Origin of the sequence: Pseudoxanthomonas sp. (assembly GCF_027498035.1) — a bacterium.
Taxonomy (GTDB): Bacteria; Pseudomonadota; Gammaproteobacteria; order Xanthomonadales; family Xanthomonadaceae; genus Pseudoxanthomonas_A.
Genome location: NZ_CP114978.1, coordinates 3,566,873 through 3,624,543 on the forward strand (window position 1 = coordinate 3,566,873; position 57,671 = coordinate 3,624,543).

The window sequence follows — 57,671 nt, forward strand, 5'->3', positions numbered from 1 at the left end:
AATCCAGCGGTGCCCAGGTCATGACCAAGGGCGAGGTGTCGCTGTCGCTGGCCGGTACCGGTAAAGGCTGGGACCTGGGCATCGCCTTCGGCGCGTTCCATATCGATCCGCGCTAAGCGGCGGCACATCGTGTGGTTGAAGCGGCGCGCTTCCGGCAACGGGTGCGCCGCTGGCATGTGCGCAGGGCGGAATCCGGTTTCGGTCTGCTAGCCTCTGCGTCGATCTCACGACGTGGCCGATGCATGGAGCAGCAGGGGGCGGGAACGGTGTTGGTGCTGGGCGCCAACGGATTCATCGGTGGCTATCTGGTGGCGGCGTTGCGCGCGCATGGTTGGCGCGTGCTGCGCGGCGTGCGAGGACAGGGACGGGCCTTGCCCGATGACGCGCGCGAGTGCGACCTGATGCGGCTGCGTTCGCCCGACCAGTGGCTACCGCTGCTGGAGGGCGTGGATGTGGTGGTCAACGCGGCCGGAATCCTGCGCGAGGTCGAGGGTCAGTCCTTTCAGGTGATCCACCACGAAGCGCCACTGGCGCTGGCCCAGGCCTGCGTTGGACGTGGCGTGCGCCGGTTCGTGCAGGTCTCGGCCCTGGGGTTGCCGGCCGACGGCGATTTCATCGCGACCAAGCATGCCTTCGATGCATCCCTGCAGGCGCTGCCGTTGAGCAGCGTGGTGTTGCGACCATCGCTGGTGTACTCGGCCACCGGGTCCTATGGCGGCACCTCGCTGCTGCGGGCGATGGCGGCTTTCCCTGGCGTGCATCTGCTGCCCGGCGACGGCCGCTGGCCGACTCAACCACTGTCGACCGAGGACCTGGGCGAACTGGTCGCGCGGGCGGCCGGTGGCAGCCAGCAGGGGGTGTTCGAGGTCGGCGGTCCTGTGCCGATCTCGCTGCGCGAGTACCAGCAGACCTGGCGGCGCTGGTTGCGGGTGCCGGGCAAGCGTGCACTGCACACGCCCGAGCCGTTGGTCAGTGCGGTGGTGGCCGGTGGCGAGGTGCTGGGTCGTGGCCCGGTCGGCCGCACCATGTGGGCCATGCTGCGTCGTCACAACGTCACCGCGCCGGATGCGGCCGACCGACTGGAAGCGGCCTTCGGCCTGCGCCCGCGCTCCCTGCAGCAGGCGCTGGACGCACATCCCAGCCAGACCCAGGACCGCTGGCAGGCGCAGTTGTATTTCCTTGCGCCTGGCTTGAAGGTCGCCGTGGTGCTGGTGTTCGTCCTGTCGGCGTTGGTGGGTTGGTTGACGCCAGCGCAGCGCATCGAAGCGATGACCGCCGGGACTGCGCTGGACGTGCTGGCGCCGGTGGCCCTGGCGCGCATCGGCGCAGGCTGCGACCTGCTGCTGGCGTTGTGGCTGGCCAGCGGCCTGCGACCGCGCATGGCGATCGGCGCGATGCTGGCCCTGGTCGGCGGCTACACCCTGGCGTTCGGCCTGGCAGTCCCGGCGCTGTGGCTGGAACCGCTGGGCGGTTTGCTCAAGAACCTGGTCCTGCTGCCGGCGCTGGCCGTGCTGTGGGTCCTGGCCGAGCGGAGGTGAGCGCGTGATCTATCTGTGGCTGAAGTGGATCCACATTCTTTCTTCCACGCTGCTGTTCGGCACCGGGCTCGGGATTGCGTTCTTCCTGTGGATCGCGCACCGCCGCGGTGATCCGCACGCCATTGCCGCGACCGCGCGCACCGTGGTGCTGGCCGATACCTGCTTCACCGCCCCGGCGGTGGTGGTGCAGTTCGGCAGCGGACTGTGGCTGATGCACGTGCTGGGCGTGCCGTTCACCCAGCTGTGGATCGCCTGCGCGCTTGGATTGTTCGTGCTGGTCGGGGCCTGCTGGCTGCCGGTGCTGTGGCTGCAGATCCGTGCGCGCGACCTGGCCGTCGCTGCCGCGCGCGACGGCACGCTGCTCCCCGCTGCCTATTACCGCGCGATGCGCTGGTGGTTCTGGCTGGGCTGGCCGGCGTTCCTGAGCGTGATGGCGATCTTCTGGCTGATGGTGTTCAAGCCGGTATAGGTGGTCGGCTCAATCCTCGCCGATGTCCTCGTTCCAGACCTCGGGGTTGGCCTGGATGTAGCCGCCGAGCAGGTCGATGCATTCCTGGCTGTTGAGGTCGATCACGTTGACGCCGGCCTCGCGCAGCCAGTCGATGCCGCCCTGGAAGGTCTGTGATTCACCGACCACCACGGTGCCGATGTTGAACTGGCGCACCAGGCCGCTGCAGTACCAGCACGGGGCCAGGGTGGTGACCATGATGGTGTCCTTGTAGCGGCGCTGGCGGCCGGCCTTGCGGAAGGCGTCGGTTTCGCCATGTACCGACGGATCGCCTTCCTGCACGCGGCGGTTGTGGCCGCAGCCAAGCAGTCGGCCGTCATTGTGGTACAGCGCTGCGCCGATCGGGATGCCGCCTTCGGCCAGTCCCTTGCGGGCCTCGTCGATGGCGGTGTCCAGCAGGGCGCGATAGTCGGGGGTGGCGATCATGGGGTCTCCGTGGAAGGCGTCGGGCGCCTGATGATGCCGTCTATATTGCACTGCAGCAGTTCGATTACGACAGGCATGGAATACTGCGCGGCCCCGCGAAAGCGCTTCCGCAGGAATGTTCTGATGCATGCCAGTCCCACACCGACCTCTGCCACGGTGGCGCGTTCGACGCCGAAGCTGGCCATGGCAGTGGTCACCACGATCTTTTTCATGTGGGGCTTCCTGACCTGCCTCAACGACATCCTGATCCCGCACCTGAAGTCGGTGTTCACGCTGAGCTACACCCAGGCGATGCTGGTGCAGTTCACGTTTTTCGGCGCGTACTTCCTGATGGGCCTGCCTGCGGGGCGGTTGGTCGCCAGGCTGGGCTACAAGAACGGCATCGTGGCGGGCCTGGCGGTGGCTGGCGTCGGTGCGCTGATGTTCTGGCCAGCGGCTGCAGCGCACAGCTATGGGTTGTTCCTGAGCGCGCTGTTCGTGCTGGCCACCGGGATCACCGTGCTGCAGGTGGCAGCCAATCCCTACGTCTCCTTGCTGGGGCCGGAGAAGACCGCGTCGAGCCGGCTGAACCTGTCGCAGGCATTCAACTCGTTGGGAACGGCGATCGCGCCGCTCCTGGGCGGCCTGTTGATCCTGAGCGCGCAGCCAAAGACGCCGGATGAACTTGCGGCCATGGCGCAGGCCGATGTGGTGGCCTACCGTGCCGCGGAAGCCGGCGCGGTGCAGATGCCCTATCTGGGCCTGGGCATTGCGTTGTTCGCGTTGGCCGTCTTCATTTTCCTGTTCCGTCTGCCGGCCATCACCGAGGCCAGCGAGAAAGGCGAGACCCGCCACTACGGCATTTTCGAGCCGCTGCGCCATCGCCACGTGCTGCTGGGCGTGCTGGGCCTGTTCTTTTATGTCGGTGCCGAAGTGTCGATCGGCAGTGTCCTGGTCAACTACCTGTCCATGCCCGATATCGGCGCGATGAGCGAGCAGGCCGCGACGAAGTACGTGTCCGCCTACTGGACGGGCGCGATGATCGGGCGATTCATTGGTTCGGCGTTGCTGGTGCGTATTGATGCCGGCAAGCTGCTGGCGCTGTTCGCGGGCATCGCGAGTGTGCTCCTGCTGGTGACTCTGACCACCAGCGGCATGACGGCGGTCTATGCGGTGGTGGCGATCGGCCTGTTCAACTCGATCATGTTCCCGACCATCTTCACCCTGGGCATGGCCAGGCTGGGGCCGCTGACCAATCGCGCCTCTTCGCTGCTGATCATGGCCATTGTCGGTGGTGCGGTATTGCCGCTGCTGATGGGGATCCTGGCCGACCATATCGGCCTGCATCTGTCGTTCGTGCTGCCGCTGGTCTGCTACGCCTACATCGTGTTCTACGGCCTGAACGGTTCGAAGGTGCGCGGTGAGCCGGTGGTGGCGTCGACCACGACCCGATAACGCCTGCCAACCGCCTGGCGGCGGTCGGACCACGACAGGGCGCTCCAGCGATGGGGCGCCCTGTTGCGTTGGTGTCGCACACGGCCCGCGTAGGCGGCGCTGACACCCCGCGGGGGCGAGCAGTGCGATAATCGCGGCCATGAGCGAATCCCCCTACAAGTCCGGCACCACCCATTTCGGGTTCCGTGACGTCGCCGCGCGCGACAAGCAGAAGCTGGTCGGCCAGGTCTTCACTTCGGTGGCCGGCAAGTACGACCTGATGAATGACCTGATGAGCCTGGGCATCCATCGGGTCTGGAAGCGCTACTTCACCGCCACCGCGCAGGTGAAGCCCGGCGACCGCGTGCTGGACCTGGCTGGCGGCACCGGCGACATCGCCGCGCTGCTGAAGAGCCGCGTCGGCAAGACCGGCAGCATCGTGCTGGGCGACATCAATGCCGGCATGCTCACCGTCGGCCGCGACCGCATGACCGACCGCGGCCTGGTCGCCGGCATGGATTACGTGCAGTGCAACGCCGAGGCCCTGCCGTTCCCGGACAACAGCTTCGACCTGGTGACCATTGCCTTCGGCCTGCGCAATGTCACCGACAAGGAAGCCGGCCTGCGCGAGATGTACCGGGTGCTCAAGGTGGGCGGCCAGGCGCGGGTGCTGGAGTTTTCCGAAGTCACGCCGCAGTGGTTCAAGCCGATCTACGACTTCCACTCGTTCAAGATCCTGCCGAAGCTGGGCAAGTTGTTTGCCGGTGATGCCGACAGCTACCAGTACCTGGCCGAGTCAATCCGCAAGCATCCGCCGCAGGAGCAGCTCAAGGCGATGATGACCGAGGCCGGTTTCGCCCGTGCGCGCTACAACAACCTGTCGGCGGGCATCGTCGCGATCCACGACGGCTACAAGGCCTGATCCTGGGCAAGGCTTGCGACCGGGCCTGCGGCCCGCGCGGTCCGACCGGCGTGACGGGGCGTTCCCGGGTGGCATGCTGTCGCGCGGTGAGGCGCCCGGCGGGCTGATGCCGGGCCGGGGGCAGGGGCTAGAATGCAGGTCCCGTTGATGCTGCTCGGATGTCTCGATGCGTTCTGCTTTCCTGCTGTTTTCCTGTGCGGCCGTGATGTTGACGGCGTGTTCGAAGGAGGCTTCCGCCCCCGATGCCACGCCCACTTCCACACCCAAGGCCGCCGCCGTGACCCAGCCCGACCGTCGCCATGACGAGAGTTCCTACGCCCAGCCCGAGCAGGTGGTCATCAAGGACCTGGCGCTGGACGTCAAGCTGGACTTCGACAGCAAGCAGATCGGTGGCACGGCCACCTATCGCCTGGACTGGAAGGACCCCAAGGCCACCGCGCTGGTGCTGGACACGCGCGCGCTGACCATCGAGAAAGTGGAAGGTGGCGATGCGGCCGGCAAGGCCTTCGCCCCGCTGGACTACACGCTGGCCGACGCTGACAAGGTCCTGGGCAGCAAGCTGACGGTGCAGGCGCCGCAGCGCAATCCGATCGTGCGCATCACTTATCACACCTCGCCGGAGGCCTCGGGCCTGCAGTGGCTGGCGCCATCGATGACCGAAGGCAAGCAGCTGCCCTTCATGTTCAGCCAGTCCGAGGCGATCCATGCGCGTAGCTGGGTGCCGTTGCAGGACACGCCCGGCGTGCGCTTTACCTACACCGCGCACGTCACCAGCCGCCCGGACGTGATGGTGCTGATGAGCGCGGGCAACGACCCGGCCTCGGTGCGCGATGGCGACTACAACTTCGTGCAGAACAAGCCGATCCCGTCCTACCTGCTGGCTATTGCCGCGGGCGATCTGGTGTTCCGTCCGCTGTCCGACCGTGCCGGGGTGTGGGCCGAGCCGGCCATGGCCGACAAGGCGGCCAAGGAGTTCGAAGACACCGAGAAGATGATCACCACCACCGAGCAGCTGTACGGCCCGTACCGCTGGGGCCGCTACGACATCCTGGTGCTGCCGCCGTCGTTCCCGTTCGGTGGCATGGAGAACCCGACCCTGACCTTCGCCACCCCGACCGTGATCGTGGGCGACAAGTCGCTGGTGTCGCTGGTGGCCCATGAACTGGCGCACAGCTGGTCGGGCAACCTGGTGACCAATGCCAGCTGGAAGGACATCTGGCTCAACGAAGGTTTCACCACCTACGTGCAGGCGCGCATCACCGAGGCGGTCTATGGCCAGGAGATGGCCGAGATGGAGCGCCAGATCGACCAGGCCGACCTGGCCGTCGAACTCAAGGACATCCCCGTCGCGGACCAGGTGCTGGCGCTGCCGTCGCTGGGCGACCACGACCCCGATGGCGTGCTGAGCAGCGTGGCCTACGTCAAGGGCGCGTGGTTCCTGCAGTTCCTGGAACAGCGCTTCGGCCGCGAGACCTTCGATCCGTTCCTGCGCAAGTGGTTCGACGACCATTCCTTCAAGAGCGCGACCACCGACGAATTCGTCGCCGACCTCAAGCAGAACCTGCTGCCCAAGAATCCCAACGCGGTCACCGCCGACGAGCTGGACGCGTGGCTGAACAAGCCGGGCATCCCGCCGTTCGCGCAGAAGGCGCAGTCGCGTGGCTTTGCCCTGGTCGATACCGCGCGCATCGCCTGGCTGGGCAGCGGCACGCTGCCGGCCAAGCAGGCCACCGACGAATGGGAAACCCAGCAGTGGGTGCGCTTCATCGACGGGCTGGGCCAGGCCCAGCCGCTGGACAAGCTCAAGCAACTGGATGGCGCCTACCACTTCACCGGCACGGCCAATGGCGAGATCGCCATGCGCTGGTATCCGCTGGCGATCCGCAGTGGCGACAAGGAGGCATGGCAGGCGGCGGGCGACTTCATCGAACGGGTCGGCCGCCGCAAGCTGATCATGCCGATCTACGCCGAGCTGGTGAAAACGCCCGAAGGCCTGGCCTTCGCCAAGGAGGTCTTCGCCAAGGCCAAGCCGGGTTACCACCCGATCACGACGGCTTCGGTCGAGGACATGCTGACCGCTGCGACACCGGCGGCCGCGCCGACCCCGCCCGCGCAGTAACGGGTTGAAACCAAAGCCGCCGCATCGCCGGGCATGTCCGGGCAATGCGGCGGCTTTTTTTGTGGGTGAAGCGGGCACCCGGCTGGCACATCGTTGTCGCGGGCTGGGCCAGCCGCAGCGCGCACTGCAGCCGCGTCGAATCGACCGGCACGTACAATGCGTCGGGCCTGGCTGGCATGTGTGCACCGTCATATGCGCCATCCCTGCTGGCCAGGCATCGCCTTTTGCCCCACGGAGTTGTGCCCCGATGAAACGCCTCCTGCTGTCCGCCCTGTGCGCCGCCGCCCTGGCCGGCTGCGCCGACCATGAAGCCGAACAGCGCGCCCAGGCCGCTGCGCTGGCCGCACAACAGCAGCAGGCGTCGGAGAAACTCGCCGCCCAGTTCGACGCGGCCTACACCGCGCAGAACTGGGACCTGGCCCGCGCCCATGGCAGCGCGCTGATCGACCAGTACCCCGATACGCCCGCGGCGCAGAAGATCAAGCCGCAGTACGACGACGCCAAGGTCAAATCCGACACCGCGCGCGAAGAGCGCCGCCTGGCCGGCCTGTGGAACTACAACCAGGTGATGATCGGCAAGGGCGCGCAGGTGTCTGCGTCGATCATGAGCCGCGCGCCGCTGGATACCGACGGCAGCGGCAAGCAGCAGAGCGTGCAGCTGGTCTTCCGCGACCATCCCGAGTGGAAGCAGAGCGCCTATCTGGTGCTCAAGGCCGGCGACTTCCCCTGCCTGAAGGGCTGCAAGGTCAAGGTCAGCGTCGATGACGGCAAGCCCAGGGCGATGGATGCCTGGCGCCCGGATACCGACGAGGCCATCGCGATGTTCATCACCGACTACAAGGGCCTGTGGAAGCTGGCTGCCCACGCCAGGAGCTTGAAGATCGAATTCCCGGTGAAGTCGGGCGGGACGCAGACCGCGGAGTTCGAGACCGGCGGACTGGATTCGGCGCAGATGCCGGGTTGGGATCCGGGCAAGTAAGCCTTCGCGCGGGGGCTGCCTGGCGCGCGTTGCCGCGTCCTGGTCCCTGCAACTGCTGCGGCTGACGGGCAGGCCAGTCGTCGGCGCCCTGGTGGATCGGACCTGCGCTTCTTCCACCTTGCCCTGGTTGATCCGGGCGGTGGCTTGTTTCATGTCGGCGCCGGTGGACCGTGTGCCACGGTACTTGCTGAACACGGCAGGCCCGCCGGCCTGCAGGTGCGCCAACATCGAGGCGGGCGGGGCATTGTGGACCCCTGTGGTCGAATGACGATTCGTCCTGAGCACATGCCCAAACACGATCATCCCGGCGTGCGGAACGTGGTGCACTGACTCGCATGCACGGTGTGGCGCGGACAGGATTGGCGCCGTGCCGCGCGGGATCTCCGACGTTTTGGCTATACGGGCACGGGACCGGGCACGGGTACAGTCGCGCCTGCATTCGTCACATGGCTGAAATGTCAGTGCCCGCAAGACTCGACTCGGGCGCGGGCAATCGGCCTGTGTTCATTCATTCGATTAGCACTCTTGAGAGGGAGAGAACAATGCGGGCATTGCTGACCGTGGGATTGATGTGCGCTGCGGGGACGGCCGCAGCAGCGGACTGGCCGACCACCTACAAGTTCGACAACGGTAGCCAGATCGGCGTGACGGGCAACTTCGCCTACGACCAGAACCATTTCAGCGGCGACGATGCCAGCTTCGAAAACGCCGACCACGTGCGCCGCAAGGAATTCGGTGCGTTCTATCGCATCGATGGCGTGTTCGACATGACCGCGCAGTACGACTTCCAGTCGCACACCTGGCTCGATGCATTCGTACGCTTCCAGACCAAGGCCTGGACCGGCGGCAAGGACTACGGTGCGATCCGCATCGGTTACTTCAAGACGCCGGTGGGCCTGGACTCGGTCGGCGCATCGCGCACGATCTCGTTCCTGGAAGCGCCGCTGGCCACCCAGGCCATCTACGAAGGTCGGCGCACCGGCGTGGAATGGGCGCTGACCCGCAAGAGCTGGAACGTGCAGCTGCAGGGTTTCGCCGGGCGTGACCTGGAAGGCAAGAACCATGGCACCACCATGGCCGGTCATTTTGCGTGGACCCCGCACAAGGCCGAAGGCGATGTGATCCACCTGGGCATCGGCTACTCGGTGGAGAACCCGGATGCGACCTCCGGCCGCGTGCGCGCCAAGATCGAAGCCGGCCTGACCGACACGCGCCTGATCGACAGCGGCGCGCTGCCGGGCACCAGCTATATCGAACGCGGCGGCTTGGAGTTCATCCGCATCGCCGGTCCGTTCACCGTGCTGGCCGAGCACCTGGAAGAAAACGTTGTCCGCGAAGACGGCCTCAGCGATTTCCGCGCGCAGGGCAACACCGTGTACGGCAGCTGGGTGGTCACCGGCGAATCGCGCGCCTACAACGGCACGCTGGGCAACGTGACGCCCAAGGGCCCGGCTGGCGCGCTGGAGCTGTTGCTGCGCTACAGCGACCTGGACCTCAACGATGCCGGCATCCAGGGCGGTTACCAGCACGACTGGACCGCAGGCGCGAACTACTACTTCACCAAGAACTTCAAGGTGCAGGCCAACTACATCAAGGCAAGCAGCCGTCGTGCAGGCGTGAGCATCGATCCGAACGCCTTCGAAGTGCGCGCCCAGGTCATGTTCTGATCCCAGGTATCGCGGGAAGCGAGCAAAAGGCGGGTCCTGCCGGGCCCGCCTTTTTCTTTGCCTTGAAGCGGCCGGGTCGCAATCTCGTCGCCGGCCTGGAGCGGGGTCCGGCACGGCGTGCCGGCATGCGCGAAAGACTTTGCGTGCACGCATGGCGGCCGTCACACTGTTGACCCATTGCTGTGCTCATGCGGAACGCAGGGCAAGTTGCTGCAGCCATCTCCCTTGCCTGGATCACGCCCTGATGATGCTCCGATCGCCCGTTGTCCCCTTGCTGGAGCGGCTGCGGCCAGTGGCCGTGTTCTTCCTGATCGGACTGGTGCTGCTAAGCGGCTCTCGGCTGGGACTGGCGTGCTGGCATGCCCAGGCCGTCACGGCCGTGCGTGGCTGGGCGCCGGTGCTGCTGCAGGGCCTGCGGGTGGACGTGGCCACGCTGTGCCTGCTGTACGGCATCGCAGGATTGCTGGCCCTGCTGATGCCGGTCACCGGCGTGATCGGGCGCTTCTGGAAAGCCGCGTTGCGGGTCTGGCTGACGCTGGTGACCTGCGTGCTGGCTTTCATGGAGCTGGCCACGCCGGACTTCATGACCGAATACGGCCTGCGGCCCAACCGGTTGTTCGTCGAATATCTGATCTATCCGCGCGAAGTGGCCAGCATGCTGCTCAAGGGGCATGCCTTCAGCCTGTGCGTCGGCATCGCGGTGGTGGCGCTGCTGGGCTGGGGCGCTTGGCGCCTGGCGGGGCGCGTCCTGGCGCGGCCAGTGTCGGGGCGGGCGCACCTGCTGTGGCGGCTGCCGGCGGCGTTCGTCCTGCTGGTGCTGGTGTTCATCGGGGTGCGTTCGACCCTGGGGCATCGCCCGCTCAATCCGGCGATGGTCGCCTTCAGCGTGGATCCCACGGTCAATGTGTTGCCGTTGAACTCGTTCTATTCGGCCGCCTATGCCAGCCTGGACCTGGTCCGCAAAAGCGAAAGCTCGCGCCTGTACGGCGCGATGCCGTTGGCGCAGATCGTGGCCGAATTGCGCGCCGGCGGCGGCCTGCCGGCCAGTGCCTATGTGTCCGAGACACTGCCAACGCTTGCGGCGCGGCCTGCCTCCTACAGTGGCCGCCCGCGCAACCTGGTGATCGTGCTGGAGGAAAGCCTGGGCGCGCAGTTCATCGGCAGCCTGGGCGGCCTGCCGCTGTCGCCCAACTACGACCGCCTGAGCGGGCAGGGTTGGGCGTTCGATCGGCTGTATGCCACGGGCACGCGTTCGGTCAGGGGCATCGAGGCGGTGGTCACCGGCTTCACCCCGACCCCGGCCGAAGCAGTGGTGAAACAGTCGGGCAGCCAGAGCAACTTCTTCACCGTGGCGCAGCTGCTGGGGCGGCGCGGCTACGACGCCACGTTCTACTACGGCGGCGAAAGCCACTTCGACAACATGCGCGGGTTCTTCCTGGGCAACGGCTTCAATCGCATCATCGACCAGAAGGCCTTCGACAAGCCGGCCTTCACCGGCTCATGGGGCGTGTCCGACGAGGACCTGTTCGCCCGGGCCGATACCGAATTCAACAAGCTGCATGCGCAGGGCAAGCCGTTCTTCGGACTGGTCTTCAGTTCGAGCAACCATGATCCGTTCGAATTTCCCGACGGCCGCATCGATCTGTACGAGCAGCCCAAGCAGACCCGCAACAACGCAGCCAAGTACGCCGACTACGCCATCGGTGAGTTCTTCAAGAAAGCCATGGCCTCGCCGTACTGGAACGACACCGTGTTCCTGGTCGTGGCCGATCACGACTCGCGCGTGTTCGGCAAGAACCTGGTGCCGATCTCGAACTTCCACATTCCCGGGTTGATCCTGGGGGGCGGCATCGCACCGCGCCGCGACGACCGCATCGTCAGCCAGGTCGACCTGGCGCCGACGTTGCTGTCGCTGATGGGCATCGACGACCCAACCCCGATGGTCGGCCAGGACCTGACCGATCCATCGCACCTGGTGCCGGGCCGCGCGCTGATGCAGTACGACCGCAATTTCGCGCTGATGCGGGGCAATGACGTGGTGATCCTGCAGCCGGGCAAGCCGGCGGCGAGTTTCGAATACGACGTCAAGGCCAACCAGCTGGTGCCAGTCGCACCGCTGCCTGAGCTCTCGCGTGCGGCCCTGGCGCATGCGCTCTGGGGCACCGAGGCCTACGAAAAAGGCCTGTATCGCCTGCCGCCTGCCACCAGGTAAGCGGACCGTGCCGTGTGCGCGCCGATGCGGCGTGCGCGATCTGCAGCGCGCTTAGAGCGCGTAGCCGAACTGCTGCTTGAACTGGTCGTTGAACTCGTCGAAGTCGAAGCGCTGGTTCTGGGTGCCGGGGTGTTCGACCTTCAGTGCGCCCATCAGGTTGCCCATGCGGCCGATGGTCAGCCAGTCGCAGCCCTTTTCGATGCCGAAGATCAGGCCGGCGCGGAAGGCGTCGCCGCAACCGGTCGGGTCGACCACGCGGCGCTCGTGGGCCGGTGGAACGTCGTAGGTCTTGCCCGGTGTATGCACCAGCGCGCCCTTGGGGCCCTGGGTGGTGATGTAGGCCTTGACCTTGCCGACGATGGCTTTCTCGTCCCAGCCGGTGCGTTCCTGCAGCAGGTTGGACTCGTAGTCGTTGACCACCACGTAGTCGGCCTGTTCGATGAAGGTGCGCAGCTCCGGGCCGTTGAACAGCGGCATGGCCTGGCCTGGGTCGAAGATGAAGGGTACGCCGTCCTCGGAGAATTCCAGCGCGTTCTGGATCATGCCTTCGCGCCCGTCCGGGCCGACCAGGCCGATGGTCACGCCCGGCACGTCGCGCACGTGGTTCTCGTAGCTGCGCATCATCGCGCCCGGATGGAAGGCGGTGATCTGGTTGTTGTCGTGGTCGGTGGTGATGAACGCCTGCGGGGTGAACAGCTCATCGATCACTTTCACGTGGCTCAGGTCGATGCCAAGGGTCTCGAAATGCTCGCGATACGGGCCGAAATCCTGGCCCACCGTGCCCATCGGCAGGGGCTTGCCGCCCAGCAGGTGCAGGTTGTAGGCGATGTTGCCGGCGCAGCCGCCGAACTCGCGGCGCATCCGTGGGACCAGGAACGACACATTCAGGATGTGCACCTTGTCGGGCAGGATGTGGTTCTTGAACTGGTCCGGGAACACCATGATGGTGTCGTAGGCGAGGGAACCACAGATCAGTGCGGACATGGCGGCCTTGGCAGGGGTGGCGCGTGCCTCCGTCGCGCGGTCGCGCGCCGAAGAGGCGTAAAGGGGCACCGGCCCGTGGCCGGCAATAAGTTGCCAAGGTTACCGGCTGAGGCCGGACAGGGCCAGCCGCGCATCCGGTCCCAGGCGTGCCGGCGTGTCGCTGAAAGGCTTGTTCATGCTGCGATTTTCCTTGTATGCCGCAGGGTGGGTTGCTAGGCTAGCCGACCTCTTTTTTGCCCATTTTTTCGCCATCGGCGCTGGGCATTCGCATCTCTTTCGAAGGATCCCGGCCCCCGATGTTCAAGAAGCTGCGTGGCATGTTCTCCAACGACCTGTCCATCGACCTGGGCACGGCCAACACCCTGATCTACGTGCGCGGACAGGGCATCGTGTTGAACGAGCCCTCGGTGGTGGCCGTGCGCCAGGATCGCGCCATCGGTGGCACCCGCTCGGTCGCGGCCGTAGGCGCGGAGGCCAAGCAGATGCTGGGCCGCACGCCGGGCCACATCACCACCATCCGCCCGATGAAAGATGGCGTCATCGCCGACTTCACCTACACCGAGGCGATGCTCAAGCACTTCATCAAGAAGGTGCACAAGTCGCGCTTTTTGCGTCCGAGCCCACGCGTGCTGGTCTGCGTGCCGGCCGGCTCGACCCAGGTCGAGCGCCGCGCGATCAAGGAATCGGCCGAAGAAGCCGGTGCGCGCGACGTCTACCTGATCGAAGAGCCGATGGCTGCGGCGATCGGCGCCGGCCTGCCGGTGACCGAGGCGCGCGGCTCGATGGTCATCGACATCGGCGGCGGCACCACCGAGGTGGCGGTGATCTCGCTCAACGGCATCGTGTACTCGCAGTCGGTGCGCGTGGGCGGCGACCGTTTCGACGAATTCATCACCAATTACGTGCGCCGCAACCACGGCATGCTGATCGGCGAAGCCACCGCCGAGCGCATCAAGCTGGAAATCGGCTGCGCCTATGCCCAGCCGGAAGTGGAGGAGATGGAGATCTCCGGCCGCAACCTGGCCGAAGGCGTGCCGAAGATGATCAAGATCAACTCCAACGAGGTGCTCGAAGCGCTGCACGAGCCGCTGGCGGGCATCGTCTCGGCGGTCAAGCTGGCACTGGAGCAGACCCCGCCGGAGCTGTGCGCCGACGTGGCCGAGCGCGGCATCGTGCTGACCGGCGGTGGCGCGCTGCTGCGCGACCTGGACAAGCTGATCTCCGAGGAAACCGGCCTGCACGTGCAGGTCGCCGATGATCCACTGACCTGCGTGGCCCGCGGTGGCGGCCGTGCGCTGGAGCTGGTGGACATGCACGGCAACGAGTTCTTCGCCGCCGAGTAAGCGCGCAGGACGTTACGGAAAGGGACGAGGAACGAGGGTCCCTTTCCGCCGCTGGCCACGGCGCACCGTGCGCCGACTTCCTCTTCCTCATTCCGGTCATCAGCCCCGTCCAACGTGCCTTCCTACGCCGGCCCTCCCGTTGCGCCCCGTCCCGGCGAGATCGCCAGCTCCCTGCGGCTGCTGGCGTACCTGGCGCTGGGCATTGCGCTGGTGATCCTGGATCACCGCGGTGGCTGGCTGAGCCAGGCCAGGCAGCGCGCCGGGCTGGCGGCGCAGCCGTTGTGGTGGGTGGCCGGGCTGCCGGGCCGGCTGGGCACGCGGGTCAAGGACGATGCAGCCACGCTGACCCAGCTCACGGCTGAAAACCGCCGGCTGCGCGATGACCTGCTGGTCTCCAACGCCCGCCTGACCCGCCTGAGTGCGGCCGTGGCCGACAACGCCCAGCTGCGCGCGCTGCTGGGCGCGGCCGGCAATCGCGGCCTGGACGTGCAGCTGGCCGCGGTCCTGAACATCGACCTGGACCCCACCCGCCAGCGCCTGGTGCTCGATGCCGGTGGTCGCGATGGCGTGTATGTCGGCCAGCCCGTGATCGATGCCGGCGGCCTGCTCGGCCAGATCGTGCAGGTGATGCCGACCTATTCCATCGTGCTGCTGCTGACCGACCCGGACCATGCGGTGCCGGTCATGGTCCAGCGCAACGGCGTGCGCCTGCTGGCTTACGGCAATGGCCGCAGCGACCAGCTGCAGCTGGTCAACGTGCCGCTGAACGCGGACATCAAGGACGGCGATGTGGTGGTGACCTCGGGCCTGGGTGGGCGTTTCCCGGCCGGGTTCCCGGTCGGGACGGTGACCGATCTCCATGCCGATGACAGCCGCACCTTCCTGATCGGCGAGCTGACCCCGGCTGCGCACCTGGACCGTGGCCGCAACGTGCTGCTGCTGCGGGCCTCGGCGGTCGCCCCGTCGCTGCCCGGCACGGCGGGCGCGGCCGCACCGGTAGGCCAATTGCCTGGCGTCCCGGCTGGCGTGCCGACGACCGAGCCTGTGACGCCGCCGAAACCCACGTTCAATGGCACGCCGGCCACAACGGCGCCTGCTGCTAAGCAGGCCCCGGGCGCGACCGGCGCCGGGGTGGACAAGGCTGTCGATCCGGCACGCGGCAACGCTGCCGTGGCGCCGCCGGCGAAGCCGGTCACGCCGTCTTCCACGGCCACGCCGCCCGACGCGGAGCCGGCGCGATGAGCCGGACCCGTAACGGCTGGGTGCTGCCGGCCAGTGTGCTGCTGGCGCTGCTGCTGGCGCTGCTGCCGCTGCCATTGATGCTGCAGCCACTGCGCCCTTACTGGCTGGCGCTGGTGCTGGCGTACTGGGTGATCGAAGAACCCGAGCGCGTCGGCCTGGGGTTCGTCTTCATCATCGGGCTGGTCGCCGACATCAGCTTTGGTGGGCTGCTGGGTGAACAGGCGCTGCGGCTGGTGGTGATGGCCTTCATCCTGCAGCGCTTCCGCGCGCGGATGCGGTTTTTCCCGGTGTCCCAGCAGGCATTGGCCATCGGCGGCCTGCTGTTGAACGACCGCATCGTCGCCAGCGCGATCCATTTCGCCATCGGCGAGCCGGTGCTGCCGTGGGCCTACTGGTGGGCGCCGCTGCTGGGCATGCTGTTGTGGCCGCCGTTGTTCGTGCTGCTGGACGCGCTGCGTCTGGGCCGGCGCAACTGAGGCCTGGCATGTCACGCCGCCGCCCGGTCAGGAACGCCCACGCCGAAGCCGATCAGTTCCGTCGTCGCGCGGTGCTTGGTTTCATCGGCGTGTTCCTGTGCCTGGCAGGGTTGGGCGCGTGGTATTTCAAGCTGCAGGTGGTCGACCACGCCGAGTACGCCACGCGTTCGGATGCCAACCGCATCAAGCTGCGCCCGGTGGTGCCGGCGCGCGGCAGCATCTACGACCGCAACGGCGTGCTGTTGGCCGAGAACATTCCCGCCTTCCGCCTGGACGTGGTGCCCGACCAGGCCGGCGACCCGGCCAACTGGCTGGACGCACTGGGCAAGGTGATCGCCCTGGACCCGGAGGAAGTGCAGCACTTCCTGGCCACGCGCAAGGTCAGTCGCGGCTTCCGTGGCATCACCATCAAGCCCAAGTTGAGCGAGGAAGAAATTGCAGCGCTGGCGGTGAATCGCTGGCGCTTTCCCGGCGTGGAAGTGGTGCCGTATCTCACGCGCCACTACCCGTACGGGGCGCTGACCGCGCACATCATCGGCTATGTCGGGCGGGTGGACGAGGCGGACCTGCAGCAGCTGGGCGAGGTCAATTCCGCCCTGACCCACACGGGCAAGACCGGGCTGGAGCGCTATTACGAAACCCAGCTGCGCGGCAAGGTGGGTTACGAAAAAGTCGAGACCAACGTCGAAGGCCGCGCGCTGGGCGTGATCGGCCGGGTGCCGGCGCAGGCGGGTACCGACCTGAAGTTGTCCATCGACATCCGCCTGCAGCAGGCCATGACCGAGGCCTTCGGCCAATACGAAGGCGCGGCCGTGGCGATGGATCCACGCACCGGCGAGATCCTGGCGATGGTCAGCCTGCCCAGCTTCGACACCAATCTGTTCGTCAACGGCATCTCATCCAGGGACTTCAAGGCACTCAACGACAATCCCTCGCGCCCGCAGTTCAACCGGCTGGTGCTGGGCGGCGTGGCGCCGGGCTCGACGATCAAGCCGATGATGGGCCTGGCCGGCCTGGACAGCGGCACGCGCAAGCCGCAGGACAGGATCCTGTCCACCGGCATGTTCTACCTGCCGGGCGTGAGCCGCGGCTGGGGCGATTCGCACCGCGGCGGCCATGGCTGGACCGACCTGCGCAAGTCCATCGCCCAGTCGGTCAATACCTACTACTACAAGCTCGCCATCGACATGGGCATCACCAAGGTCGACGAGTACATGACCAAGTACGGCTTCGGCAGTCCGACCGGGATCGACCTGACCGGCGAGATCGGTGGCATCGTGCCGTCGCCGGCATACAAGATGAAGAGCCGGAAAGAGGGCTGGTTTCCTGGCGATACGGTCAACATCGCCATCGGCCAGGGCGACTGGAAAGTCACGCCGCTGCAGCTGGTGCGTGCGGTGTCGGGGATTGCCGATGGCCAGCTGCGTACACCGCACCTGGTGATGGACCAGCGCACCGGTTTCGATCAGTCCTGGCAGCCGACCACGCGTGGGCCGATCAAGCCGATCAGCGACAACCCCGGCAACGTGCAGTGGGTGCGCGAAGGCATGATGGACACCATGCGTCCGGGCGGTACCGGTTATGCCATCACCGGTGGCGCGCCCTATCAGATGGCTGGCAAGACCGGCACCGCGCAGGTCGCCAGCCGCAAGGGCACCGCGGCAGTGGATCCGCGCAGCCTGCCGATGCACCTGCGTCACCGCGGCCTGTTTGAAGGTTATGCGCCGGCCGAAGCGCCGACCATCGCCGTGGCCGTGGCGGTAGAGGCGGGCGGCTTCGGCACCAGTTCGGCCGCGCCGATCGCGCGCAAGATCTTCGATGCGTGGCTGCTGGGCAAGATGCCGGGCACCGATGAGAATGCCAGCGAAGTCATCGCCACCGAGGCCGAGGGCGAGCAGGCAGACGCGAATGCCGAGCAGGGCGTGGACGATGTCGATCCGGCGCTGGTCCAGCCGCAGGCCAAGGCCGCGCCTGTCGCGCCCACGCCAGCGCCGGGCGCGTCGCCACCGGCCACGGACGAGAGCGTGGAAACCGCCGAACCGACGCCACCGGCCGACGAGCCCACTTCGCCATGACCGAGTTGATCCGCTATCTGGGCGACCTGGCCTGGCGCTTCCTGCGCAGCCTGGACTGGGTGCTGTGCCTGGCCTTGCTGGGCGTGATGTGTTTCGGCCTGGCGGTGATGAAGAGCGCGGGCGGTGCCACCGGCGGTACCCATCTGGTGATCGCCCAGGGCCTGCGTTTCGTCATCGGCCTGGGTGCGATGTGGGCGTTGTCGCGGGTGTCGCTGCCGCGCCTGCGCGCCTGGACCCCGCTGACCTATGCCTTGTCGATGCTGCCGCTACTGGCGGTGTTCGTGCTGGGTACCGGCAAGTACGGTCGCCAGTGGCTGGACCTGAAAATCTTCTACCTGCAGCCGGCCGAGTTGCTGAAGATCAGCATGCCGATGATGGTGGCCTGGTATCTGTACCGCGTACCGCTGCCGCCCCGGATTTCATCGGTGCTGGTAGCGGCGGTGATCATCGGCATTCCGACCGGGCTGATCATGCTGCAGCCGGACTTCGGCACCGGCGTGCTGATCGCGGCGTCTGGTGCATTCGCATTGCTGCTGGCCGGCCTGCCGTGGTGGTGGGTGGGCATCGGCGTGGCCGGCGTGGCCAGCGCGGCGCCGGTGGCGTGGTTCTTCCTGCTGCGGCCCTACCAGAAGGACCGCATCATGATGTTCCTCAACCCCGAGAACGACGCACTGGGCGCGGGCTGGAACATCATCCAGTCCAAGATCGCGATCGGCTCCGGCGGCCTGACCGGCAAGGGCTGGGGGTTGGGCAGCCAGTCGCACCTGAACTTCATTCCCGAGCAGACCACCGACTTCGCGTTCTCGGTGCTGAGCGAGGAGTTCGGCTGGATTGGCGTGGCCACGGTGCTGACGCTGTACCTGGTGATCGTCGGGCGCTGCCTGTGGATCGCGATGGAGGCGCGCGACACCTATTCGCGCGTGCTGGCGGGTTCGCTGGGACTGGCGTTCTTCGTCTACGTGCTGGTCAACGGCGGCATGATTTCCGGGCTGCTGCCGGTGGTGGGCGTGCCGATGCCGCTGATGAGTTACGGTGGCACCTCGGCGGTGTCACTGCTGGCCGGGCTGGGGCTGGTGATGGCGGTGCGTTCGCACCGGCCGGTGAACCGCTGACCCTGCGGCTGTGACCGGCCGTGAAATCGCGGTTGCACATGAACAAACGCGGGCAAGTGACTGACAAGTCAGGGTTCATTTCCCGTTTGTGCGTGCTAACCTCGCGCCCGATGATCCGACGTGCTCTTGCCTGCTTGCTCACGCTTGGCCTGGTCGCCTGTGCGACCCAGCCCAAGCCCTCGACTCCTCTGGAACAGACCGCCCAGCAGCCCGCGTCCACGCGGCCGCCGCTGCCGGTGCCTGGTTCGAAACCGGCCGAGACTGCGGTCGAGCAGCGTGCCGATGCCAGGCTGCTGGACCTGACGCCGGTGCCGTTCGAGGTGTCGCGCGCCAACTTCATCCGCGACACGGCCACGCGCTTCAACCTGGATCCGGCCTGGATCGAAGCCACCCTGGCCCGCGCCAACTGGCGCGAGGACACCCTCAAGCTGATGTCCAAGCCGGCCGAGCGCACCATTGGCTGGAACGAATACCGCCCGCGCTTCATCACCGATGCGCGCATCGGTGCCGGCCAGAAATTCCTGGCCACGCACCGCGCCGAGCTGACCCGCGTGCAGGAGCGCACCGGCGTGCCGGCCGAGATCATCGTCGCGATCCTGGGCGTGGAAACCAGCTACGGCGGCTATACCGGCAAGACCCCGGTCATCGATGCGCTGTACACACTGGCGTTCCGCTATCCGCGCACCGGCGATCCGGCACGCGCGCAGTACGAGGCGCGGCGCGAGCTGTTCTTCCGCGATGAGCTTGCCCAGCTGTTCGCCTTGTCGAAGGAACAGAACCTGGACCTGACCACGCTGACCGGCAGCTATGCCGGCGCGATGGGCCTGGGCCAGTTCATGCCGTCCAGCTACCGCGATTTCGGCGTGGATGGCGATGGCGACGGGCGGATCAACCTGCTCACCGATTTCGACGACATCTTCTCCTCGGTCGCCAACTACTTCGTCAAGAAGGGCGGCGCCTACGGTTGGGAGCGCGGCGGTCCGGTCGCGGTGCAGGCCACGCTGGCGCCGGGCAGGGAGGCGTTCGATCCGCTGGACTGGACGCCCACCTGGACCCAGGCCGATCTGGCCGCGCGCGGCTACACGCCGCTGGGCCCCGTGCCGGCCGGTGAAACCGCAACGCCGGTGACGCTGGCGGCGGCCAACGGCCCGCAGTACTGGCTGGGTTTCCGCAACTACTACGCGATCACCCGCTACAACAACTCCAAGATGTACGCGATGGCCGTGTGGCAGCTGTCCGAAGCCATCGCCGGCCGGGCGTTGCCGCCGGCATGAAGACCTGGCTGCTCCTGCTGGTCGTGATCACCCTGGCTGCGTGCAGCAGCACGCCGCGCAAAGCCGCCAGGCCCGGTGATGCCATCGTGTCCGTGCCCAAGGGTGCGCAGGCACCGGGCGCGGTCGCTGCTGGCTGCCATGGCCGTTACGCCCCGGCGCAGGAAGACCTTTCCACGCGCGGCAACTACACCGCCGGAGGGCTGTACAAGCCGGGTGTGTCCGACAGCACGCCCACCGATGTACCGGACGTGGACTGCATTGCCGAACCGCGGATTGCGTCCGAGCCGCTGTCCGACTATGGCAACAAGTCGCCGTATACCGTGCTGGGCAAAAACTACAAGGTGCTGGATACCGCCGCCGATTACGACGAGAAAGGCCTGGCTTCGTACTACGGGCAGAAATTCCATGGCCGCAAGACCTCCAACCACGAGGTCTACGACATGTACCAGTTCACCGCCGCGCACAAGACGCTGCCGCTGCCCAGCTTCGCGCTGGTCACCAACCTGGACAACGGCAAGGACGTGATCGTGCGGATCAACGACCGTGGCCCGTTCCACGACGGCCGCGTCATCGACCTGAGCTACGCCGCCGCGGTCAAGCTGGGCATCACCGCGCGCGGTACCGGCCGGGTCGAAGTGAAGGCGCTGCACCCGGACGATCCCAAGCTGTCCAAGCTGCTGGCGGGCCGCAACACCGGTGCCAGCCGGGTGGCCACCACGGTCGCCACCGGCGTGCCGACCACGATTGCGACCGGCAAGCCGGCGGCGGTCAAGCCGTCGGGCATGGACCAGCTGGTGGGTGGATTGCCGGCCAAGGCCGCAACGCCGACCGCCGCTGTGCCTGCGACCGCCACGCCGACTGCGCCCACCATCGCGGCAGCCGGCGCCAAGGCTGGTCCCGGCGATCCTTCGCTGCGCTATCACGTGAATCCCAATAGCAGGGAGCCGGCCAGCGCTGATCGCTTCGAGGCCTGGATGCAGACTCAGGGCGTGCACGTGGCGACCGGCAAACCGGCGACCCTGGTGGCCAGGACTGCCCCGGCGGGCGCCGCTGCCGGCACTGCATCGGCCACCGTTCCGGCGATCGCGACAGCACCGGCCGCCAAGCCTGCCGTCGCGCCCGCGCGCACGCCAGAGGTCACCAGCGGTGGTTACGGTGAAGCGGCCATGGCCGTGCTGCTGCAGGTGGCCAGCTTCGCCAGCCGTGACAATGCCGAAAAGGCCGTGGCCAGGCTGGTCGCGGCCGGGATTTCCACCGCTTCGCTGAGCGATGTGCTCGCCGGTGGTCGCACCCTGTGGCGCGTGCGGGTCGGTGCAGCGGACAATGCCGGGGCCGACGCGCTGGCTTCGCGCATCGCCGGCCTGGGGTTTTCGCGCCCGCAGGTCGTGCGCGAGTGAACCAACGCCGCGGGCCGTGGTCTTTGGCCTGCTGCTGATTTTCCCAACTCTTCCAAGATGCCTAGGGGTATGTTTTCCATGAAGTTCCGTTTCGCCTTCGCTGCCCTGGCAACCGCCGCCTTCGGCGTGGCCATTGCCCAGACGCCGCCGCCGGATGCGAGCACCGCGCCGCCGCCCGAAGTGCAGATCCCCGACGCGCCGGCACCGGCGGTGTCCAAGGCTTGGATCGTCATGGACGCGGCCAGCGGCCAGGTCCTGGCGGGCCAGAACATCAACGAGCACCTGGCCCCGGCCAGCATGACCAAGGTGATGACCTCCTACGTGCTGGCCGCCGAGCTGAAGAACGGCAAGATCAAGCGCGACGACCAGGTGATGATGACCGAGCGCGCCTGGCGCGAGGGCGGCGCCGGCACCGACGGCAGCTTCAGCGGCTTCCCGGTCAACCAGACCGCGCGCCTGGAAGACATGGAAAAAGGCATGGTGGTGCAGTCGGGCAACGACGCGGCCATCGCCCTGGCCGAGCACACCGCCGGCAGCGAGGAAGCCTTCGTCCAGCTGATGAACGCCTATGCCCAGCGCATCGGCATGAAGGATTCGCACTTTGCCGACGTGCACGGCCTGGCCGCCGACGGCCACTACTCCAGCGCCTACGACATGGCGCTGCTGGGCCGCGCGCTGATCCGTGATTACCCGGATACCTACGCCTACAACAAGATCAAGGAAATGACGGTCAACGGCATCACCCAGCCGAACCGCAACCTGCTGCTGTGGCGCGACGCGAGCGTGGACGGCATCAAGACCGGCCATACCTCGCAGGCTGGCTACTGCATCATGAATTCGGCCGTGCGCGGCGACCAGCGCCTGATCACCGTGATCATGGGTGACGTGTCCGAAAAACAGCGCGCCAACGATTCGCTGGCACTGCTGAACTGGGGTTTCCGCTTCTTCGAAACCCACCGCCTGTACGAGCCGGGCAAGGTCCTGGCCACGCAGAAGGTGTGGAAGGGCGCGACCCAGCAGGTCCAGCTGGGCGTGGCCGCGCCGCTGCTGGTCGGCGTGCCGCGTGGCAAGTACGAACAGCTCAAGCCGACCATGGACGTGGCCAAGCAGCTGGTGGCGCCGATCAAGAAGGGCCAGCAGGTCGGCACGGTCAAGGTGAACCTGGATGGCAAGACCATCGCCCAGGCGCCGCTGGTGGCGATTGATGGCGTGGAAGAGGGTGGCTTCTTCCGCCGCCTGTGGGACGCCTTCTGGATGTGGTGGGAATCGGTCTGACGCCTCGCCGCGGCTGAACCGATAACGTGAAAAAGCCGGCCAATGCCGGCTTTTTCGCATCTGCAGCCGGCATGGCCCGGATCAGGGCGCGGGCCGCATCCGGGGCTGTCCGTTTCCGGACCGGGTCCGTCGCGGCGTGCCGGAAAGCCCCGGATGCGCTGGCTGGCGTGCCGTCGGGCTTGGGGGACGCCTTGGGTTTGGCCGGGCTCGACCCGATAATCCCGGGCATGGATATCTCTTCTGACAACCCCGATCACGGCTTCCAGTTCCCCGGCACCTTCGAGCTCAGCGCCATGGGCACGGCCGGCATCGCGCTGGAAACCGAACTTCCGCGCCTGCTGACCGCCGCCGGCATCAACGTGCTGGAAGAGCGCGTCAGCTGGAAGCATTCGTCCAATGGCAAGTACGTCTCGGTGCGCATCGCCTTCCACGCCGAAGACCGCGCCCAGTACGATGCCGCGCACGAAGCCCTGCGCGACCACCCGGAAGTGAAGTGGACGATCTGACCGCGGCCTGCGCGCTGCCGGACGCCGAGGCTGCCGTCGCGCGCGCGCCGCTTCCAGCCAGCGTGCACGACCTGGGGCGCCAGCCGTACGAACCGGTCTGGCGTGCCATGCAGCGCTTCACCGATGCGCGCGACGAATCCAAGCCCGACGCGTTGTGGGTGGTGGAACATGATCCGGTCTTCACCCTGGGCCAGGCCGGCAAGCCCGAGCACGTGCTGGCCGCTGGCGACATCCCGGTGATCCACGTCGACCGCGGCGGCCAGGTGACCTATCACGGCCCCGGCCAGCTGGTGGTGTATCCGCTGCTGGACCTCAAGCGCCTGAAGATCGGCGTACGCGACTACGTCTGCCTGATCGAACAGGCCATCATCGATACCTGCGCCGAGTGGAACATCACCGCCGAGCGCAAGGACGGCGCGCCGGGCGTGTACGTGGCCGGTGCCAAGATCGGCGCGCTCGGCATCCGCGTGCGTCGCGGCTGCACCTTCCATGGCCTGAGCTTCAATATCGCCATGGATCTGGAGCCGTTCCAGCGCATCAATCCCTGCGGTTACCAAGGCCTGCAGACCATCGCGCTGTCCGACCTGGGCGGACCGGCGTCGATCGAGACGGTGAAGACGGTGCTGCTGGAGAAGATCGCAGCGTTGTTCAAGCTGGAACTAACCCGGGTCGATGGACTGCCGGACGCGCTGCGGGCGGGCGAATAGCCACAGCACAATTGGAACTGGAATGATCGGCGCAAGATGGAAAAATGCTTCCGCCGGCCCCAAGGGCGGATTGGCGGATGCGGCAAACAGCATGGTCTGCAGCAATGCAGCGGCCAACCACAGCCCGAGCGACAACGTCACATGCCAGGCTTCGTTGCGACGCAGACAAGGCCTGAGCACGCCGGCCGCCACGCCAAGGCCCTGACGACAGATAAAAGACACCGCCCAGTAGCGCGTAGGACAACCTCGGCTCGCTCAGCGCTGGGCCAAGCCCATTTTCGAGCGCGTCGGCAATAACCGTCCAGACGCATGACGCCATGCTGGCAGCAGGAATCCCCAACAGCAGCAGATAGCCAAGGCCAGCCAGCAGATCCATGCCGAGCTGCCTGCCTGAGCGGGGCACTGGGCGTCGAGCCGCCGAAGCCGGCAATTGCGATCGCGGTGCTTGATAAGGATTGGGCTGCATACGCTTTCCTTGCGCTGGAAACATCCTGACAGCGGCTGATGCACACTTGCCGCCCATGACCAGTGTGCCAGACCCCATTGCCAAGGCCCTGCGCAGATTGCGCGACGCGTCGCCGGAGATCGCGCAGGCGCTCGCCGCGTCCGAGGTTGAAGCGCAGCTCGCGTGTTTGGCGCAGGCCAGCGACTTCGCCATCGATACGCTGTGCCGCCAGCCCGCCCTGCTCGCGCACCTGTTGAAAGACGCCAGCCGCGCGCTTGAAGTGCCGATGCTGTCGGCGACATCGCCCGAGCAGTGGCCCGCGCTGCTGCGTGGCTACCGCACCGCTGAATCCACCCGCCTGATCTGGCGCGACGTGGTCGAGGGCGCCGATGTCGATGAAATCCTGGCGGGCAGCACGCGCCTGGCCGAGGTCTGCCTGCAGGCCGGGCTGGCGGCGCTGGAAGGCGAGTTCGTCGCCAAGCATGGACAGGTCCGCGATGCCGAAGGCCAGGTCGTGCGGCTGGTGGTGTTCGGCCTGGGCAAGCTCGGCGGCGGCGAGCTGAATTTCTCGTCGGACGTGGACCTGGTCTACGCGTTTGCAGCGCAGGGCGAGTCCGATGGCCCGCGGCCGCTGGCGGCCGAGGAGTATTTCGCGCGGCTGGGCCAGCGCCTGGCACGCCTGCTGGATGAAATGACCCCCGATGGTTTCAGCCATCGCGTTGACCTGCGCCTGCGCCCTTACGGTACCGCCGGGCGCGTGGCGCTGTCGTTCGCGGGCATGGATCGCTACTTCCAGCAGGAAGGCCGCGACTGGGAGCGCTATGCCTGGCTCAAGGCGCGTGCAGTGGCAGGGGATATCGAGGCGGGTGAAGCGTGGCTGCAGACGCTGCGCCCGTTCGTCTACCGGCGCTACCTGGACTTCACCGCACTCGATGGCCTGCGGGCGATGAAGGCGATGATCACGGCCGAAGTCGCGCGTCGCGAAATGGCCGATGACATCAAGCGCGGTGCGGGCGGGATTCGCGAGATCGAGTTCCTTGCCCAGGCCTTGCAGCTGGTCCACGGCGGCCGCGATGCGCGCCTGCGCCAGCGCGGCTTGCGCGCGGCACTGGCGGCGCTGGTGGAAGCACGGCTGCTGTCAGCCCCGGTGGCTGATGGATTGCGCACGGCGTACCGCTTCCTGCGCGTGCTGGAGAATCGCCTGCAGATGCTGCGTGACGCGCAGACCCACACGCTGCCCGACAACGCGGACGATGCGGCGCGGATCGCGGCCTCGCTGGATTTTTCCGATATTGCGGCGCTGCGCGCTGCCCTGCAGGTGCAGCGCGATGTCGTGTCCGCGGCGTTCGCACCGCTGATGGCTGCGCCGGAGAAGGCGCAGGACAGCAGCGAACTGGCACCGTTCCAGCGGATGCTCGACAGTCGCGATGCGGAAGACGCGCTGGCCGAAGCCGGGTTCGCCGATGCCGCGCAGGCCAACACGCGACTGCGTGATTTCCTCAAGGCACCGGGGGTGGCTGCGCTGTCCGACGTGGCGCGTGCGCGGCTGGATCGGGTTCTGCCTGCGGTGCTGCAGGCCGCGTCCTTGTCCGCCCAGCCCGATGCGGCCCTGCAGCGCAGCCTAGCCTTGCTGCAGTCCATCCTGCGCCGCGCGAGCTACCTGGCGCTGCTGGATGAGGCGCCGCGCGCGCTGGCGCGCCTGGTGGACGTGGTCGCGCGCAGCGCCTGGCTGGCCGAACGGGTCGCGCAATATCCGCTGCTGCTCGACGAACTGCTGGATGCGCGTGCGGCGGGTCCGTTGCCGGATCGCGCGGCGATGGCGACGGCATGCAATGCAGCCTTGAACGAACTCGACCCGGAGCTGGCCCTGCGCCGGCTCAATGAAACACGCCTGGCGTTCGGCTTCCGCATCGCGCTGGCGGCGCTGGACGTGCGCCAGCCCGCGGACGATTCGTCGCGGCAACTGGCCTGGCTGGCCGATGCGGTCTGCAGCGTGGTGCTGCGCATGGCGCGCACCGCGGTGGAGGACGCGCATGGACATGTCGCCGATGGCCAGTTCGCGCTGGTCGGTTACGGCAGCCTGGGCGGCGAGGAAATGGGCTTCGGCTCGGACCTGGACCTGGTGTTCCTGTTCCGTGCGCCGGCCGATGCGATGTCCGATGGTGCGCGTGCACTGGATGCCGCGCGCTGGCATCTGCGCCTGGCCCAGAAGGTCGTGGCCTTGCTGGAAACCATGACCAGTGCCGGGCGCCTGTTCGCCGTGGACGTGCGCCTGCGCCCGGACGGTGCCAAGGGCCTGCTGGTGACTTCGCTGGACAGCTACACCGACTACCAGCGTCATCGCGCCTGGACCTGGGAACACCAGGCGCTGGTGCGCGCGCGTGCCGTTGCCGGCGATGCGGCATTGCTAGACGCCTTCGAGCAGACCCGCGCGCAGACGCTGGCGACCGAGCGCGACCCGGACAAGCTGCGCGAGGACGTGCTGCACATGCGCAGCCGCATGCGGGCCGAACTCGACCGCAGCACCGCCGGCCGCTTCGACCTGAAGCAGGGCGCGGGCGGCCTGGTCGATCTGGAATTCCTGCTGCAGGCGCTGGTGCTCGGGCATGGCGCCCGGCAACCGGCACTGCTGGCGCCGCGCAACACGCGCGCGCTGCTGCAGGCGATGGTCGAAGCATCGCTGCTGATGCCCGCGGTGGCCGCGCAGCTGGTCAATGCCCACACCACGCTGCTGGCCGCCGGCCTGTCGTGCACGCTGGACCGCCGTCCGCGCCTGACGCAGCCGACGCCGGAGATCCTGCAGGCGCGGGCCGATGTCACCGCCGCGTGCGAAGCCGGTGGCCTTGCGTTCGTCGCAGGACGTGACGAAGCCCTTTGAGGGGCGCGTGCACAGGAGAAACGGTCGCGGCTACGCGATGGCCAGGCGCTGTTTGACCTGCGCGGCAATCCGCACGGTCTCGCGCAATGGCAGTACCTGGAAAGGTTCCAGTGCTTGGTCCAACACATGGATGCGTCCACGTTCAAGCAAGGCATGCAGGAAGTGCTGCGGGCGGCCGCGCACGCGCCCGGGCGCATGTACGTACACCGGTGCGTGCGTGGCGCAGGCTTCGGAGAGCATGTTCACCGAGTCGGCCGTGCAGACGATGCGCCCGGCCCAGCCGAGCAGGCCGGCATACGGATTGACGCCGTCGCGTTCGTCGCACCACAGCAGGTGCGAGGTGCCGGCATAGCGTTGGCGCAACGCGGCGACGACTTCGGCCGGCGTGCGCCGCGAGGTGGCGATCATCAGCGTGCCGCTTTCGTCCCGCACCACGGGGTCGATCGCTGCGCAGAGGCGCTGGACCTCGCCGGCATCGAGTGCCGCATGTGCGCTGGGGCCGCCGACCAGCAGCGCGGTGCGCGGGCCGGGCAGGGCGCCGAGTTGCGGGAACTGCTGGCGCGCATCGGCCAGCCACGCGTCGTCCACCGGGTTGAGGCTGCCGAGCAGGGTCAGCACGTTGTCGCCGCGCAGGCGGTCGTGCTCGGGGACGATCAGCAGGTCCCAGTGGCGCGGGTCGATGCGTGGGTCGAGGATCTGCACCGCGCAGCTGCCACGCGCACGCAGCAGGCGGGTCGCCAGCGCGGCCTGGCGTCCGCAGCCGATGGCCAGCGTCGGCGTGTGTGCAAGGGCGGCCTGGAACTGCGGGCCGAAGGCGGTGTCACTGCCGGGCAGCAGGCGGGGCGCCAGCGGCTTCCATGGCGCGCGTGTCCGCAACACCCAGTCGCGTGCGGGCAAGGCCAACGCATGGGCCAACGCCGTGGCCTGACGCACGTTGCCTGCATGGCCGTCGGTCAGGGTCCAGGTGCGTGGGGAAGAGGTCATGGTGGGCGTGCAGCCGGCGAAACAGGCAAAGGGAAAAACGCAGCTTTGTTCTGGAACCCAAAACAATCCGTTGCGGATTGCCCGGGTGTTGCACCAGCGGCCACACCCTACACTGCCGCCCTGCATCGGGTGAAGCCATCCGCTGCGCCCTTGTCCCCATGGAGCTGTTCGATGTCCCAGACCCTCGATGCCGCCGCGCTGGACCAGCTGTTCCGCACGGCGCGCACCCAGAACGCGTTCACTGACCAGCCGGTCACCGATGAAGAACTGCACGCGCTGTACGAACTGCTGAAGTGGGGTCCGACCGCGGCCAACGGCACGCCGGCGCGCTTCGTGTTCGTGAAGTCGCCCGAAGCCAAGGCCAGGCTGAAGCCAGCGCTGTCGGACAACAACACCGGCAAGTCGATGGCTGCGCCGGTCACGGTGATCGTGGCGCATGACCTGGACTTCCACGAGCAGCTGCCCGTGCTGTTCCCGCATGCCGATGCCAAGGCCTGGTTTGATGGCCCGCAGGAGGCGCGCGTGGAAGCGGCCTTCCGCAACGGCACGCTGCAGGGCGCCTATCTGATCCTGGCCGCGCGCGCGCTGGGGCTGGATGCCGGCCCGATGTCCGGTTTCGACAATGCCAAGGTCGACGAGGCGTTCTTCGCCGGGACCTCGATCAGGTCCAACTTCTTGGTCAACCTGGGCCATGGCGATCCGGCCGGCGTGTTCCCGCGCCTGCCGCGCCTGTCCTTCGACGATGCCGCGCGCATCGCCTGATCCAGCACGGTTTCCGATTCACCTGGCGGCAACGCCACCGCTGTTCCCTTAGCCGCCACACACCACCCTAGGAGTTCTTCCATGCGCAAGTTCCTGCTCGCCGCCGCCCTGTCCGCCCTGGTCGCCCCGGCGTTCGCTGCTCCTGTCACCTACAAGCTCGACCCGACCCACACCGACGTGATCGCCACCTGGAACCACTTCGGCTTCTCCAACCCTAGCGCCCATTTCGGCGATGCCGATGGCAGCGTCACCTATGATGCAGCCAAGGTGTCGGCTTCCAGCGTGCAGGTCACCTTCCCGCTGACCGGCCTGGACACCTTCGTGCCCAAGCTGACCGCGCACCTGAGCGGCGACGAATTCTTCGACGCGGCCAAGTTCCCGAGCGCGACCTTCAAGAGCACCAAGGTGGAAGCCGCGGGCAAGGACAAGCTGAAGGTCACTGGCGACCTGACCATCAAGGGCATCACCAAGCCGGTCGTGCTGAATGTCACTTTGAACAAGCTCGGCGAGCACCCGATGAAGAAGACCCAGTCGATCGGTTTCGACGCGACCGCCACGGTCAAGCGTTCGGACTTCGGCGTCGGTGCCTACGCGCCGATGGTCAGCGATGAAGTGAAGCTGCACATCACCACCGAAGCCGACGCGCCGAAGGCCCAGTGATGTTGCGATGGAGTCGGTGATCGCGCCGGCTCCATCCGCAAAATAACAACGCCGCCGGGTGCGAATCCGGCGGCGTTGTCGTGTCTGGAGGAACCGCTTCAGCCGGCAGTAGAGCGGGTCTTGACCCGCCGTCCCCGCCGGCCAGGAGCGGCGGGTCAAGACCCGCCCTGCGAAGCCGAATGTCTGTGCGTCAGGCCTGCGCGAGCGCCTGGGCGAAGTCGCCGACCAGGTCGTCGATATGTTCCAGGCCGACCGACACGCGCAGCAGGTTGTGTGGGGTGACCGATGCCGCACCTTCGACCGAGGCGCGATGTTCGACCAGCGATTCGCAGCCGCCCAGCGAGGTGGCATTGGTGAAGAGTTTCAGTGCACCGGCGACGGCCAATGTGGCCTCGCGGCCGCCGGCGATCTGCACGCTCAACATGCCGCCGCCATCACGCATCTGGCGCTTGGCGAGGTCATACGCAGGATGCGAGGGCAGGCCGGGGTAATGCACTGCTTCGACCTGTGGCTGAGCGCTCAGGAATTCGGCCAGTGCCTTGGCGTTGGAACAATGCAGGGCCATGCGTGCCGGCAACGAGCGACAGCCGCGCAAGGTGAGCCAGGCGTTGAACGGTGCCATCACCGCACCGGTGATGTGCAGGCGATGGGCGACGGCGCGGTACAGGTCGTCCTCGCGTGCGAACGCCAGCGCGCCGCCCAGCACGTCGCTGTGGCCGCCGAAATACTTGGTGGTCGAATGCATGACGATGTCCGCGCCCAGCGCCAGCGGCTGCTGCAGCACCGGCGAGGCGAAGGTGTTGTCGGCCACCAGCAGCGCGCCATGCGTGTGCGCCAGCGCGGCCAGCGCGGCGATGTCGCTGACCTGCATCATCGGGTTGGAGGGGGTTTCGACCCAGATCACATCGATGCCGTTGGCACAGGCGGCGGTGACGGCGGCCAGGTCGGTCATGTCCAGGCGCTGCACCTGCATGCCGCGTTCGGGCAGGTATTCGGCGGCCAACAGGCGCAGGCCAGCGTAGCAGTCGCTGGGAATGATCAGCCGCGTGCCCGGCCGCAGGGTTTCCAGCAGGGTGGTGATGGCGGCCATGCCCGAAGCGAAGGTGATCGCCTGCGCCGCACCCTCCAGCGCGGCCACGGCTGCACGCAGGCGGTCGTTGGTGGGATTGCCTTCGCGCTGGTACTCGTAGCCGGCGATGCGCTCGGCCGCGGGGCCGTGGCGGAAGGTGGTGGCCAGGTGGATCGGCGGGGTGAGCGCGCCGGTTTCAAGGTCGTATTCGCCGCCGGCGTGGATGGCGAGGGTTTCAAGGCGCATGGGGAGCAGTTCCGGTGAGTTGATAGAAGTCGAACACGCGTCGCAGGGTCGATGCGCTGGTGAAGCCCACCGCATCCAGCCCGGCGGCGCGTGCGCCGCTGACGTTCTCGTCGCGGTCGTCGATGAACAGCGTCTCGGCCGGTGCCATGTCCAGCAGCGCCAGGCAGCGCAGGTAGGCCTGCGGCGAGGGCTTGGCGATGCCGACATCACCCGCGCCCACGACGCGCCCGGCAAACAGCGGGAACAACGGCGGGCAGATCCGCTCCAGGTGCAGGGTCAGGAACGGGCCGTTGTTGGTGAAGATGGCGACCTGCGCGTGCCGGGCGACCTGGGTGGCCAGCGCGACCATCGCAGGGTCGGCCGGCGTGGCCACGGTGCGCGCGGTGATGCAGTCGTCCAGGGTCAGGCGCGCGCCGAGCCGGCGCGAGAGCTCGTCGGCGTAATCCTCCGGCCGCCACAGGCCGATGTCGGATTCGTGTTCCAGCCCCGAATCGAACAAGGCCGCCTGCACCGCCGCCGGACTGGTGCCGCTGCGGCGGGCCAGTTCCATCAGTCGCAGCCGGCGGTCGTAGCAGGCCAGCACATCGTCCAGGTCGAACAGGACCAGGGCGGGTGGGCGCAGGCGCGGCTGTTCGAGCCGGGTCATGCGGGCAGGGCGCGCGGCAGGCGCAGGCGATGGACTGTCATGGCGGACCGTGGGGGAAGACCAGCCCGCGAGGATAGCGACAACGCCCCGGCCGGTCGCGTGCCTGCCGCCGGCAACGGCACATCCCGATGCGTGGGTGGGGCGGTGCCCAGGACTGCGCTGTGCATCGCCTACCCGATGAGGCGGCACCTACCCGCCGGCGGCGTCAACGGAACCAGTGGCCGCGGTTAGCTTCGAGTGAACGCTTGGCAGTCCCTGCGGGGACACCGATTCAGGGGGACCGGATGCCAACGCCGAATCTTCCGTCGCCTTCCTCACTTCGCCTTGCAAGGAGTCCAGGTCATGCGCAGTTGCCTCACCCGCCGTCCGCTCTCGCTCGCTGTTGCTGCTTCGCTGTGTCCTTCACCTGCTGCATTGCGCAGCCTGTCCTCGGTGCTGCTGCTGGCCACCGCGGCACAGCTGGCGCAGGCGGCCGAAGCCCCGGCGGCCGTCGACGAGGCAGATGCGGCGGCCAAGACCCTCGATTCGGTCAGCGTCATCTCCACTGGTACCCGCAAGGCCAACATGGCGGTGACCGACAGCCCGGCGCCGATCCAGCTGATCAGTGCCGAGAAGCTCTCCCAGACCGGCGCCGCCGATGTGATGAACGCCTTGGCCATGCAGGTCCCGTCGTTCAACGCCAACCAGACCGGCGGCGACATGGCCAGCCAGACCCTGACCGCAGCGCTGCGCAACCTGTCGCCGAACCACACCCTGATCCTGATCAACGGCAAGCGTCGTCATGTCACCTCCAACGCCAACGTCAGCAGTGGCGCGCAGACGGTCGACCTGTCGTTCATTCCCAAAGGGGCGATCGATCATGTCGAAGTATTGACTGATGGCGCTGCCGCCCTCTACGGCTCCGATGCCATCGCGGGCGTGGTCAACATCATCCTCAAGAAGAATTACAACGGCGGCGAAGTGGAAGCCAGCTATGGTGGCTATGGCGATGGTGGTGGGCATGATCCGCAGTTCAGCGGCAACTTCGGCTACGGCACCGACAAGGGCTACTTCAACGTCAGTGCCGAAGTGGAGAACCGCCAATCGGTCTTTCGCAATTCCAATTCGGCGGTCGGCAACTGCCTGTCTGATATCGCTGCATGCCAGGCCTATGCGACGGCCAACAACCGCACCGCACTCCTGGGCTACATCGCCAATGACCAGGGCGCGATCCAGAATCCGAACTTCCCCGCGACCAATACCTGGAACAGCCCGCCGGAGGTGCATCGCAAGGTCGGCATGTTCAACGCTGGCTACTATTTCGACAACGGCGTCGAGTTCTACGCTTTCGGTAGCTACGGCAGGAAGACCGCAAAATCTTACGAAAACTATCGCCGTCCGTCGCAGGACGGTGGCTATACCGACCCGGATACCGGTGAGGTCACTCACAAGTATGCAACCGGCTTCAATCCGATGGAGGCTTCCAAAGAGACCGATTACGACCTGACCGCTGGCTTCAAGGGCGAGTTCGGCAACGGCTGGATGTGGGATGCGTCCACTGAGTACGGTCGCAACGAGATGGACGTGTACACGCTGCACTCGATGAACTTCACCATGTGGAACGATTACGGCTACTCGCCGGAGAACTTCTACGACGGCACGTTCTACTCCACCCAGTGGGATACCAACTTCAACGTCACCAAGGACTTCGACATCGGCTTGTCCGCCCCGCTGACGTTCAACACAGGCGTGGAATACCGCCGCGACGGCTACGGCATCGAAGCCGGAGAAGCTGCTTCGTACTACGGTGCCGGTGCTTCGTCCTTCCCCGGTTACAGCCCGTCGGTGGCCAATGACTATTCGCGCCACAGCTATGCCGTATTCACGGACGTCGTGCTCAATCCAACCGAACACTGGTTGGTCGACGGCGCCGTCCGCTATGAGAAATACAGCGATTTTGGCGACAAAACCATCGGCAAGCTGACAACGCGCTATGACTTCACCGACACCTTCGCCATCCGTGCCACCGCGAGCACCGGCTTCCGCGCGCCGACGATGGGCGAGAACTATTATTCGGCCATCCAGGTGTCGCCGACAGGCGCCACCGCCACGCTTGCGGCGGCCACCGTCGGCAGTGGCTTGAAGCCGGAAACCAGCACCAACTTCTCGCTGGGCTTTGTGTTCAATCCGATCAGGAACCTGACTGCGACGCTGGATGCGTACCAGATCAAGATCAAGGATCGGACCTACATGGGGACGTTCAACTACTCCACCGCACAGAGTGCCGATACGGTAACCGGGCGGACCACCGGTTCCTGGAACGAGCTGCTGCCTGACCCGGCCGACACCAATGGCGACGGCGTCCCGGATGACAGCTACAACCAGATCCTCGGCGAGGCGCTGGTGGCTGGCGGCTTCATCAGCCAATGGGATGATCCGACCGCCTCGGGTGGCAGCATCGACCAGACCGCACGGGCCAACATCGACCTGAGCTTCTTCAGCAACGTGCTTGATACCAAGTCCACCGGCGTTGACCTGGTGGTGACCTACCTCTCCGAACTGGGCTGGGGCACGATCGACTGGAATCTTGCGGCGAACTACAGCAAGACCGAGGTGACCAGGGCCGGCCGCGCGACTGGTTTCGAGAGCATCCCGTTGTTCACCGACCTCAACATCTGGGATATCGAACACAACTATCCGAAGTACCGCATCAACCTCGGCGGCACCCTCAATGTCGGCAAGTTCGCCATCAACTTGACCGAGCAGATCTACGGCAAGCAGGACGTCACCGCCTATAACGCCGTGCTGGCGAGCAGCTATACGGCGGCCGGCCTCAGCTTCCCAATCGAAACGATCGGTGGCACCGATTACGTGAAGGAAGAAATTGGCGTGATGGCGTTGACCAATTTGAATATCGCATTCAAGCCGACCGACAAGATCACCTTCAGCATCGGCTCCAACAACATCTTCAACCAGTACCCGGACAAGATCCCATCCGCGGTCTGGAACTACGACGTGGCCAATTACCAGAACGGCAATAGCGAGTATCTGTCGGGCAGTCCGATCGGCTACTTCGGTGCCTACTACTACGCCAAGGTGAATTACCGGTTCTGATGGGACGCGGGTCCGGGCCTGCCTGCCCCGCTTGAATCCGGTACAGGCAGGCCCGGTCGGTATCCATTAGCCAGTCTCTTGATTTTTGGAATTCTTGGGGTGCCGCGGATTGCGGTGGACAGCAGCGGAGCTGCCCACTGCTTTCTGTCGGTTGCCCCCTTGTTACCCGCGAGGCGATAGAAAGCAATGCAAGACAGCGTTAGAGGTTTGATGAGTCGTCGCCAGTTGCTGGGCCGCATCGGTCTGGCTGCTGGCGGTTCCATGATGTACCAGGCCATGACGAGCCTGGGGTTTGCCGCCGAATCCGGCTACAAGGGGCCGGTGCACCTGCAGGGCAATCCGAAAGGCGCCACCGTCCTGATCCTGGGCGCGGGGCTGGCCGGCATGACCGCCGCCTATGAAATGCGCAAGGCCGGCTACAAGGTCAAGATCCTCGAATACAACGCACGCCCGGGCGGTCGCAACTGGTCGCTGCGCGGCGGTGACACCTATACCGAACTGGGCGGTGAAACCCAGCACTGCGATTTCGATCCGGGTCTGTACATCAATCCCGGTCCGTGGCGCATCCCGCACCACCACCGCGCGATGCTGGCCTACTGCAAGCAGTTCGGCGTGCCGCTGGAATCGTTCGTGCAGGTCAACTACAACGCCTTCCTGCACAACACCGATGCCTTCGGCGGCAAGCCGCAGCGCTTCCGCGAAATCGATGCCGACTACAAGGGCCACGTCTCCGAACTACTGGCCAAGAGCACGCGCCAGGGTGCGCTGGACCAGCTGGTCACCAAGGAAGACCAAGAATTGCTGCTGGAGTCGCTGCGCAACTGGGGCGCGCTGGAGAAGAATCTGTCCTACGCCGTCGGTGAGCAGAGCAGCAACCGACGCGGTTTTGCCAAGTATCCCGGCGGCGGGATCAGCGGCAAGCCTGAATTCTCCAAGCCGATGGCGGTCGAGGATGTGCTGCGCTCGCGGCTGTGGAGTTCGCTGGCGGCCGGCAACGGCATCGAGATGCAGACCAGCATGTTCCAGCCGGTCGGCGGCATGGACCAGGTCGGCAAGGCGTTCGCGCGCGAGCTGGGCCCGGGCGTGATCCAGTACAACGCCAAGGTCACCGGCATCGACCAGGACGACCACGGCGTCAGCGTCAGCTACGAAGATCTCGGCGTGCCCGGTAGCGCGCATACCGAGAAGGCCGACTGGTGCATCTGCACGATCCCGTTCTCAGTGCTCAGCCGGATTCCGGTGAAAGTGGGGCCGGCGATGGCCGAGGCGATCACCAAGCTGCCCTACGCCTCGTCGGTGAAGGTCGGCCTGCAGTTCAAGCGCCGGTTCTGGGAAGAGGACGAGGCCATTTACGGCGGCATCAGTTACACCAACCTGCCGATCACCAACATCAGCTATCCCAGCACCGGCTTCCATGCGCCGGGCAAGGGTGTGCTGCTGGGCGCCTACATCTGGGGGCTGGATGCGTTCGATTTCACTTCGCACAGCCCGGCCGAGCGCGTGCGCAAGGCGGTCGAATACGGCAGCCAGATCCATCCGCAGTACAAGCCCGAATTCGACAACGGCATCTCGGTGGCCTGGCATCGGGTGCCCAGCCATCACGGTTGCTTCGGCATGTGGAGCGATGACCTGCGTGCCCAGCATTACGCGGCCGCGTGCCAGATCGATGGGCGCATCGCGATGGCGGGCGAACACATTTCCTACATCCCGGCCTGGCAGGAAGGCGCAGTGCTGTCCGCGCACGATGTCATCGGCCGCCTGCACGCCAAGGTGATGGCGACCGGAGGCAAGGCATGAACGCACGATGGGCGATGACGACCGCGCTGGCCGCCGCGCTGCTGGCGGTCCCGGCGTGGCTGGCCGCACCGGTGCAGGCCCAGACCTCCGATGCGACCGGCCTGATCAACACCCGCGACTTCAGCCATGCCAATGGCGCGCAGGTCTACACCACCATCTGCCAGGGCTGCCACATGCCAGCCGGGCAGGGCGCGCGCGGTGCGGGCGAATACCCGGCGCTGGCATCCAATCCCAAGCTGGCCGCCGCGCCGTATGTCGAGATGATGGTGCTGTCCGGCAACGGGGCCATGCCCGGCTTCAAGGGTCAGCTCAGCGACAGGCAGGTCGCCGAAGTGACGGCCTACATCCGCACCCATTTCGGCAACCAGTTCGACGAACCGGTCACCGACGCCGACGTCAAGGCACTGCGCATGACGCTGCCCGGCCTGGCCGACGCCAGCGACGACTGATGGTTATCTTTTCTTCTTCTGTTTCTTTCCCGTACGGAGTTCCCATGCGCCTGACTCGCAGCCTTCCCCTGATGCTCCTGACGACCCTGGCGCTGCCACTCGCCGCCCAGGCCGCCGACGTGGTGCGCGTGCCGATCCCCAATTCCGATTTCCCCATCGCCGCGGCTGTGGAAGTGCCGGCCGGCAAGGCCACCATCTATGTCAGCGGCAAGGTGCCGGCGGTGGCCGATCCGTCCGCACCCAAGGATTCGGTGGAAGCCTTTGGCGATACCAAGACCCAGACCATCAGCGTGCTGACCCAGATCCAGAAACAGCTCGAAGGCCTGGGCCTGGGCATGAAGGACGTGGTCAAGCTGCAGGCCTTCCTGGTCGGTGGCCCGGAGACCGGCGGCAAGATGGATTTCAAGGGGTTCATGGAGGGCTACACGCAGTTCTTCGGCAAGGAAGCCAAGCAGATGAACCTGCCGGCGCGTTCGGCGTTCCAGATCGCCGCGCTGGGCAATCCGGGCATGCGCATCGAGATCGAAGTCGTCGCCGTGCGTCCCTGAGATGTTCTTCCCCCGTTAGGAGCTGCCCCATGAAAACCCCGATCTCACGCCGTCACTTCCTGCGGGGTTCCGCATTGGCTGCAGGTGCGGCCAGCGCGGCGCCGCTGCTGGGCCTGCCCGGCGTCGCCCTGGCCCAGCGCGCCGGCCGCTCGCGCCTGAAAGTGGACCCGGAGGCGGCCACCGCGCAGGGCCTGCCGCCGGTGATGATCAATGCCAATGAAAACCCGCTGGGTCCCAGCGCGTCTGCGCTGCAGGCCATCGATGGCATCGCGCCGCAGGGCGGCCGATACCTGGGCGAACTGCAGCAGGAGCTGGAGCAGGAGCTGGCCAGCCAGCTGGGCCTCAAGACCGAGAACATCGTGCCCTACGGCGGCTCGACGCCGCCGCTGCAGTACACGGTGATGGCCTTCACTTCGCCGGGGGCATCGCTGGTTACGGCCGATCCGACGTTCGAAGCTGGCTGGCGGGTCGCCGAGTCGATCGGCGCGCCGATGCACAAGATCCCGTTGCGCAAGGACTTCAGCCATGACGTGCAGGCCATGTGCGCGGCCGATGCCAAGGCCGGCATGCTCTACATCTGCAACCCGAACAACCCGACCGGCTCGGTCACCACGCGCAAGGACATCGAGTACGCCCTGAAGCACAAGCCCAAGGGCAGCGTGCTGGTGCTGGACGAAGCCTACATCCACCTGTCGCCGACGGCGGTGAGCGGCGCGGACATGGTCGCGGCTGGCGAGGACGTGGTGGTGCTGCGCACCTTCTCCAAGCTCTACGGCATGGCCGGTATCCGCCTGGGTTATGCGGCGGCCCGTCCCGACCTGCTGAAGAAGATGACCTACTTCGGCATCAACGCGCTGCCGGTCACGGCGATGGCCGCTGGCCTGGCCAGCCTGCGCGATCCGGATCTGGTGCCGCAGCGCCAGCACGCCAACACCGTGCTGCGCGACGAAGTCACGACCTGGCTGACGGGCAAGGGCTTTGCGTGCACGACTTCGGAAAGCAACTGCTTCATGGTCGACGTCAAGCGTCCGGCACCGGAGTTCATGGAAGCGATGGCGACCTACGGCGTGTTCGTCGGTCGTGCCTGGCCGGTGTGGCCGACCTGGTCGCGCATCACCGTGGGCACGCCGCAGGAAATGGCGCGGTTCCAGGATGCGTTCGCCAAGGTCATGGCAGGTCAGCGCGGGCCGCTGCAACTCAGCACGGCGCTGCTGCAGGACGAACGCCGCGACGGCAGCGTCACCGCCTACGCCTGATCGCCGTCGCCCGACGTAGGGCGGGTCCCGACCCGCCACCGCGATGTCCGTTGAACCATGCGAGGCGGGTCAAGACCCGCCCTGCCGGCTTCTGCGTTTCCCGAGTCCTGGGCTTCACGACGGCGGGCTGGCCGCGGCGATCAGGCCGCGTTGCAGGGCCACGCCCAGCGCTGTCGCGCGCGTGTCGGCGCCCAGCTTGCGGTAGAGGTTCTTGAGGTGGAACTTCACCGTGTTCTCCGACACCGCAAGCCTGCGCGCGATGTGTTTGTTGGAGTGGCCCTGGGCCAGCTCGGCCAGCACTTCCATCTCGCGCTCGCTGAACAATTCGGTGACCAGTGCTTCGTCGCAGGACAGCTTGTCCAGCAGGGTCTGGATGGTGAGCGCGCGGGTGGTGCCGGCGGCGGCCTGCGGGTCGAGCTGGCGCGCACCGCGCAATAGCGCTTTGGCCGGCAGGCCCGCATCCACGGCGACTTGCCAGGCGCGCGTGCCGGCGATGTGGTCCAGCGCCGCGCCGAGCGGGATCAGGGCCGCTTCGATCTGGCCGCGCTGCTGCAGGGTCATGGCCAGGCGCAGCTGCACGCGACCCAGGTGATAACGGTCGCCGGCCGCTTCGGCGGCCTGCTGCTGTTTCTGCAGGATCGCCAGTGCCTGGCCGGCACGGCCGGACTGCGCATGCCAGCGCGCCAGGGCAAAGCCGAGCGCATGTGCCTGGCGCCATCCGTGGCCGCTGCCCAGGGCATGCAGGAAGGCGGCTTCACCGCCGGAGCGGGACACGATGGCCTCGGTGGCGAGGGTGCCCGGCATGTCCAGCAGCACGTCCAGGCGCCAGGCGGTCGCCAGTTCCATCAGGCGCGTCAGGTGACGGCGCGTGGCCAGGGTGTCGATGCGTTCCAGTAGCGCGTGGGCGGCACGACCGCTGCGGTCGCGCTGGCGTGCCAGGAGCAGGGCGGTGCCGAAACCGGCGGCATATACGTCGACCCAGCCATCGTCGCGTTCGAGCGTGTCCAGCGCGCCTTCCAGCAGGTCGGCGGCTTCATCATGGCGACCGCGCTCGGCCTGCAGTTGCGCCAGCAGGCAGCGGCAGGCCGCCGCCAGCGTGGCGTCGGTGCCGTGCGGAGAGCGGGCCAATTGCAGTGCCCGCGTGTAGTGGGTTTCGGCCTGGTCCAGCGCGCCGCGATAGAAGTGGCTCTGGCCCAGGTGCACCAGCGCATAACCAGTGCTGCCCGGGGTGTCGCTGCGGGCCATGACCTCGACGGCTTCCAGCGACAGGCGCTCGGCCGCGACGAACTCACCGCGCCCGAGCGCGGTGGTCGCGCAGATGCACAGCAGGGTGCCACGCCCCAGGTGATCGTCCTGGTCCAGGGCGTTGGCCTGCGCGGTCAGCTGGGCGATGCCGCGCGCATTGCCGCAGACCAGGTCCATCAGGTCGCGCAGCAGCGCCACCACCACGGTGTAGTCGCGTTCCAGTGGTGCGCGCGCTGCCTCGGGGAAATCACGGAAGCGTTCCAGCAGCGTCTGCGCGTGGCCGAATTCGCCCAGCCGCATGTGCAGGTACGCCTGGGTGAGGTTGAGCGGTGGTGTATCGCGCACCACCCGCGGGTCGAACTGGCAGAGCAGCGCACGTACCGCGGCGGTGCCGTGTTGCAGCAGGACCTGCCAGCTGCCGGCCTGGCGGATGCATTCGGTGGCCAGGGCGACATCCTGCGCACGCAAGGCATGGCGCACCGCATCTGGCAACTGGCCGTGCACGGCGCACCACTGTGCGGCGCGCCGGTGCAGGTGGTTGACCAGCCCCGGTGACTGACGGTCCAACTGCTGGTGCAGGTAGTCGGCAAACAGCGGGTGATAGCGGAACCATTCGTGGTCGTCGTCCAGCGGCACCAGCAGGCCGTGGAAATGGCCGAGCTGCGCGAGTCGCTGGCCGCTGTCCTGGCGGGTGCGGACTGCGTCGGCCAGCGAGGCGTTGAAGCGCTCCAGCAGCGAGGTTTCCAGCAGGAAATCGCGCAGCACGGGGTCCAGGTCGTTGACGACCTGTTCGGCCAGGTACGCGGCCAGGCCGGTGGAACGGCCAGAGAATCGGGTGAGGTCATCGCTGCTCCGGCCATCGCCGGACATCCACACCGCTGCCAGGCGCACCGCCACCGGCCAGCCTTCGGTCTTGCTGCGCAGGCGGCGTGCATCGTCGTCGGAGGTGTGCGTGCCGAGCACGGCGCGGGTCTCGTGGCGGTTCATGGCCAGCTGGTTCGCGTCGATCTGTTGCAGGGCGCCGCGCACCGCCAACCGTGCAAGCGGTAGCGCCGGCGCACGACGCGTGGCCAGCAGCACGTGCAGGCGCGGGCCGCCGTGTTCAACCAGTAGGGCGATCAGTTCATCGGTGGCCGGACCGGCCGCGCGGTCGTAGTCATCCAGTACCAGGACCAGCGGCTGCTGGGCGCAGCGCACCGCACGCAGCAATGCGCTGCGGGTGGCGCCCGGGTCCAGGTCACGCCAATGGGCCACGCCCAGCGGCATGGTGTTGTTCTCGAAGCCACCGAGGCCGAGCGCCAGTGCCAGGTAGGCGAGCAGGCGGAGCGGGTCGGCATCGGCTTCGTCCAGCGACAGCCACGCCACCTGGGCATGGCCGGTGGCGAACACGTGCGCGTGCCACTGCGCCAGCAGCGTGGACTTGCCGAAACCGGGCGGCGCCAGCAGCAGGGTCAACGGCAGGGTGATGCCGGCGTCGAGCTGGGCCAGCAGGCGTTCGCGCGGAACCGTATCCACGTGCAGGCGTGGCGGTTCCAGCTTGTCCGGCAGGATCCATTCGCCCGCGTTGGTACCGTCCCGGGCAATGGCCGGGCGTGGGCCGATCAGTGCAACTGGTTTTGCTACGGGCACGTGCGTCTCCGACGTGTCCGATCTCCCCAAAGATCGGCGCTGTGCGTCCCAGCATCGAGCCACGCGCCTAAAGCGCGTTGATCCGCATCGATTCTGTGACAGGGCCCCCGCCCGCACCCGTCCGTAGGCACCTTTCAGCCACGTTATGTCAGGTCGCCGTCATTGCCAAGCTGCGCCGCCCCCCGGGGAAAAGCGCCGGATGGCTAGCGGATAGCCAAAAACGCGGCGCGTGCGGCGTCCAGCGTGGCCTCGATGACAGTTTCGTCATGTGCGCTGGAGGTGAATCCGGCTTCGTACGCCGACGGGGCCAGGAACACCCCGCGCTCCAGCATCGCGTGGAAGAACCGGTTGAATGCCGCGGTGTCGCAGGCGATGGCCTGGGCGTAGGTGTCCACCTTTTGGTCGGTGAAGAACAGGCCGAACATCGCGCCCACCTGGTTGGTGGTGACGGCCACGCCGGCGTCACGGGCGGCCGCTTCAAGCCCCGCGCACAGCGCGGCGGTGCTGGCGGTCAGGCGTTCGTGGAAGCCCGGCGCCTGGACCAGCTCCAGCATCGCCAGGCCCGCGGCCATGGCCACCGGATTGCCCGACAGCGTGCCGGCCTGGTAGATCGGGCCGGACGGCGCGATCTGGGACATCAGGTCGGCGCGGCCACCATAGGCGCCCACCGGCATGCCGCCACCGATGATCTTGCCGAAAGTGGTCAAGTCCGGGGTGATGCCGTAATGCGCCTGCGCACCACCCAGGGCCACGCGGAAGCCGGTCATCACCTCATCGAAGATCAGCAGGGTGCCGTATTGCGTGCACAGCGCGCGCAGGTGCTGCAGGTAGCCTTCGCGCGGCGGGATGCAGTTGGCATTGCCGACCACTGGTTCGATGATGACCGCGGCCACCTCACTGCCGATCTCCTCGAACAGTCTGGTGGCGCCCTCGAAATCGTTGTAGCTCAGGGTGGCGGTCAGTTCGCTCAGGCCCGCCGGCACGCCTGGCGAGGTCGGCACGCCCAGGGTCAGCATGCCGCTACCGGCCTTGACCAGGAACGAGTCGCCATGGCCGTGGTAGCAGCCTTCGAACTTGACGATGCGCTGGCGGCCGGTGGCGCCGCGCGCCAGGCGGATCGCCGAGAGCGTGGCTTCGGTGCCGGAGTTGACCATGCGCACCATCTGGCACGAGGGCACCAGCCTGGTGATCGTCTCGGCCATGGTGACTTCGGCCGGGCAGGGCGCGCCGAAGGACAGACCGTCGCCGATGGCCTTCGCCACGGCCTCGCGCACCTGCGGATGGTTGTGGCCGACGATCATGGGCCCCCAGGAGCCGACGTAGTCGATGTAACGGTTGCCATCGACATCGAACAGGTACGGGCCGTCCGCGCGCTGGACGAAGAACGGCTCGCCACCCACTGACTTGAACGCGCGCACCGGCGAGTTGACCCCGCCGGGGATCAGCGTCTGGGCGCGGGTGAAGAGTTCGTGGGAGCGCGTGTGCTGCATGGCGGGCGAGTCCTGTGTGGTGCGGGTGGAGTCGATACCGGTGCTGTGACGCGGCGTCGAATGTCGGACGTCGTCGGCGCTTTCTGACGCCGTGACAGACCGGGGAAACACACATTGTCGGGGTTGCGGGCCGCCAGAGCCAATCGTGGCGGGCTTCAGGGTCGGCGACCTACCCGGTCAGTCGGGACCTACCCGCCGCCGTTGCGGCGTCACGTCGTGTCGATCATTAGCATCCATGTCACATGCAGCTGCATGACGTCATAAACAAACGCCATTCGCCATCTGCGGTGCGGATTTTCCAAAGTGTCACCACGGCGTCGTTCTCAGGGGTGAAGCGACGCTTTCTTCGGCGCCTTGCCGTTCTTTATTTCTTGGGGAAACAAGCAGCATGAATCGATTGATCCGTAGGAGTGCCCTGGCGCTGGCCCTGGCGGTTGCCGCCAACGGTGCGTACGCCCAGTCCACCACCGGTCGAATCTTCGGCACCGTCAGCGGCGCCGGCGAAGCAGACACCGTCCTGGTCCAGAGCAGTGGCGGCTTCTCGCGCGAAGTGAAGGTCGAGGGCGGTCGTTACTCCCTGAGCAGCCTGCCGCTGGGCAGCTACACCGTGACCCTCAAGCATGATGGCGCAGTCGCCGATACCCGCGAGAACGTATCGATTATCGTGGGCGCCGGTACCGAGGTCGGCCTGTCCGCCGGTGGCGCGACCACCTTGGGCGCGGTGTCGGTCAAGGGGTCGACCGCGGTTTCCCCGATCGACGTCAGCAGCGTGGACACCCGGACCGTGGTGACGTCGCAGCAGCTGCAGCAGTTGCCGCTGGGTCGCAACGCCGAGGCCATCGCCTTGCTGGCGCCGGGCGTGGTGGTCAACAGCGGCGGCTTCGACAACGGTCCGCTGGGCGGCGGCCTGCCGAGCTTCGGTGGCTCGGCGGCATCTGAGAACGCTTATTACCTCAATGGCTTCAATACCACCAATACCCAGAACAACCTCGGCGGTTTGACCCTGCCGTACGGCGCCATCGACCAGCAGGAAATCATCGTCGGTGGCTACGGCGCCCAGTACGGCCGCTCCAACGGCGGCGTGATCAACCAGATCGGCAAGCGCGGCACCAACGAATGGAAGTTCGGCGTCGCTGCTGTATTCGAGCCCGATGCTTTCAAGGCCAGCCAGAAGGACATCTACTGGCGTCCGGACAGCCAGACCTCGGCGGTCACCAACACCGCCTACAACTACGCGCGTTCGGCTAACGGTCTGTACCAACCGCTGAGCGAGACCAAGGCGACGTCTGAAACCTACAGCGCCTATGTCGGTGGTCCGATCATCCAGGACAAGCTGTTCTTCTTCCTGGCAGGCGAACGCGTCGATTCCCACGGCACCCGCATTGCCAGCAACCGCGATGCGGACAATGGCAGCGTCGGCGGTCTGACCGAATACGAGTACCAGCAGAATCGCTGGTACGGGAAGCTGGACTGGTACATCACCGACAACCACCTGCTGGAACTCACCAGCGCGGGCGACAAGTACGAGACCAACGGCAAGATCTACGAATACGACTACCTGACGCGCTCGAAAGGTGCGTATTACAACGACGAAAACACCAACAAGGCCGGGCCGGTGCTGAACTCGGCCAAATACACCGGCTACTTCGGTGACAACATTACGGTCAACGCGTTGTATGGCCAGCTGAACACGCCCGACGAGATCAGCTACTACAACTACAGTGCGGCTGACGGTCCTGTCATCGGTAGCGTGGCCCTGCAGAATCCGGCCTATACGGGGGGCACGCCGATCGAGGGTGCGCAGAAGCAGGCCACCATCACGGCCTCCGACCGCGAGTACGAAAAGAAGAACCTGCGCCTGAGCGTTGAATGGCGGATCGGCGACCATGCGATCACCGCCGGCATCGACAACCAGAAGCTGAAGGCCACCAACATCGGTTCGGTGGCTTCCGGTCCGGGCTATGCGTGGACCTATGGTCTCACCAGCGACCCTTACGGCACCGCGCCCGGCGCTAACGGCCTGATCAGCCAGTCGGCCAATGAAGCCGGTGGAAAAGGTGTGGCGAGCCCCGGCCTGGTCGATCCGGTTTACGGCGCCTCCGGCTATTACGTTACCAAGGACACCACCAGTGGCCTGAACTCCTACGACGCCGATCAGAAGGCGTACTACCTGGAGGACAAGTGGCAGGTCACCGACAAGGTGCTGCTCAGCCTGGGTCTGCGCAAGGACGAGTTCACCAACTACGTGCCGATCAGCCACGTGCCCTACATCAGCGTCGACGCCTGGTCGCCGCGCTTGGGCTTCAGCTGGGACGTGCACGGCGATTCGAGCCTGAAGATCTTCGGTAACGTCGGTCGCTACTACCTGGGCCTGCCGCTGTCGGCCGTGGGTCTGTTCACCTCGTCGGTTTCCAAGAGCGAGTACTTCACCTACAGTGGCATCAACGCCGACGGCACGCCGATCATCTCGCAGTCGCTTGGCCCTGCGGTGTCGGCCAACTCGCGCTTCGGTCGTGCGTCCGATCCCAGTGCCGCGGTGGTCAAGGACATCAAGGGCGAGAACCAGGATGAGTTGATCCTGGGCTTCACCAAACAGCTGGAAAATGGCTGGGTGTATGGCGTACGCGGTACCTACCGCCGTCTGAATGATGCGATTGACGACCAGAACTTCGATACGGACAACCTTGGTCTGGTCAATTCGGCTGCGGCGCAGGGCGTGGATGTCGATTGGACCCGCACCGCCGGTGCCGAGTTGATCAACCCGGGCAAGACCAATATCTGGAACGTGTACGACACCGATGGCAACCTGCGCCAGGTGACCGTCACCCGCGAGGCGGCAGGCTTCCCGGAGCTCAAGCGAGATTACGCAGGCGTGGAGTTCAACTTCGAGCGTCCGTTCGATGGCAAGTGGTACGCCAAGGCCAACTACGTCTGGTCGCACAGCTACGGCACCACCGAAGGCCAGCTGCGTTCGGACCTGTTCCGCTCCGGCGGCGCGCTGGGCAGCTACCAGGGCCAGGCGGCGGTCTCGACCACGCAGAGTTGGGACCATGCGGCACTGATGGAGAACACCAACGGCGACCAGTCCAACGACCATCGCCATCAGATCAAGCTGTATGGCTACTACCAGGTGACCAGCGAGTTCGGCGTGTCGGCGAACCTGAGCATGGTCTCCGGTGCACCCAAGACCTGCCTGGGCAATTACTACGGTACGGCTTACAGCGGTAGCGATCCGGCCGGTTACGGCGGTAGCGCGGTCACCGGTGGCCCGTACCACTACTGCTACGACCCGGCAACCGGCACGGGATCGGCTTCGCCCCCGGGCTCGCACGGCCGCCTGCCATGGATCAACCAATTCGACCTGGGTCTGACCTGGAAGCCGGATTTTGCTGACGGGAAACTGGCCGTCAACCTCAATATCTTCAACGTCCTCAATGCGCAGAAGCCGACCATGATCTACCCGTTCTCGCAGTTGCCGGACGGCTCGGTGAACCCGCTGTATGGCCAGCCGGTGACTTACCAGACGCCGCGCTACGCTCGCGTCACTGCCAGCTACGATTTCTGATTTGGATCCGCCCGGCCTGCTCAGGCAGGGCGGGTGCTGGCTGGAAGTCATCCATCAAGGCGTCGTCCCAGGACGACGCCTTTTTTATCGAAAGGAAATACACGATGAAGAACAAGACACGATGGGCCGCGCTGGTGCTGGCAGGCGTGTGCAGCAGCCAAGCGCACGCCAGCCCGGCCAAGGACATTGTCGTCAGCGAACAGGCCCGTCAGATCCAGGCACGCGCGATCAACCTGGATACGCACCTGGACACGCCGGCCTTGTTTGGCCGTCCGGACTGGAAGATCACCGACCGTCACAGCTACGCTCAGGACGGCAGCCAGATCGACTACCCACGCATGGTCGAAGGCGGCCTGGATGGCGGCTTCTGGGTCGTCTACACCGGGCAGGGCCCGCTGGATGCGCTGGGCAAGCTGAAGGCACGCGACTTCGGCCTCAAGCGCCTGGGCGAGATCCGCGAAATGGTCGCGGCCAATCCGGACAAGTTCGAACTGGCCACCGTGTCCGGCGATGCGGCGCGGATCAAGGCCGAAGGCAAGAAATCGGTCTACATCAGCATGGAGAACGCCTATCCGCTCTCGCATGATCCCAGCCTGCTCAGCTATTACTACAAGGCTGGCCTGCGCATGCTTTCGCTGGTGCATGGCAGCCACAACGATTTCGCCGATTCCTCGGGCATCGCCGAAGGGACGGTCGGCGAGCACGGCGGCCTGACCGACAAGGGCCGGCAGCTGATCATCGAGGCCAACAAGCTCGGCATCATCGTTGACCACTCGCATGCCTCGCGCGAGGTGTTCGACCAGATGATCGCGCTGTCTAAGGCGCCGATCATCCTCTCGCACAGTGGCGCGTACGACGTCCATGCGCATCCGCGCAACCTGGACGACAGGCGACTGAAGGTGCTGTCGGCGCACGGGGGCGTCATCCAGGTCAATTCGCTGGGCAACTACCTGATCGACACCGGGGCCACGCCGGAATATCGCGCCGAGGTCGGCAAGCTCTACCAGTCGTTCGGCGGCCGTCGCAACCTCAGCGAAGAAGAGCGCAAGCAGGCCCTCGCCCAGATCGATGCACTGGGCGAAAAGTACAAGCTGAAGAAGGCCACCTTCGACGACTACATGAGGCACCTGCTGCACATCATCCAGGTGGCTGGCTGGCAGCACGTCGGCCTGGGTGCCGACTGGGATGGCGGTGGTGGCGTGGTCGGCTACGAGGACATCACTGCGCTGCCCAAGGTGGTGCAGGCGCTGCTGGATGCCGGCTACAACGAAGAGCAGGTCACCGCCGTGCTGGGCGGCAACACAATCCGCCTGATCGAGCAGGTGCAGGCGCTGGCCGACCCCGAAGCGGTCAGGGCCGCGTTGGAATGACGCCCTGGATGCGGTCTAGGCGAACAGCGCCTGGAACGCCCGCGCCGCTGCGATGGGGTCGGGTGCGCGGTAGATGCCGCCGATGACGGCGACCAGGTCGGCGCCTGCCTGGATGACGGGCGCAGCGTTGCCTGGGGTCAGTCCGCCGATGGCTACGCGCGGGACGCCCAGCGTCGCGCTCTGGATCAGGACATCGGGCGTGGCGCGGTGGGTGGTGGGCTTGCTGGTACTGGGGAAGAATGCGCCGAAGCTGACGTAACTAGCGCCGTCCGCCACGGCCTGTCGGGCCAGGGCGGGCTGTTCATAGCAGCTGGCACCGAGCAGCGCCTGCGGCCCCAGCGCAGTGCGTGCATCGGTGACCGGCGTCGGGTCTTCTTCCAGGTGCACGCCCGCCGCGCCGATCGCCAGGGCGAGCGGGACATCGTCGTTGATGATCAGCGGCACGCCGTGGATTGCACTCAAGGCTTGCAGTGCGGCGGCATCGCGTGCGCGCGCCGGCGCATCGACTCGCTTGTTGCGGTACTGGAGCCAAGTAACCGCGCCGCTGGCAAGCAAGGGGGCGGTGCACGCTAGCAACGTATCGCCGTCGGCGTCGTCGGGGGTGATCAGGTACAGGCCGCGCGGCGGCGTGGTGGTCGACATGGCAGCTCCAGTGCGCGGGTGCGGCTGTGTGACAATGCGGCACCCAGGACCTGTGATTATCCGATGAGCGACCCCGGCGACACCACCTACCGCGACTGGATGTGCGTGGTCTGTGGCTTCATCTACCGCGAAGCCGATGGCCTGCCCGAAGAGGGTATCGCCCCAGGCACGCGCTGGGCCGACGTGCCCGAGACCTGGACCTGCCCGGACTGCGGCGTGACCAAGGACGATTTCGAGATGGTGGAACTGGATTGAAGGCCGCCGGCCTCTCCCTTTCCTCCTCATGCCAACGCCTGGAGATGTGATGAGCGACCTGCTCGACGCCGTTGAACTTGAAACCGGCACCGCCCCGCAGTGGAGCGTGCTGTGGCTGCACGGCCTGGGGGCCGATGGCAATGACTTCGCCCCGATCGTGCCCGAGCTGGTGCGGCCGGGCTGGCCGGCGCTGCGCTTCGTGTTCCCGCATGCGCCGGTGCGCGCGGTCACCATCAACAACGGCATGCGCATGCGTGCCTGGTACGACATTGCCGGCACCGATTTCGCCACGCGTGCCGATGCGGCGGGCGTGGACGCGTCGATCGTGCAGGTCGAAGCGCTGATCGCGCGCGAAGCCGAACGCGGCATCGATCCTTCGCGCGTGCTGCTGGCGGGATTTTCGCAGGGCGGTGCCATCACCCTGGCCGCCGGCGTGCGTCGCAGCGTGCCGCTGGCTGGCCTGATCGCGCTGTCCACCTATCTGCCGGCTGCGGATGGTCTGGCCGGTTTCGCCAATGCAGCGGCGACTTCGCAGCCGATCTTCATGGGCCACGGCACGGCTGATCCGGTCGTCCTGCAGGCCTATGGCCAGCGCAGCGCGCAGGCGCTGGTCGACAACGGTTTCAGCGTCGACTGGCATGCCTATCCGATGGCGCATTCGGTTTGCGCCGACGAGATCCGCGACCTGGGCGACTGGATGTCGCAGCGTTTGCGCTGATCGCATGAGCCAGGCGCAGCCCGCACAGGACTGGTTGCCGGAGCTATGCACGCTGCCGCGCCTGGTGGTGATGCTGGGACTGGCCGAACTGGTGGTGATCGTGCTGGCGCTCTCACCGGATGGCGCGCCACGCTGGAGCGTCGAACATTTCCTGTCGGCCAGCGCGTTCGCGCTGTGGCAGGCGGTCGCGGTCACCGCGCTGCTGTGTGTGATGCGCTCGTCACTGTCGCGGCTGCCGCAGCAACTGGGCGCGTTATGCGCGGTCGGCGTGGCTGGTGCGGTGGGGATGTGCTCGGCGGGCACGCTGTATACGCTCTATACCGCCACGGGCCTGCAGATCGGGGCCGGTCACGTGGGCTTCTGGCGCTTCACCCTGGGCAGTGCGGCGGTGGTAATGCTGATCGGTGCGCTGGCATTGCGCTATTTCTATGTCAGCGACCGCTGGGCCGCACAGGTTTCGGCCAGTGCCCGCGCCGAGGCGGACGCGCTGCAGGCACGGATCCGCCCGCACTTCCTGTTCAACAGCATGAACCTCATCGCTAGCCTGCTGCACAGCGCGCCGCAGGTGGCCGAACGCGCGGTGCTGGATCTGTCGGATCTGTTCCGCGCGGCGCTGGGTGCGGGTGAGGACAACTCCACCCTGGCCCAGGAAGTGGAGTTGTCCGAGCGCTACCTGTCGATTGAATCGCTGCGCCTGGGCGAGCGCCTGAGCGTGCAGTGGGAGCGCACCGAACCGCTGCCATGGACGTTGGTGCTGCCGCGCCTGGTGCTGCAGCCGCTGGTGGAAAATGCCGTGCTGCATGGCATCTCGCGACTGCCCGAAGGCGGCGCCATCGAGATCGCGTTGCGCGTCGAAGGCCGGCTGCTGCATGTCCGCGTGCGTAACCCGGCGCCGGAACCCGGTGGCGTGCCGGTGCCCAGGGTGGAGCGTGGTGCAGGCCACGCCCAGCGCAGCATCGCCCACCGGTTGTCCTATCGATTCGGCGCAGGGGCGCGGGTGACGGGCTTCTGGGAGCAGGGCTACTATGCCTGCGAACTCGCCATTCCCCTGGCCTGAGGTGCGCATGCCACTGACCGTGGTGGTTGTAGACGATGAGCCGCTGGCACGCGAGCGCCTGCGTGGCCTGCTGGCCGGACAATCCGACGTGCAGGTGGTGGCCGAAGCCGGCGATGGACTGGCCGCGCTGCAGGCCTGTGCCGAACATCGCCCCGACCTGGTGCTGCTGGACATCTCCATGCCGGGTGTCGATGGCCTGGAAGTCGCACGCCACCTGGCGGCCTTCGATCCGCGTCCCGCGGTCGTGTTCTGCACCGCCTACGACGCGCACGCGCTGTCGGCGTTCGAGGCGGCGGCAATCGACTACCTGATGAAGCCGGTGCGCGTGGAGCGCCTGGTCTCGGCGCTGGAGCGGGCGCATACCTTCGTCGCCGGGCGTGCCAGCGCGCCAGCGCCGGCCAGTCACCAGCCGCGCACGCACCTGTGCGCACGCCTGCGCGGCAGCCTGCGGTTGATTCCGCTGGACGACGTGCATTACCTGCAGGCCGAAGAAAAATACGTGGTGGTCCACCACGCGCGTGGCGAGGACCTGATCGAGGAATCGCTCAAGTCGCTGGAAGAGGAATTCGCCAGCCGTTTCGTTCGCATCCACCGCAACTGCCTGGTCGCGCGCCACGAGCTGATGGAACTGCGGCGCATGGACGATGGCCGCGTGCAGGCGGTACTGCGCCACGCGCCGGCGCCGCTGGAAGTCAGCCGCCGCTGCGTGCCGGCCCTGCGCGAGACGGTCAAGGCGCTGTAGGGCGTGATTGCGTCCGTGGCGGACACGGGGCTGACACCGCGGCCGTGCCACTTGCGGCGATAATGCCGGCATGAAATCGCTGCGCATCGCCACCCGCAAGAGCGCGCTCGCCTTATGGCAGAGCGAACACGTCGCCGACCTGCTGCGCCAGACCCATCCGGGACTGACCGTTGAACTGGTGCCCATGAGCACCCGCGGCGACGAGGTGCTGGACCGTTCGCTGGCCGCCATCGGCGGCAAGGGCCTGTTCCTGAAAGAGCTTGAGCTGGCGATGCTGGATGACCGTGCCGACTGCGCGGTGCATTCGCTCAAGGACGTGCCGATGGAACTGGAAGGTCCGTTCGTGCTGCCAGCCATCCTGGAACGCGCCGATCCGGCGGACGCCTTCGTCTCCAATGCCTACCGGCGGCTGGAGGCGTTGCCGCACGGTGCGAAGGTCGGAACGTCCTCGCTGCGCCGCCAGTCGCAGCTGCGTGCCCTGCGCCCGGATCTGCAGCTGACCGACCTGCGCGGCAACGTCAACACGCGCCTGGCCAAGCTGGATGCCGGCGAGTACGACGCGATCATCCTGGCCTGCGCCGGGCTGCAGCGACTGGGGCTGCAGTCGCGTATCAGCGCGCGCCTGATCGCGCCCGGATGGCTGCCCGCGCCCGCACAAGGGGCGATCGCGGTCGAATGTCGCAGCGATGCGCCGCAGGTGCTGGCCCTGTTCTCCGCGCTGGACCATCTGCCCACGCGTCGCTGCGTGGAAGCCGAGCGGGCCATGAATCGTGCCCTGCATGGCAGCTGCCATGTGCCGGTCGGCGCCTTCGCACAGGAGGACGAACACGGCATGTCGCTGCGTGGACTGGTGGGTTCGGCCGAGCACGGCACGCTGGTCCGCGCCGATGCCTCGTCGGCGACGCTGACCCCGGAAAACCTGGGTCATCAGGTGGCCCAGGCACTGCTGGCCGACGGCGCCGACGTGCTGCTGGCGGATCTGGATCTGTAAGCCGGTGCGCATCGCCTGATGCTGCGTGCGATGGAAACGCGGCTGCCGCCACCGGTGCTGCTGGTGTTGTTGGCGTTCGCGGTGTGGATGACGCGGCACGCCCCGCCTGCGCCAACCTTCAACCTGCACGTCGTCCATGCCGCCGCCGGATTGCTGATGCTGGCCGGGCTGGTGTTGAACGTGACTCCCAAGCGCGGCTTCCGCCGGGTCGGTACGACGGTCAATCCGATGCGACCGCAGGCCAGCAGTCACTTGGTCACCGGCGGGCTTTATCGCTACAGCCGCAATCCCATGTACCTGGGGCATGTGCTGCTGTTGGTGGGTTGGGGCGTGTGGTGGCAGGCCTGGGCGGGACTGCCGGCGGTCGTGCTGCAGGTGCTATGGCTGACGCGCCTGCAGATCCAGCCGGAAGAACGCGCGCTGCGTGCGCATTTCGGAGCTGCCTATGCCAGCTACTGCGCGAATGTGCGGCGCTGGCTGTAGGCATCGGCGGGACACGGCGCGATCAGCGCAGTTGCATGGCCTGGAACGCATGAACCCCCCGCCGGTCCGGCGAGGGGTTCATGGTCACCGGCGATCGGTGGATCGCAGGGCTTACTTGAAGTTGTAGACGACGTTGACCGTGGTCAGGTTGTCGGTCTTCTTGGTGCCTTCTTCCACGTCGGAGTTGTAGCGGGTTTCCAGGCCGGCCTTCAGCGCCAGCTTCTCGGACATGGCGACCTGCAGGCCGAACAGGTTCTTGACGAACGTGTTGTCGCTCCCGGATTCCACCAGCAGCGTATTGATCAGCGAGGTGGTGGGGGTCAGCTGCAGGCCATAGTCGACCAGGCCGCGGCCGACACTTTCATTGTGGTGGACCTGGACGTCCTGGTCCTTGGCCCAGCGATAACCCCCACCGATCTCCAGCGTCAGGTGCTGGCGGTCGTTCTTGATGGCTTCGTAGCCATAGCCGGCAGCGGTGGTCCACTGGTACTCGTAGCTGGTGTAGTGGTCGCGCTCATTGCGCACCGAACCCCAGATATAGCTGCGATCGGTCAAGCGGAAACCGCTGGTGTCGAACAGTTCGTAGCGGCGCGCGGTTTCCTCGCCATCGTCCTTGGCGTACTGGCCGGCGGCACCGAAGACATGGCGCCACTGGTCGTCGCTGTAGCTGAAATTGAGCTTGCCGATGAAGGTTTCGTTGTCGGTGTTGCCCTTGGACACGGCCAGGCCGGCTTCGCCGGAACCGGACCAACCGGTGTTGTTGTCGACCTTGGACAGGGCCGGTGTATCGGACAGGCTGGACTGGGCAAGTGCGGGCAGGGGGGCGGCGAGCGCGAACAGCAGGGCGCAGGTCAGGCGGTTGGACATCGGTGACGCTCCATGACAGGGGGACAAAAAGAAGCCGGCATTCACCGGCTTCGAATGTTCATTTTCCGTTGGCGCACTTGAATCTGCCTGAAATAGAGGCACTTGCGGTGTGCGGATGCAGCCTGTAATAGGACCGCGGCACCGGTGGTGGCGGGATCGCCTGGTGGCTATTCCGATGCGGTCGGGGTGTCGATGACGATGGCCGGGTCATTGAAGCGGCTATAGCGCACGGTCATCGTATAGGGCTGGCCCTGCGAAACGCCCTGGTGGCGCAACTGCACCGGCAGGCCGTCCGGACCGATCCAGTAGAAGAACTGCACCGGTTGTTCGGCCGGTCCGTTGCGCACCAGGAACTGCCGGGCAGCAATGCCGTCGATCTGGCTGTTGCCCTGCGCCTGCACCTGCAGGTTGGCGTGGCCGGCCTTGAGCTGCATGGGGTCACGCCACTGGGCGACGGTGCCTTCGGGCAGCTGCATCTTCTGCGTGCGGCCCTGCGACTGCAGGTACAGCACGTCGCCGATGATGACCTGGGTGCCGATGGGCATCTGCATGCGGTAGCGGTCGGGAGCGACGAAATCCAGTTCGTTGCTGGTCTGGCTCGCGCCTTCCAGCGACATCACCGCATGGAAGCTGCGGGCCTGCTGGAAGGCTTCCATCGAAGCGGTCACCTGCTGGATCGGGGTTGCGGTCGCATCGGTCGCCGACGTGGACGGATCGGGGGCGGCCTGACAGGCAGCCAGCAGCAGGCAGGCCAGGAAGGGGAGGGCGCGACGCATGACCGGGACTCCGTGGAACTTGGGTGGCAGTGGACCTGCCAAGAGTGAAGGATGGGCAGTGAATGCCGGCCGATGCATTGACGCCCGGCTCGGCCATAATCGCAGGCATGGACAAGATCGAACGCATCACCGCCCTGCACCGCATTCTGAAGGGTGCGCGCTATCCGGTCACCGTCAAGCGGCTGCAGGATGAGCTGGGCTGCTCGCGCGCCACCGTTTACCGCGACCTGGCCTATCTGCGCGATGCGCTGATGGCACCGGTGGAAGGTGATGGGGAAGCCGGCTTCCGCTACGCCGCCGGTGAAACCGACCGCTTCGAGCTGCCGGGCCTGTGGCTGAGTTCGGACGAACTCTATGCACTGGTGGCCTCGCAGGAGCTGCTGCTGCGTACCGGCGGTGGCGTGCTGGCCGGCGCACTGGCGCCGCTGCAGAAACGCCTGGAAGGCCTGCTGGCCGATCACACCGGCACCGAGCGCTGGCCGGTTGAGCGGGTGCGGGTGATCCCGCATCGCGGCCGCAAGCTGGACCAGGCCGCGTTCCGCTGCGTGGCCAGCACCGTGCTGGAGCGGCGCCAGCTGAGCTTCGAATACCGCGCCCGTTCCACCGACGAGCGCACCCGCCGCACCGTCTCGCCCCAGCGCATCACCCATTACCGCGACAACTGGTACCTGGATGCGTGGGACCACGGCCGCGAGGCGCTGCGCAGTTTCGCGGTGGACCGGATCAGCAACGCGCGCGCGCTGGACGAAGCCGCCGTGGAAATGGGCAAGGACGAACTGAGTGCGCACCTGGCGTCGAGTTACGGCATTTTCTCCGGCGAACCCAAGGGCTGGGCAACGATCGTCTTCAGCCCCAAGGCTGCGCGCTGGGTTGCCGACGAGCAGTGGCACGCGCGCCAGGAAGGCCGCTTCCTGCCCGATGGCCGCTACGAGCTGAAGGTGCCCTACAGCGTCTCGCGCGAACTGCTGATGGACGTGCTGCATTACGGCTCTGACGCCGAAATCGTCGCGCCGCCGGTGTTGCGCGAACAGGCCAAGTCGCTGCTGGAACTGGCCCTGTCCAACTACGAAGGCGACCCCGCCAGGCGCTGAGCGCGGCGCGCGGATGCGGCGGCGGCAGGCCGCCGTCGGCTACCATATCGGCGATCCCTGTTGTCGTTGCCTCGCGCCCGTGCCTGTTTCCGGTGATGTCGCGTGCCGCGGCGGCGGATCATTCCCCAACTTCCTGCCAAGCCCTGCCATGGAATCCGCGCCACTCCGCTCCATCCACGTCGTTGCCGCCGTCATCACCGATGCACGCGGACGCATCCTGCTGGCCCGTCGCGGCGATGGGCGTGACCTGGCGGGTTTGTGGGAGTTCCCTGGCGGCAAGCGCGAGCCGGGCGAGTCGACCGAAGACACGCTGATCCGCGAGCTGCAGGAAGAACTGGGCATCACCGTGCAGGTCGGCGCGCCGATCATGCGCGTGCCGCACCTGTATCCGGACAAGCGGCTGCTGCTGGACATCCGCCGGGTCACCGCGTGGAAGGGCGTGCCGCGCGGCGTGGAAGGCCAGGCGCTGGCCTGGGTGGAGCACGACAAGCTCACGCGCTACCCGATGCCCGACGCCGACAAGCCGGTGGTGGCGGTGCTGCAGCAGCCGGACCGCTACCTGGTCACGCCCGAACCCGGCACTGACCACCAGGCCTGGCTGGATGCGCTGTCACTGGCGCTGGCCGATGGCGTGCGCCGCGTGCAGCTGCGCGCGCGCGGCCTCGACGCCGATCCGTCCTGGCCGCAGCTGGCGGCCGCGGCGGTCGCGCTGTGCCGCAAGGCCGGCGCGGAAGTGTTGCTCAACGGCAATGCCAAGCTGGCGCGCGACCTGGGCATCGGCCTGCACCTGCGCGGCGAACAGCTGTCGCGCCTGAGCGCGCGACCGGTGCCGAACAGCACGCCACTGGGTGCGTCCTGCCATTCGCTGGACGAACTACGCATGGCCGAAGACCTGGGCTGCGACTTCGCGGTGCTGGGCAATGTGCGCGAGACACCCGGCCAGCCGGAACATCCGGCGATGGGCTGGAGCGGTTTCGCGCGCCTGCGTGAGTCCGTGTCGCTGCCGATCTACGCCATCGGCGGATTGGGCACGGCCGACCTGGCCGAAGCCCGCCAGCATGGTGCGCAGGGTGTCGCCGCGATCCGTGGGCTGTGGCCGACGTAGGAGCGGGCCATACCCGCGATGGGCTTCACCGGGAAAGCTCCGCTATGAGCCGCTCCTACGCCGTGGCCAGCAGGCGGTAACGCGCGTCCAGTTCGGCCACGGCCAGGGTGATGTCTTCCAGTGAGCCGTCGTTGCGCACGATGTCGTCGGCCAGGGCGATGCGCTGGGCATCGCTGGCCTGCGCGTCGATCATCCGCTGCGCCAGTGTTTCGTCGATGCCATCGCGACGTAGCAGCCGCGCCATGCGGATATCCATCGGCGCGGTGACCACGGCGATGCGCTGCAGCCACGGATAACGTTCGCGGCCGCCGCCCTCGGCCAGCAGCGGGATCATCGCCACCGCATACGGGCCGGTGGCATCGCGGCACTGCTGTTCAAGGGCGGCGCGCACGGCCGGGTGGACGATGGCTTCCAGCGCGCGTCGCGCGTCGGTGTCATCGAACACGCGTCGGCGCATCGCCGCGCGGTCCAGCCGGCCTTCGGCATCCAGCACGGTGGCGCCGAAGGTGTCGACGATCGCGGCCAACGCGGGTGTGCCCGGCTCGACCACGGCACGGGCGATGCGGTCGGCATCGGCCACGAAAATGCCGAGCGCGGTGAACGCGCTTTCCAGTGCGCTCTTGCCCGAGGCGATGCC

General features: G+C 66.8%; 47 protein-coding genes and 1 pseudogene (2 of these 48 running past the window's edge). 37 read left to right on the forward strand and 11 right to left on the reverse strand.

Annotated elements, in window-relative coordinates; translation table 11 throughout:
- The 3 genes from O8I58_RS15595 to O8I58_RS15605 all read left to right on the forward strand — a co-directional run.
- Nucleotides 1-116, forward strand: the 3' end of a protein-coding gene (locus O8I58_RS15595; RefSeq protein ID WP_298318040.1) for a hypothetical protein. Its footprint begins 310 nt before the window's first position; 116 of the gene's 426 nt are visible here — the last part of the coding sequence; its start codon lies off the left edge, out of view; its stop codon occupies nt 114-116.
- Nucleotides 117-242: 126 nt separating this feature from the next.
- The gene (locus O8I58_RS15600) at nt 243-1,538 is read left to right on the forward strand and encodes an SDR family oxidoreductase (protein WP_298318043.1); all 1,296 of its coding nucleotides are present in this window, start codon (nt 243-245) and stop codon (nt 1,536-1,538) included.
- A gap of 4 nt (nt 1,539-1,542) precedes the next feature.
- Complete coding sequence (locus tag O8I58_RS15605) at nt 1,543-2,007, forward strand: DUF2269 family protein (RefSeq protein ID WP_298318046.1); 465 nt, start codon at nt 1,543-1,545, stop codon at nt 2,005-2,007.
- Between the two features lie 9 nt (nt 2,008-2,016).
- On the opposite strand, the gene O8I58_RS15610 is transcribed toward O8I58_RS15605, so the two are convergent.
- Nucleotides 2,017-2,472: a nucleoside deaminase gene (locus tag O8I58_RS15610; protein ID WP_298318049.1), complete on the reverse strand. Its 456-nt coding sequence runs from the start codon at nt 2,470-2,472 to the stop codon at nt 2,017-2,019.
- A gap of 123 nt (nt 2,473-2,595) precedes the next feature.
- Here O8I58_RS15610 and fucP point away from each other — a divergent pair, with 123 nt between their 5' ends.
- From fucP to O8I58_RS15640, 6 genes are all read left to right on the forward strand, one after another.
- Nucleotides 2,596-3,906 carry an L-fucose:H+ symporter permease gene (gene fucP / locus O8I58_RS15615; protein WP_298323054.1) on the forward strand — a complete coding sequence of 437 codons (1,311 nt, stop codon included), beginning with the start codon at nt 2,596-2,598 and terminating at the stop codon, nt 3,904-3,906.
- Nucleotides 3,907-4,045: 139 nt separating this feature from the next.
- A complete protein-coding gene (gene ubiE, locus O8I58_RS15620; protein WP_298318052.1) occupies nt 4,046-4,807 on the forward strand; it encodes a bifunctional demethylmenaquinone methyltransferase/2-methoxy-6-polyprenyl-1,4-benzoquinol methylase UbiE in 762 nt (253 codons plus the stop codon).
- A gap of 166 nt (nt 4,808-4,973) precedes the next feature.
- Nucleotides 4,974-6,926: a M1 family metallopeptidase gene (locus O8I58_RS15625; RefSeq protein ID WP_298318055.1), complete on the forward strand. Its 1,953-nt coding sequence runs from the start codon at nt 4,974-4,976 to the stop codon at nt 6,924-6,926.
- 247 nt (nt 6,927-7,173) lie between these two features.
- Nucleotides 7,174-7,905: a hypothetical protein gene (locus tag O8I58_RS15630; protein ID WP_298318058.1), complete on the forward strand. Its 732-nt coding sequence runs from the start codon at nt 7,174-7,176 to the stop codon at nt 7,903-7,905.
- Nucleotides 7,906-8,447: 542 nt separating this feature from the next.
- Nucleotides 8,448-9,572, forward strand: coding sequence for an OprO/OprP family phosphate-selective porin (locus O8I58_RS15635; RefSeq protein ID WP_298318061.1), 1,125 nt, complete (start codon nt 8,448-8,450; stop codon nt 9,570-9,572).
- Between the two features lie 247 nt (nt 9,573-9,819).
- Nucleotides 9,820-11,784: an LTA synthase family protein gene (locus tag O8I58_RS15640; protein WP_298318064.1), complete on the forward strand. Its 1,965-nt coding sequence runs from the start codon at nt 9,820-9,822 to the stop codon at nt 11,782-11,784.
- Between the two features lie 51 nt (nt 11,785-11,835).
- Here the strand turns inward: O8I58_RS15640 and O8I58_RS15645 are convergent, their stop codons facing one another.
- Nucleotides 11,836-12,768, reverse strand: a complete 933-nt coding sequence (locus O8I58_RS15645) for a carbohydrate kinase family protein (RefSeq protein WP_298318067.1) — start codon at nt 12,766-12,768, stop codon at nt 11,836-11,838.
- A gap of 296 nt (nt 12,769-13,064) precedes the next feature.
- Here O8I58_RS15645 and O8I58_RS15650 point away from each other — a divergent pair, with 296 nt between their 5' ends.
- From O8I58_RS15650 to glnE, 11 genes and pseudogenes are all read left to right on the forward strand, one after another.
- Nucleotides 13,065-14,111 carry a rod shape-determining protein gene (locus tag O8I58_RS15650; protein WP_298318069.1) on the forward strand — a complete coding sequence of 349 codons (1,047 nt, stop codon included), beginning with the start codon at nt 13,065-13,067 and terminating at the stop codon, nt 14,109-14,111.
- 114 nt (nt 14,112-14,225) lie between these two features.
- Nucleotides 14,226-15,353: a rod shape-determining protein MreC gene (gene mreC, locus O8I58_RS15655; protein WP_298318071.1), complete on the forward strand. Its 1,128-nt coding sequence runs from the start codon at nt 14,226-14,228 to the stop codon at nt 15,351-15,353.
- Nucleotides 15,350-15,829, forward strand: coding sequence for a rod shape-determining protein MreD (gene mreD / locus O8I58_RS15660; RefSeq protein ID WP_298318073.1), 480 nt, complete (start codon nt 15,350-15,352; stop codon nt 15,827-15,829). Before mreC ends, mreD begins: the two co-directional genes overlap by 4 nt.
- Before the next feature lie 8 nt (nt 15,830-15,837).
- A pseudogene (mrdA, locus tag O8I58_RS15665) lies at nt 15,838-17,673 on the forward strand (penicillin-binding protein 2); the annotation flags it as partial.
- A gap of 227 nt (nt 17,674-17,900) precedes the next feature.
- Nucleotides 17,901-19,016: a rod shape-determining protein RodA gene (rodA, locus tag O8I58_RS15670; RefSeq protein ID WP_298318077.1), complete on the forward strand. Its 1,116-nt coding sequence runs from the start codon at nt 17,901-17,903 to the stop codon at nt 19,014-19,016.
- Nucleotides 19,017-19,126: 110 nt separating this feature from the next.
- Nucleotides 19,127-20,290, forward strand: a complete 1,164-nt coding sequence (mltB, locus tag O8I58_RS15675; RefSeq protein WP_298318080.1) for a lytic murein transglycosylase B — start codon at nt 19,127-19,129, stop codon at nt 20,288-20,290.
- A complete protein-coding gene (locus O8I58_RS15680) occupies nt 20,287-21,687 on the forward strand; it encodes a septal ring lytic transglycosylase RlpA family protein (RefSeq protein WP_298318083.1) in 1,401 nt (466 codons plus the stop codon). Before mltB ends, O8I58_RS15680 begins: the two co-directional genes overlap by 4 nt.
- 78 nt (nt 21,688-21,765) lie before the next feature.
- A complete protein-coding gene (locus O8I58_RS15685; protein ID WP_298318087.1) occupies nt 21,766-22,962 on the forward strand; it encodes a D-alanyl-D-alanine carboxypeptidase family protein in 1,197 nt (398 codons plus the stop codon).
- A gap of 227 nt (nt 22,963-23,189) precedes the next feature.
- Entirely contained in the window at nt 23,190-23,468 is a 279-nt protein-coding gene (locus O8I58_RS15690; RefSeq protein ID WP_298318090.1) for a DUF493 family protein, read from the forward strand.
- Nucleotides 23,469-23,482: 14 nt separating this feature from the next.
- Nucleotides 23,483-24,175, forward strand: coding sequence for a lipoyl(octanoyl) transferase LipB (gene lipB / locus O8I58_RS15695; protein WP_298323057.1), 693 nt, complete (start codon nt 23,483-23,485; stop codon nt 24,173-24,175).
- A 521-nt stretch (nt 24,176-24,696) separates the two neighbouring features.
- A complete protein-coding gene (gene glnE / locus O8I58_RS15700) occupies nt 24,697-27,498 on the forward strand; it encodes a bifunctional [glutamate--ammonia ligase]-adenylyl-L-tyrosine phosphorylase/[glutamate--ammonia-ligase] adenylyltransferase (RefSeq protein WP_298318092.1) in 2,802 nt (933 codons plus the stop codon).
- A gap of 30 nt (nt 27,499-27,528) precedes the next feature.
- On the opposite strand, the gene O8I58_RS15705 is transcribed toward glnE, so the two are convergent.
- Nucleotides 27,529-28,482, reverse strand: coding sequence for a mitochondrial fission ELM1 family protein (locus O8I58_RS15705; RefSeq protein WP_298318094.1), 954 nt, complete (start codon nt 28,480-28,482; stop codon nt 27,529-27,531).
- Between the two features lie 171 nt (nt 28,483-28,653).
- Between O8I58_RS15705 and O8I58_RS15710 the strand changes: the two genes are divergently transcribed.
- On the forward strand, nt 28,654-29,244 hold the full coding sequence (locus O8I58_RS15710) for a malonic semialdehyde reductase (protein WP_298318095.1): 591 nt from the start codon (nt 28,654-28,656) through the stop codon (nt 29,242-29,244).
- Between the two features lie 81 nt (nt 29,245-29,325).
- Nucleotides 29,326-29,904: a YceI family protein gene (locus tag O8I58_RS15715; RefSeq protein WP_298318098.1), complete on the forward strand. Its 579-nt coding sequence runs from the start codon at nt 29,326-29,328 to the stop codon at nt 29,902-29,904.
- Nucleotides 29,905-30,094: 190 nt separating this feature from the next.
- Here O8I58_RS15715 and O8I58_RS15720 read toward each other — a convergent pair whose 3' ends face one another.
- Together O8I58_RS15720 and O8I58_RS15725 are read right to left on the reverse strand one after the other, a co-directional pair.
- Complete coding sequence (locus O8I58_RS15720) at nt 30,095-31,219, reverse strand: trans-sulfuration enzyme family protein (protein WP_298318100.1); 1,125 nt, start codon at nt 31,217-31,219, stop codon at nt 30,095-30,097.
- Nucleotides 31,209-31,865: an HAD-IA family hydrolase gene (locus O8I58_RS15725; protein WP_298318103.1), complete on the reverse strand. Its 657-nt coding sequence runs from the start codon at nt 31,863-31,865 to the stop codon at nt 31,209-31,211. Before O8I58_RS15725 ends, O8I58_RS15720 begins: the two co-directional genes overlap by 11 nt.
- A gap of 342 nt (nt 31,866-32,207) precedes the next feature.
- Between O8I58_RS15725 and O8I58_RS15730 the strand changes: the two genes are divergently transcribed.
- The 5 genes from O8I58_RS15730 to O8I58_RS15750 all read left to right on the forward strand — a co-directional run bounded on the left by O8I58_RS15730 (nt 32,208) and on the right by O8I58_RS15750 (nt 39,008).
- Nucleotides 32,208-34,958, forward strand: a complete 2,751-nt coding sequence (locus O8I58_RS15730) for a TonB-dependent receptor domain-containing protein (protein WP_298318105.1) — start codon at nt 32,208-32,210, stop codon at nt 34,956-34,958.
- Nucleotides 34,959-35,144: 186 nt separating this feature from the next.
- Complete coding sequence (locus O8I58_RS15735; RefSeq protein WP_298318108.1) at nt 35,145-36,755, forward strand: flavin monoamine oxidase family protein; 1,611 nt, start codon at nt 35,145-35,147, stop codon at nt 36,753-36,755.
- 14 nt (nt 36,756-36,769) lie between these two features.
- Nucleotides 36,770-37,204 (forward strand): c-type cytochrome, encoded by a 435-nt coding sequence (locus tag O8I58_RS15740; protein WP_298323059.1) that lies wholly within the window; start codon nt 36,770-36,772, stop codon nt 37,202-37,204.
- A 44-nt stretch (nt 37,205-37,248) separates the two neighbouring features.
- On the forward strand, nt 37,249-37,752 hold the full coding sequence (locus O8I58_RS15745; RefSeq protein ID WP_298318110.1) for a RidA family protein: 504 nt from the start codon (nt 37,249-37,251) through the stop codon (nt 37,750-37,752).
- Nucleotides 37,753-37,781: 29 nt separating this feature from the next.
- Nucleotides 37,782-39,008 carry a pyridoxal phosphate-dependent aminotransferase gene (locus tag O8I58_RS15750; protein WP_298318113.1) on the forward strand — a complete coding sequence of 409 codons (1,227 nt, stop codon included), beginning with the start codon at nt 37,782-37,784 and terminating at the stop codon, nt 39,006-39,008.
- Between the two features lie 114 nt (nt 39,009-39,122).
- Here the strand turns inward: O8I58_RS15750 and O8I58_RS15755 are convergent, their stop codons facing one another.
- Complete coding sequence (locus O8I58_RS15755) at nt 39,123-41,882, reverse strand: winged helix-turn-helix domain-containing protein (RefSeq protein ID WP_298318115.1); 2,760 nt, start codon at nt 41,880-41,882, stop codon at nt 39,123-39,125.
- A 203-nt stretch (nt 41,883-42,085) separates the two neighbouring features.
- The gene (gene hemL, locus O8I58_RS15760; protein ID WP_298318119.1) at nt 42,086-43,372 is read right to left on the reverse strand and encodes a glutamate-1-semialdehyde 2,1-aminomutase; all 1,287 of its coding nucleotides are present in this window, start codon (nt 43,370-43,372) and stop codon (nt 42,086-42,088) included.
- 388 nt (nt 43,373-43,760) lie between these two features.
- Between hemL and O8I58_RS15765 the strand changes: the two genes are divergently transcribed.
- Both O8I58_RS15765 and O8I58_RS15770 read left to right on the forward strand, forming a co-directional pair.
- A complete protein-coding gene (locus O8I58_RS15765) occupies nt 43,761-46,937 on the forward strand; it encodes a TonB-dependent receptor (protein WP_298318123.1) in 3,177 nt (1,058 codons plus the stop codon).
- 104 nt (nt 46,938-47,041) lie between these two features.
- Nucleotides 47,042-48,307 carry a dipeptidase gene (locus O8I58_RS15770; RefSeq protein ID WP_298318126.1) on the forward strand — a complete coding sequence of 422 codons (1,266 nt, stop codon included), beginning with the start codon at nt 47,042-47,044 and terminating at the stop codon, nt 48,305-48,307.
- Nucleotides 48,308-48,322: 15 nt separating this feature from the next.
- Here O8I58_RS15770 and thiE read toward each other — a convergent pair whose 3' ends face one another.
- A complete protein-coding gene (gene thiE / locus O8I58_RS15775; protein ID WP_298318128.1) occupies nt 48,323-48,949 on the reverse strand; it encodes a thiamine phosphate synthase in 627 nt (208 codons plus the stop codon).
- A 63-nt stretch (nt 48,950-49,012) separates the two neighbouring features.
- Between thiE and O8I58_RS15780 the strand changes: the two genes are divergently transcribed.
- The 6 genes from O8I58_RS15780 to O8I58_RS15805 all read left to right on the forward strand — a co-directional run bounded on the left by O8I58_RS15780 (nt 49,013) and on the right by O8I58_RS15805 (nt 53,195).
- Nucleotides 49,013-49,204, forward strand: coding sequence for a rubredoxin (locus tag O8I58_RS15780; RefSeq protein WP_298318130.1), 192 nt, complete (start codon nt 49,013-49,015; stop codon nt 49,202-49,204).
- A gap of 49 nt (nt 49,205-49,253) precedes the next feature.
- Nucleotides 49,254-49,922 (forward strand): alpha/beta hydrolase, encoded by a 669-nt coding sequence (locus O8I58_RS15785; RefSeq protein WP_298318132.1) that lies wholly within the window; start codon nt 49,254-49,256, stop codon nt 49,920-49,922.
- 4 nt (nt 49,923-49,926) lie between these two features.
- The gene (locus O8I58_RS15790; protein ID WP_298318134.1) at nt 49,927-50,979 is read left to right on the forward strand and encodes a sensor histidine kinase; all 1,053 of its coding nucleotides are present in this window, start codon (nt 49,927-49,929) and stop codon (nt 50,977-50,979) included.
- A gap of 7 nt (nt 50,980-50,986) precedes the next feature.
- The gene (locus tag O8I58_RS15795; RefSeq protein ID WP_298318137.1) at nt 50,987-51,721 is read left to right on the forward strand and encodes a LytR/AlgR family response regulator transcription factor; all 735 of its coding nucleotides are present in this window, start codon (nt 50,987-50,989) and stop codon (nt 51,719-51,721) included.
- Between the two features lie 70 nt (nt 51,722-51,791).
- A complete protein-coding gene (gene hemC / locus O8I58_RS15800) occupies nt 51,792-52,712 on the forward strand; it encodes a hydroxymethylbilane synthase (protein WP_298318140.1) in 921 nt (306 codons plus the stop codon).
- A gap of 18 nt (nt 52,713-52,730) precedes the next feature.
- The gene (locus tag O8I58_RS15805) at nt 52,731-53,195 is read left to right on the forward strand and encodes a methyltransferase family protein (RefSeq protein WP_345781314.1); all 465 of its coding nucleotides are present in this window, start codon (nt 52,731-52,733) and stop codon (nt 53,193-53,195) included.
- Between the two features lie 111 nt (nt 53,196-53,306).
- Here O8I58_RS15805 and O8I58_RS15810 read toward each other — a convergent pair whose 3' ends face one another.
- Complete coding sequence (locus tag O8I58_RS15810) at nt 53,307-54,062, reverse strand: DUF481 domain-containing protein (protein WP_298318142.1); 756 nt, start codon at nt 54,060-54,062, stop codon at nt 53,307-53,309.
- Between the two features lie 167 nt (nt 54,063-54,229).
- Nucleotides 54,230-54,838 carry a LolA family protein gene (locus O8I58_RS15815; protein ID WP_298318145.1) on the reverse strand — a complete coding sequence of 203 codons (609 nt, stop codon included), beginning with the start codon at nt 54,836-54,838 and terminating at the stop codon, nt 54,230-54,232.
- Nucleotides 54,839-54,945: 107 nt separating this feature from the next.
- Here O8I58_RS15815 and O8I58_RS15820 point away from each other — a divergent pair, with 107 nt between their 5' ends.
- Both O8I58_RS15820 and O8I58_RS15825 read left to right on the forward strand, forming a co-directional pair.
- Complete coding sequence (locus tag O8I58_RS15820; protein WP_298318147.1) at nt 54,946-55,929, forward strand: helix-turn-helix transcriptional regulator; 984 nt, start codon at nt 54,946-54,948, stop codon at nt 55,927-55,929.
- Between the two features lie 148 nt (nt 55,930-56,077).
- Entirely contained in the window at nt 56,078-57,034 is a 957-nt protein-coding gene (locus O8I58_RS15825; protein WP_298318149.1) for a Nudix family hydrolase, read from the forward strand.
- Between the two features lie 55 nt (nt 57,035-57,089).
- Here the strand turns inward: O8I58_RS15825 and coaE are convergent, their stop codons facing one another.
- Nucleotides 57,090-57,671, reverse strand: partial view of a dephospho-CoA kinase gene (coaE, locus tag O8I58_RS15830; protein WP_298318151.1) — the 3' portion only. 30 nt of this gene lie beyond the right edge of the window; 582 of the gene's 612 nt are visible here — the last part of the coding sequence; its start codon lies beyond the right edge, outside the window — the gene reads right to left on this strand; the stop codon is at nt 57,090-57,092.

Coding starts and splice junctions, on each gene's coding strand:
- O8I58_RS15690 (WP_298318090.1), top strand. CDS start 23,190: ATGGATATCTCTTCTGACAACCCCGATCACGGCTTCCAGTTCCCCGGC.
- O8I58_RS15600 (WP_298318043.1), top strand. CDS start 243: ATGGAGCAGCAGGGGGCGGGAACGGTGTTGGTGCTGGGCGCCAACGGA.
- mltB (WP_298318080.1), top strand. CDS start 19,127: ATGATCCGACGTGCTCTTGCCTGCTTGCTCACGCTTGGCCTGGTCGCC.
- mreD (WP_298318073.1), top strand. CDS start 15,350: ATGAGCCGGACCCGTAACGGCTGGGTGCTGCCGGCCAGTGTGCTGCTG.
- O8I58_RS15820 (WP_298318147.1), top strand. CDS start 54,946: ATGGACAAGATCGAACGCATCACCGCCCTGCACCGCATTCTGAAGGGT.
- O8I58_RS15705 (WP_298318094.1), bottom strand. CDS start 28,482: ATGACCTCTTCCCCACGCACCTGGACCCTGACCGACGGCCATGCAGGC.
- O8I58_RS15680 (WP_298318083.1), top strand. CDS start 20,287: ATGAAGACCTGGCTGCTCCTGCTGGTCGTGATCACCCTGGCTGCGTGC.
- O8I58_RS15810 (WP_298318142.1), bottom strand. CDS start 54,062: ATGTCCAACCGCCTGACCTGCGCCCTGCTGTTCGCGCTCGCCGCCCCC.
- O8I58_RS15765 (WP_298318123.1), top strand. CDS start 43,761: ATGAATCGATTGATCCGTAGGAGTGCCCTGGCGCTGGCCCTGGCGGTT.
- O8I58_RS15730 (WP_298318105.1), top strand. CDS start 32,208: ATGCGCAGTTGCCTCACCCGCCGTCCGCTCTCGCTCGCTGTTGCTGCT.
- thiE (WP_298318128.1), bottom strand. CDS start 48,949: ATGTCGACCACCACGCCGCCGCGCGGCCTGTACCTGATCACCCCCGAC.
- O8I58_RS15780 (WP_298318130.1), top strand. CDS start 49,013: ATGAGCGACCCCGGCGACACCACCTACCGCGACTGGATGTGCGTGGTC.
- O8I58_RS15720 (WP_298318100.1), bottom strand. CDS start 31,219: ATGCGCCTTGAAACCCTCGCCATCCACGCCGGCGGCGAATACGACCTT.
- O8I58_RS15610 (WP_298318049.1), bottom strand. CDS start 2,472: ATGATCGCCACCCCCGACTATCGCGCCCTGCTGGACACCGCCATCGAC.
- O8I58_RS15815 (WP_298318145.1), bottom strand. CDS start 54,838: ATGCGTCGCGCCCTCCCCTTCCTGGCCTGCCTGCTGCTGGCTGCCTGT.
- hemC (WP_298318140.1), top strand. CDS start 51,792: ATGAAATCGCTGCGCATCGCCACCCGCAAGAGCGCGCTCGCCTTATGG.
- O8I58_RS15725 (WP_298318103.1), bottom strand. CDS start 31,865: ATGACCCGGCTCGAACAGCCGCGCCTGCGCCCACCCGCCCTGGTCCTG.
- O8I58_RS15825 (WP_298318149.1), top strand. CDS start 56,078: ATGGAATCCGCGCCACTCCGCTCCATCCACGTCGTTGCCGCCGTCATC.
- O8I58_RS15710 (WP_298318095.1), top strand. CDS start 28,654: ATGTCCCAGACCCTCGATGCCGCCGCGCTGGACCAGCTGTTCCGCACG.
- O8I58_RS15640 (WP_298318064.1), top strand. CDS start 9,820: ATGCTCCGATCGCCCGTTGTCCCCTTGCTGGAGCGGCTGCGGCCAGTG.
- O8I58_RS15630 (WP_298318058.1), top strand. CDS start 7,174: ATGAAACGCCTCCTGCTGTCCGCCCTGTGCGCCGCCGCCCTGGCCGGC.
- O8I58_RS15685 (WP_298318087.1), top strand. CDS start 21,766: ATGAAGTTCCGTTTCGCCTTCGCTGCCCTGGCAACCGCCGCCTTCGGC.
- hemL (WP_298318119.1), bottom strand. CDS start 43,372: ATGCAGCACACGCGCTCCCACGAACTCTTCACCCGCGCCCAGACGCTG.
- O8I58_RS15805 (WP_345781314.1), top strand. CDS start 52,731: ATGCTGCGTGCGATGGAAACGCGGCTGCCGCCACCGGTGCTGCTGGTG.
- O8I58_RS15645 (WP_298318067.1), bottom strand. CDS start 12,768: ATGTCCGCACTGATCTGTGGTTCCCTCGCCTACGACACCATCATGGTG.
- O8I58_RS15795 (WP_298318137.1), top strand. CDS start 50,987: ATGCCACTGACCGTGGTGGTTGTAGACGATGAGCCGCTGGCACGCGAG.
- O8I58_RS15790 (WP_298318134.1), top strand. CDS start 49,927: ATGAGCCAGGCGCAGCCCGCACAGGACTGGTTGCCGGAGCTATGCACG.
- O8I58_RS15740 (WP_298323059.1), top strand. CDS start 36,770: ATGACGACCGCGCTGGCCGCCGCGCTGCTGGCGGTCCCGGCGTGGCTG.
- O8I58_RS15625 (WP_298318055.1), top strand. CDS start 4,974: ATGCGTTCTGCTTTCCTGCTGTTTTCCTGTGCGGCCGTGATGTTGACG.
- fucP (WP_298323054.1), top strand. CDS start 2,596: ATGCATGCCAGTCCCACACCGACCTCTGCCACGGTGGCGCGTTCGACG.
- O8I58_RS15770 (WP_298318126.1), top strand. CDS start 47,042: ATGAAGAACAAGACACGATGGGCCGCGCTGGTGCTGGCAGGCGTGTGC.
- O8I58_RS15650 (WP_298318069.1), top strand. CDS start 13,065: ATGTTCAAGAAGCTGCGTGGCATGTTCTCCAACGACCTGTCCATCGAC.
- rodA (WP_298318077.1), top strand. CDS start 17,901: ATGACCGAGTTGATCCGCTATCTGGGCGACCTGGCCTGGCGCTTCCTG.
- O8I58_RS15735 (WP_298318108.1), top strand. CDS start 35,145: ATGCAAGACAGCGTTAGAGGTTTGATGAGTCGTCGCCAGTTGCTGGGC.
- O8I58_RS15750 (WP_298318113.1), top strand. CDS start 37,782: ATGAAAACCCCGATCTCACGCCGTCACTTCCTGCGGGGTTCCGCATTG.
- O8I58_RS15635 (WP_298318061.1), top strand. CDS start 8,448: ATGCGGGCATTGCTGACCGTGGGATTGATGTGCGCTGCGGGGACGGCC.
- O8I58_RS15785 (WP_298318132.1), top strand. CDS start 49,254: ATGAGCGACCTGCTCGACGCCGTTGAACTTGAAACCGGCACCGCCCCG.
- ubiE (WP_298318052.1), top strand. CDS start 4,046: ATGAGCGAATCCCCCTACAAGTCCGGCACCACCCATTTCGGGTTCCGT.
- glnE (WP_298318092.1), top strand. CDS start 24,697: ATGACCAGTGTGCCAGACCCCATTGCCAAGGCCCTGCGCAGATTGCGC.
- O8I58_RS15745 (WP_298318110.1), top strand. CDS start 37,249: ATGCGCCTGACTCGCAGCCTTCCCCTGATGCTCCTGACGACCCTGGCG.
- O8I58_RS15715 (WP_298318098.1), top strand. CDS start 29,326: ATGCGCAAGTTCCTGCTCGCCGCCGCCCTGTCCGCCCTGGTCGCCCCG.